The sequence below is a fragment of the Solibacillus sp. NPDC093137 genome, assembly GCF_050280445.1.
Taxonomy (GTDB): Bacteria; Bacillota; Bacilli; order Bacillales_A; family Planococcaceae; genus Solibacillus; species Solibacillus isronensis_B.
Genome location: NZ_JBNNVH010000004.1, coordinates 57,672 through 115,342, shown reverse-complemented (window position 1 = coordinate 115,342; position 57,671 = coordinate 57,672). Strand labels below are relative to the sequence as shown.

66 protein-coding genes and 1 tRNA gene (2 of these 67 cut by a window edge) are annotated in these 57,671 nt (G+C 31.4%); 56 read left to right on the top strand and 11 right to left on the bottom strand.

All coding sequences use genetic code 11. From position 1 onward, the window contains the following. Positions 1–95 carry the end of a hypothetical protein gene (locus tag ACQKN3_RS14800; RefSeq protein WP_427712764.1) on the top strand. Its footprint begins 343 nt before the window's first position, so only the last 95 of its 438 coding nucleotides appear in the window; the start codon falls outside the window, past its left edge; its stop codon occupies positions 93–95. A 465-nt stretch (positions 96–560) separates the two neighbouring features. Here ACQKN3_RS14800 and ACQKN3_RS14795 read toward each other — a convergent pair whose 3' ends face one another. Then, entirely contained in the window at positions 561–932 is a 372-nt protein-coding gene (locus tag ACQKN3_RS14795; RefSeq protein WP_427712762.1) for a hypothetical protein, read from the bottom strand. Beyond that, positions 925–1,149, bottom strand: a complete 225-nt coding sequence (locus ACQKN3_RS14790; protein WP_427712759.1) for a transcriptional regulator — start codon at positions 1,147–1,149, stop codon at positions 925–927. The genes ACQKN3_RS14795 and ACQKN3_RS14790 overlap by 8 nt, the downstream gene beginning before the upstream one ends. Positions 1,150–1,810: 661 nt before the next feature. Here ACQKN3_RS14790 and ACQKN3_RS14785 point away from each other — a divergent pair. Continuing rightward, positions 1,811–2,248 (top strand): hypothetical protein, encoded by a 438-nt coding sequence (locus ACQKN3_RS14785; RefSeq protein WP_427712757.1) that lies wholly within the window; start codon positions 1,811–1,813, stop codon positions 2,246–2,248. 47 nt (positions 2,249–2,295) lie between these two features. Here the strand turns inward: ACQKN3_RS14785 and ACQKN3_RS14780 are convergent, their stop codons facing one another. Both ACQKN3_RS14780 and ACQKN3_RS14775 read right to left on the bottom strand, forming a co-directional pair. Continuing rightward, on the bottom strand, positions 2,296–2,772 hold the full coding sequence (locus tag ACQKN3_RS14780; RefSeq protein WP_427712754.1) for a hypothetical protein: 477 nt from the start codon (positions 2,770–2,772) through the stop codon (positions 2,296–2,298). 155 nt (positions 2,773–2,927) lie between these two features. Beyond that, positions 2,928–4,202 carry a tyrosine-type recombinase/integrase gene (locus ACQKN3_RS14775; RefSeq protein ID WP_427712752.1) on the bottom strand — a complete coding sequence of 425 codons (1,275 nt, stop codon included), beginning with the start codon at positions 4,200–4,202 and terminating at the stop codon, positions 2,928–2,930. Between the two features lie 717 nt (positions 4,203–4,919). On the opposite strand from ACQKN3_RS14775, the gene ACQKN3_RS14770 reads away from it, so the two are divergent. The 16 genes from ACQKN3_RS14770 to ACQKN3_RS14695 all read left to right on the top strand — a co-directional run bounded on the left by ACQKN3_RS14770 (position 4,920) and on the right by ACQKN3_RS14695 (position 19,729). Then, on the top strand, positions 4,920–5,825 hold the full coding sequence (locus tag ACQKN3_RS14770) for a hypothetical protein (RefSeq protein ID WP_427712749.1): 906 nt from the start codon (positions 4,920–4,922) through the stop codon (positions 5,823–5,825). A 133-nt stretch (positions 5,826–5,958) separates the two neighbouring features. Beyond that, positions 5,959–7,002, top strand: coding sequence for a hypothetical protein (locus ACQKN3_RS14765; protein ID WP_427712746.1), 1,044 nt, complete (start codon positions 5,959–5,961; stop codon positions 7,000–7,002). A 66-nt stretch (positions 7,003–7,068) separates the two neighbouring features. Then, positions 7,069–7,635, top strand: coding sequence for a hypothetical protein (locus ACQKN3_RS14760; protein WP_427712744.1), 567 nt, complete (start codon positions 7,069–7,071; stop codon positions 7,633–7,635). Between the two features lie 140 nt (positions 7,636–7,775). Beyond that, a complete protein-coding gene (locus ACQKN3_RS14755; RefSeq protein WP_427712742.1) occupies positions 7,776–8,441 on the top strand; it encodes a hypothetical protein in 666 nt (221 codons plus the stop codon). A gap of 360 nt (positions 8,442–8,801) precedes the next feature. Further along, positions 8,802–8,954 carry a hypothetical protein gene (locus ACQKN3_RS14750; RefSeq protein WP_427712739.1) on the top strand — a complete coding sequence of 51 codons (153 nt, stop codon included), beginning with the start codon at positions 8,802–8,804 and terminating at the stop codon, positions 8,952–8,954. Positions 8,955–9,002: 48 nt separating this feature from the next. Next, positions 9,003–9,185 carry a hypothetical protein gene (locus ACQKN3_RS14745; protein ID WP_427712736.1) on the top strand — a complete coding sequence of 61 codons (183 nt, stop codon included), beginning with the start codon at positions 9,003–9,005 and terminating at the stop codon, positions 9,183–9,185. Positions 9,186–9,229: 44 nt separating this feature from the next. Further along, positions 9,230–9,832 carry a hypothetical protein gene (locus tag ACQKN3_RS14740; RefSeq protein ID WP_427712733.1) on the top strand — a complete coding sequence of 201 codons (603 nt, stop codon included), beginning with the start codon at positions 9,230–9,232 and terminating at the stop codon, positions 9,830–9,832. Positions 9,833–10,221: 389 nt separating this feature from the next. Then, complete coding sequence (locus ACQKN3_RS14735; protein ID WP_427712731.1) at positions 10,222–10,809, top strand: hypothetical protein; 588 nt, start codon at positions 10,222–10,224, stop codon at positions 10,807–10,809. Positions 10,810–10,841: 32 nt separating this feature from the next. Next, positions 10,842–10,994, top strand: coding sequence for a hypothetical protein (locus ACQKN3_RS14730; RefSeq protein ID WP_427712728.1), 153 nt, complete (start codon positions 10,842–10,844; stop codon positions 10,992–10,994). A gap of 358 nt (positions 10,995–11,352) precedes the next feature. Beyond that, positions 11,353–12,363 carry a DNA/RNA non-specific endonuclease gene (locus ACQKN3_RS14725; protein ID WP_427712725.1) on the top strand — a complete coding sequence of 337 codons (1,011 nt, stop codon included), beginning with the start codon at positions 11,353–11,355 and terminating at the stop codon, positions 12,361–12,363. A gap of 52 nt (positions 12,364–12,415) precedes the next feature. Continuing rightward, a complete protein-coding gene (locus tag ACQKN3_RS14720; RefSeq protein ID WP_427712723.1) occupies positions 12,416–13,408 on the top strand; it encodes a hypothetical protein in 993 nt (330 codons plus the stop codon). Between the two features lie 66 nt (positions 13,409–13,474). Next, positions 13,475–13,756 carry a hypothetical protein gene (locus ACQKN3_RS14715; protein WP_427712720.1) on the top strand — a complete coding sequence of 94 codons (282 nt, stop codon included), beginning with the start codon at positions 13,475–13,477 and terminating at the stop codon, positions 13,754–13,756. Positions 13,757–14,399: 643 nt separating this feature from the next. Further along, the gene (locus tag ACQKN3_RS14710; RefSeq protein ID WP_427712717.1) at positions 14,400–15,506 is read left to right on the top strand and encodes an S-layer homology domain-containing protein; all 1,107 of its coding nucleotides are present in this window, start codon (positions 14,400–14,402) and stop codon (positions 15,504–15,506) included. A gap of 252 nt (positions 15,507–15,758) precedes the next feature. After that, on the top strand, positions 15,759–16,571 hold the full coding sequence (locus tag ACQKN3_RS14705; RefSeq protein WP_427712714.1) for an HNH endonuclease: 813 nt from the start codon (positions 15,759–15,761) through the stop codon (positions 16,569–16,571). A 244-nt stretch (positions 16,572–16,815) separates the two neighbouring features. After that, positions 16,816–17,976: a hypothetical protein gene (locus ACQKN3_RS14700; RefSeq protein WP_427712711.1), complete on the top strand. Its 1,161-nt coding sequence runs from the start codon at positions 16,816–16,818 to the stop codon at positions 17,974–17,976. A 19-nt stretch (positions 17,977–17,995) separates the two neighbouring features. Then, positions 17,996–19,729, top strand: coding sequence for an ATP-binding protein (locus tag ACQKN3_RS14695; protein ID WP_427712709.1), 1,734 nt, complete (start codon positions 17,996–17,998; stop codon positions 19,727–19,729). Between the two features lie 417 nt (positions 19,730–20,146). Here ACQKN3_RS14695 and ACQKN3_RS14690 read toward each other — a convergent pair whose 3' ends face one another. Continuing rightward, positions 20,147–20,290 carry an anti sigma factor C-terminal domain-containing protein gene (locus ACQKN3_RS14690; protein ID WP_427712705.1) on the bottom strand — a complete coding sequence of 48 codons (144 nt, stop codon included), beginning with the start codon at positions 20,288–20,290 and terminating at the stop codon, positions 20,147–20,149. A gap of 200 nt (positions 20,291–20,490) precedes the next feature. Here ACQKN3_RS14690 and ACQKN3_RS14685 point away from each other — a divergent pair, with 200 nt between their 5' ends. The 19 genes from ACQKN3_RS14685 to ACQKN3_RS14595 all read left to right on the top strand — a co-directional run bounded on the left by ACQKN3_RS14685 (position 20,491) and on the right by ACQKN3_RS14595 (position 32,329). After that, the gene (locus tag ACQKN3_RS14685; protein ID WP_427712702.1) at positions 20,491–21,651 is read left to right on the top strand and encodes a S8 family peptidase; all 1,161 of its coding nucleotides are present in this window, start codon (positions 20,491–20,493) and stop codon (positions 21,649–21,651) included. A 161-nt stretch (positions 21,652–21,812) separates the two neighbouring features. Continuing rightward, positions 21,813–22,412: a sigma factor-like helix-turn-helix DNA-binding protein gene (locus ACQKN3_RS14680; protein ID WP_427712699.1), complete on the top strand. Its 600-nt coding sequence runs from the start codon at positions 21,813–21,815 to the stop codon at positions 22,410–22,412. A gap of 44 nt (positions 22,413–22,456) precedes the next feature. Continuing rightward, on the top strand, positions 22,457–22,618 hold the full coding sequence (locus ACQKN3_RS14675) for a YvrJ family protein (RefSeq protein WP_427712696.1): 162 nt from the start codon (positions 22,457–22,459) through the stop codon (positions 22,616–22,618). An 8-nt stretch (positions 22,619–22,626) separates the two neighbouring features. Continuing rightward, positions 22,627–22,899 carry a helix-turn-helix domain-containing protein gene (locus ACQKN3_RS14670; RefSeq protein ID WP_427712693.1) on the top strand — a complete coding sequence of 91 codons (273 nt, stop codon included), beginning with the start codon at positions 22,627–22,629 and terminating at the stop codon, positions 22,897–22,899. A gap of 49 nt (positions 22,900–22,948) precedes the next feature. Beyond that, a tRNA-Cys gene (locus ACQKN3_RS14665) sits at positions 22,949–23,019 on the top strand. A 29-nt stretch (positions 23,020–23,048) separates the two neighbouring features. Next, positions 23,049–23,294, top strand: a complete 246-nt coding sequence (locus tag ACQKN3_RS14660; protein ID WP_427712690.1) for a glutaredoxin family protein — start codon at positions 23,049–23,051, stop codon at positions 23,292–23,294. A 468-nt stretch (positions 23,295–23,762) separates the two neighbouring features. After that, the gene (locus ACQKN3_RS14655; protein ID WP_427712687.1) at positions 23,763–24,560 is read left to right on the top strand and encodes a hypothetical protein; all 798 of its coding nucleotides are present in this window, start codon (positions 23,763–23,765) and stop codon (positions 24,558–24,560) included. A gap of 69 nt (positions 24,561–24,629) precedes the next feature. Continuing rightward, positions 24,630–25,367, top strand: a complete 738-nt coding sequence (locus ACQKN3_RS14650) for a hypothetical protein (protein WP_427712684.1) — start codon at positions 24,630–24,632, stop codon at positions 25,365–25,367. 565 nt (positions 25,368–25,932) lie between these two features. Beyond that, positions 25,933–26,232, top strand: a complete 300-nt coding sequence (locus ACQKN3_RS14645) for a DUF2187 family protein (RefSeq protein ID WP_427712681.1) — start codon at positions 25,933–25,935, stop codon at positions 26,230–26,232. Between the two features lie 449 nt (positions 26,233–26,681). Beyond that, positions 26,682–27,236 (top strand): hypothetical protein, encoded by a 555-nt coding sequence (locus tag ACQKN3_RS14640; protein WP_427712678.1) that lies wholly within the window; start codon positions 26,682–26,684, stop codon positions 27,234–27,236. Positions 27,237–27,290: 54 nt separating this feature from the next. After that, positions 27,291–28,238, top strand: coding sequence for a hypothetical protein (locus ACQKN3_RS14635; protein WP_427712676.1), 948 nt, complete (start codon positions 27,291–27,293; stop codon positions 28,236–28,238). A 29-nt stretch (positions 28,239–28,267) separates the two neighbouring features. Continuing rightward, entirely contained in the window at positions 28,268–28,921 is a 654-nt protein-coding gene (locus tag ACQKN3_RS14630; protein ID WP_427712674.1) for a hypothetical protein, read from the top strand. 2 nt (positions 28,922–28,923) lie between these two features. After that, positions 28,924–29,502 (top strand): hypothetical protein, encoded by a 579-nt coding sequence (locus tag ACQKN3_RS14625; RefSeq protein ID WP_427712671.1) that lies wholly within the window; start codon positions 28,924–28,926, stop codon positions 29,500–29,502. A gap of 15 nt (positions 29,503–29,517) precedes the next feature. Beyond that, positions 29,518–29,742, top strand: coding sequence for a hypothetical protein (locus tag ACQKN3_RS14620; protein WP_427712668.1), 225 nt, complete (start codon positions 29,518–29,520; stop codon positions 29,740–29,742). Between the two features lie 28 nt (positions 29,743–29,770). Beyond that, entirely contained in the window at positions 29,771–30,022 is a 252-nt protein-coding gene (locus ACQKN3_RS14615; protein WP_427712665.1) for a hypothetical protein, read from the top strand. Between the two features lie 119 nt (positions 30,023–30,141). Next, positions 30,142–30,543 (top strand): hypothetical protein, encoded by a 402-nt coding sequence (locus tag ACQKN3_RS14610; protein ID WP_427712663.1) that lies wholly within the window; start codon positions 30,142–30,144, stop codon positions 30,541–30,543. 11 nt (positions 30,544–30,554) lie between these two features. Next, positions 30,555–30,767 carry a hypothetical protein gene (locus tag ACQKN3_RS14605; protein ID WP_427712660.1) on the top strand — a complete coding sequence of 71 codons (213 nt, stop codon included), beginning with the start codon at positions 30,555–30,557 and terminating at the stop codon, positions 30,765–30,767. A 208-nt stretch (positions 30,768–30,975) separates the two neighbouring features. Further along, the gene (locus ACQKN3_RS14600; RefSeq protein WP_427712658.1) at positions 30,976–31,533 is read left to right on the top strand and encodes a hypothetical protein; all 558 of its coding nucleotides are present in this window, start codon (positions 30,976–30,978) and stop codon (positions 31,531–31,533) included. A 265-nt stretch (positions 31,534–31,798) separates the two neighbouring features. Next, positions 31,799–32,329, top strand: a complete 531-nt coding sequence (locus ACQKN3_RS14595; protein ID WP_427712655.1) for a hypothetical protein — start codon at positions 31,799–31,801, stop codon at positions 32,327–32,329. Between the two features lie 209 nt (positions 32,330–32,538). On the opposite strand, the gene ACQKN3_RS14590 is transcribed toward ACQKN3_RS14595, so the two are convergent. Further along, a complete protein-coding gene (locus ACQKN3_RS14590; protein ID WP_427712652.1) occupies positions 32,539–34,188 on the bottom strand; it encodes a methyl-accepting chemotaxis protein in 1,650 nt (549 codons plus the stop codon). Positions 34,189–34,206: 18 nt separating this feature from the next. After that, positions 34,207–35,181: a BMP family lipoprotein gene (locus tag ACQKN3_RS14585; RefSeq protein ID WP_427712649.1), complete on the bottom strand. Its 975-nt coding sequence runs from the start codon at positions 35,179–35,181 to the stop codon at positions 34,207–34,209. Positions 35,182–35,445: 264 nt separating this feature from the next. On the opposite strand from ACQKN3_RS14585, the gene ACQKN3_RS14580 reads away from it, so the two are divergent. The 3 genes from ACQKN3_RS14580 to ACQKN3_RS14570 are packed head-to-tail and all read left to right on the top strand — an operon-like array spanning position 35,446 to position 37,354. Next, a complete protein-coding gene (locus tag ACQKN3_RS14580; RefSeq protein WP_427712646.1) occupies positions 35,446–35,724 on the top strand; it encodes a hypothetical protein in 279 nt (92 codons plus the stop codon). Positions 35,725–35,773: 49 nt separating this feature from the next. Beyond that, complete coding sequence (locus tag ACQKN3_RS14575; protein ID WP_427712643.1) at positions 35,774–36,100, top strand: hypothetical protein; 327 nt, start codon at positions 35,774–35,776, stop codon at positions 36,098–36,100. Positions 36,101–36,130: 30 nt separating this feature from the next. After that, positions 36,131–37,354 (top strand): hypothetical protein, encoded by a 1,224-nt coding sequence (locus tag ACQKN3_RS14570; protein WP_427712641.1) that lies wholly within the window; start codon positions 36,131–36,133, stop codon positions 37,352–37,354. Between the two features lie 80 nt (positions 37,355–37,434). On the opposite strand, the gene ACQKN3_RS14565 is transcribed toward ACQKN3_RS14570, so the two are convergent. Continuing rightward, complete coding sequence (locus ACQKN3_RS14565) at positions 37,435–38,064, bottom strand: hypothetical protein (protein WP_427712638.1); 630 nt, start codon at positions 38,062–38,064, stop codon at positions 37,435–37,437. A gap of 840 nt (positions 38,065–38,904) precedes the next feature. Then, entirely contained in the window at positions 38,905–39,954 is a 1,050-nt protein-coding gene (locus tag ACQKN3_RS14560) for a hypothetical protein (protein WP_427712635.1), read from the bottom strand. Between the two features lie 266 nt (positions 39,955–40,220). Between ACQKN3_RS14560 and ACQKN3_RS14555 the strand changes: the two genes are divergently transcribed. After that, a complete protein-coding gene (locus ACQKN3_RS14555) occupies positions 40,221–40,511 on the top strand; it encodes a hypothetical protein (RefSeq protein WP_427712632.1) in 291 nt (96 codons plus the stop codon). A gap of 143 nt (positions 40,512–40,654) precedes the next feature. Further along, positions 40,655–41,491 carry an ATP-dependent DNA ligase gene (locus ACQKN3_RS14550; RefSeq protein ID WP_427712629.1) on the top strand — a complete coding sequence of 279 codons (837 nt, stop codon included), beginning with the start codon at positions 40,655–40,657 and terminating at the stop codon, positions 41,489–41,491. A 67-nt stretch (positions 41,492–41,558) separates the two neighbouring features. Here ACQKN3_RS14550 and ACQKN3_RS14545 read toward each other — a convergent pair whose 3' ends face one another. Both ACQKN3_RS14545 and ACQKN3_RS14540 read right to left on the bottom strand, forming a co-directional pair. Beyond that, complete coding sequence (locus ACQKN3_RS14545; protein WP_427712626.1) at positions 41,559–42,704, bottom strand: MFS transporter; 1,146 nt, start codon at positions 42,702–42,704, stop codon at positions 41,559–41,561. Further along, entirely contained in the window at positions 42,685–44,091 is a 1,407-nt protein-coding gene (locus ACQKN3_RS14540) for a tetratricopeptide repeat protein (RefSeq protein WP_427712623.1), read from the bottom strand. Before ACQKN3_RS14540 ends, ACQKN3_RS14545 begins: the two co-directional genes overlap by 20 nt. A 451-nt stretch (positions 44,092–44,542) precedes the next feature. On the opposite strand from ACQKN3_RS14540, the gene ACQKN3_RS14535 reads away from it, so the two are divergent. The 14 genes from ACQKN3_RS14535 to ACQKN3_RS14470 form a co-directional block, all read left to right on the top strand. Beyond that, positions 44,543–45,829 (top strand): tetratricopeptide repeat protein, encoded by a 1,287-nt coding sequence (locus tag ACQKN3_RS14535; RefSeq protein WP_427712620.1) that lies wholly within the window; start codon positions 44,543–44,545, stop codon positions 45,827–45,829. 1 nt (position 45,830) lies between these two features. Beyond that, complete coding sequence (locus tag ACQKN3_RS14530) at positions 45,831–45,971, top strand: hypothetical protein (RefSeq protein WP_427712617.1); 141 nt, start codon at positions 45,831–45,833, stop codon at positions 45,969–45,971. 207 nt (positions 45,972–46,178) lie between these two features. Then, positions 46,179–47,285, top strand: a complete 1,107-nt coding sequence (locus ACQKN3_RS14525) for a hypothetical protein (protein WP_427712614.1) — start codon at positions 46,179–46,181, stop codon at positions 47,283–47,285. 371 nt (positions 47,286–47,656) lie between these two features. Next, positions 47,657–48,562: a hypothetical protein gene (locus ACQKN3_RS14520; protein ID WP_427712611.1), complete on the top strand. Its 906-nt coding sequence runs from the start codon at positions 47,657–47,659 to the stop codon at positions 48,560–48,562. After that, positions 48,555–49,712, top strand: a complete 1,158-nt coding sequence (locus ACQKN3_RS14515; RefSeq protein WP_427712608.1) for a nucleotidyltransferase family protein — start codon at positions 48,555–48,557, stop codon at positions 49,710–49,712. The genes ACQKN3_RS14520 and ACQKN3_RS14515 overlap by 8 nt, the downstream gene beginning before the upstream one ends. Further along, entirely contained in the window at positions 49,713–50,927 is a 1,215-nt protein-coding gene (locus tag ACQKN3_RS14510) for an MFS transporter (RefSeq protein WP_427712605.1), read from the top strand. A gap of 28 nt (positions 50,928–50,955) precedes the next feature. Continuing rightward, the gene (locus ACQKN3_RS14505) at positions 50,956–51,615 is read left to right on the top strand and encodes an NUDIX hydrolase (protein ID WP_427712602.1); all 660 of its coding nucleotides are present in this window, start codon (positions 50,956–50,958) and stop codon (positions 51,613–51,615) included. Positions 51,616–51,619: 4 nt separating this feature from the next. Beyond that, a complete protein-coding gene (locus tag ACQKN3_RS14500; protein WP_427712599.1) occupies positions 51,620–52,429 on the top strand; it encodes a sugar phosphate nucleotidyltransferase in 810 nt (269 codons plus the stop codon). After that, positions 52,426–53,547: a radical SAM protein gene (locus ACQKN3_RS14495; RefSeq protein WP_427712596.1), complete on the top strand. Its 1,122-nt coding sequence runs from the start codon at positions 52,426–52,428 to the stop codon at positions 53,545–53,547. Before ACQKN3_RS14500 ends, ACQKN3_RS14495 begins: the two co-directional genes overlap by 4 nt. A gap of 9 nt (positions 53,548–53,556) precedes the next feature. Further along, positions 53,557–54,129 (top strand): hypothetical protein, encoded by a 573-nt coding sequence (locus tag ACQKN3_RS14490; RefSeq protein ID WP_427712593.1) that lies wholly within the window; start codon positions 53,557–53,559, stop codon positions 54,127–54,129. Between the two features lie 3 nt (positions 54,130–54,132). After that, positions 54,133–54,918 carry a hypothetical protein gene (locus ACQKN3_RS14485; RefSeq protein WP_427712590.1) on the top strand — a complete coding sequence of 262 codons (786 nt, stop codon included), beginning with the start codon at positions 54,133–54,135 and terminating at the stop codon, positions 54,916–54,918. A gap of 20 nt (positions 54,919–54,938) precedes the next feature. Then, positions 54,939–56,087, top strand: coding sequence for a hypothetical protein (locus ACQKN3_RS14480; RefSeq protein WP_427712588.1), 1,149 nt, complete (start codon positions 54,939–54,941; stop codon positions 56,085–56,087). Further along, positions 56,071–56,835, top strand: a complete 765-nt coding sequence (locus tag ACQKN3_RS14475; RefSeq protein WP_427712585.1) for a hypothetical protein — start codon at positions 56,071–56,073, stop codon at positions 56,833–56,835. Before ACQKN3_RS14480 ends, ACQKN3_RS14475 begins: the two co-directional genes overlap by 17 nt. A 44-nt stretch (positions 56,836–56,879) precedes the next feature. Then, on the top strand, positions 56,880–57,671 hold the 5' portion of the coding sequence (locus ACQKN3_RS14470; RefSeq protein ID WP_427712582.1) for an HAD-IIB family hydrolase. It continues 63 nt past the right edge of the window; 792 of the gene's 855 nt are visible here — the first part of the coding sequence; its start codon is at positions 56,880–56,882; its stop codon lies beyond the right edge, outside the window.

The following is a 57,671-nucleotide window of genomic DNA, read 5'->3' as shown; positions in this document are numbered from 1 at the left end:
ATTATATTTATGAAGTTAGAAAATTTAAAGCAAACCCTGAAAAGTACAGCATTGATGAAAATAATAAAAAAAAATTAAAAAAAGTTTCATTTTGACAAAGGATTAGGTTGGAAAGTCCAAGCGCTTATTAAAATTCCTTGTTAATATAATAGTACAGACAATTAAATGCTAATGAGAGCCTAACTATAAAAAAACAACTTCCAGAAACCTATATACATCGCTCTTGCTAGCATTTGTTCTCTTAGCATCATTGAAAATCTTTTTGTGATATTTCACTCCCATCACAACAGATTGTTCGCCGGTGCGATTGCTGCTGGTATTAAAAATACCTAACATATTTCTCTTACTCTTATTGTTGTTATTTTGGTTTATTTTCGGTTTTAAAATCATACCCATTAAGGAAGGTGGACTTGTTTGCGATTCAAGTTTATCTTCCTTTTTTGGTCTTAACTACAGTTGTTGTTTTTCCAATTAATTGGGATTATAATGTAGATGTCGGTATACTCCGGCTTCCAAACCTCAAGTGATGTCTATGCAGGGTGGTCTTAACTTGAGGTTTTTTATTTTCTATCACTAGGCGTGAGGAACTTCATTCCTAACACACGTTTCATTTCTTCACTTACCCAGTTCCTCAAGGCAATATTACTATAACTTCTTGTTTCATCGAATCCTCTAAACAATATAAAATAATAGGTCATAAAATCATCAGATTTTTGCTTTTCAATTTTACAGCCTTTCTTATATAAAAAGTCCCTTAACTTTTTAAATTCCTGAAAAGTCTCGTTAATTTTTAATTCATACCATGCGTCAAACACGTCTTTCATTTTCAATTGTGATATGTGATCTCTGTCACGTTCAAGTGTTTTTAAGAATAATTCCAGTACAATGTACCGGTGAATTTCGTCGCTAAGTTTCATGAATTCTTTATGCATTTAGTCCACTCGCTTTACAGATTATTGGATGTATCACTAAAATGTTCTCTATTTTAAATGTTCTTTTAGCCTGTCTTGAAAAACAGTATGCTTGCACAGTATCGCCGGCAATTTTAATTATCTTAAGACGGCGTTTCGTTATTGCGTCGTCTTTTGCTATATAAATAATATCTATGATTTGGTTGTGTTGCATGGCTTTTTTAATTTGTTCTTTCATAACAAAACCTCATTCTTTTTGTACAATTATAGAACATACGTTCTTATAATACAACCATATAAAATTGACATTATTACGAGTAAATTAATAATTAAAATTTAAACAATGAGAAGCACTCATGTTTTGGGTTTAGTATGCCCGAAATATGAGTGCTTTTTGTTGTTTTAAGGAGGTGTGATAAAGCATGATGATCATTATTTTAGGGGTACTGTCGGTTGCCTATATTACATTATTTATAGCAGCTAGTATTAAATCCTATTTTAAAATAAGTAAGGAAAGATATGAGTATGAGTCTATACATTTATTCACTTTAGTTTTCTTATTTACGATAAGCTCAATTTATGCGATGTGTATCTTTCTTTTATTGTAAAAGAAACCAACGATTTATCGTTGACCCTTGCAGTCCAAATACAGCATTTAACCCTGAACCGAATTTCGTAGCGGTCCAGGGTTTTGTTCATTTTATGAGTTTCTTCTATTTAAATGTAGTCAACCATAATGTCGCTGCTCCATTGTTTAGAAGTATGAACATCTTGAATAATTGAAGAGGAACAGTATCGATTTTGTATTAAAAAATGGTTGTTAAAATTAATATTACTTCTTCTTTATATAGTGTTGGGTGGTTAGCCTTACAAAATAAATACAAAAGGTGGTTTTAATCATGGCAGTAAAGTATCGTCTATCAAATGAAACAAGAACTATTACAATCACTAAAGCCCAAGTTTTGGAGCGAGGTTTTCTAACTGTAACGGTTGCTGGACTTTTAGGGGGAACAACAACGAGTGGGGAAGTTAACCGTCTCTTATATGATGTAAGTGATACGGCTATTTTAGGTACGACAGGTGCTTCTTCTAAAGTTGATTTAGTCAACCGTATTAATTATGTATATTATGCAGGAGATTCAACTGCTCTTAGCACGGCTGCTCAACAGGCAAAATCCGGAGGTAATGAACTTATTTCCATTGCAGATTATGCAGTAGAAAATGGATATTCTTCTGTGACAGTAACAATAGCAAATGTTGAATTATATGATACAAGCAATGGTCAAGTATATTTGAAACTTCCACGCGATGTAACTAAAACTATTTACAACAGCTAAAAAATGTAATAAAGTCCGCATATCAATATAAAGATATGCGGACTTTATTAATTACTTAAATCAGTAAATGAATTTAGTATGTTAAAAAATTTATCTGAGTTAATAATATTGTAAGAGTGAATTCCATTAGAGTCATCAAGGAAGTAAATATTTTTTTCACGTTCGTACACAAATATAGTGAAGTTTTGGTTAAGATTTAATTTTATTGTTGAACCTTCTTTAAAATTATAAGTCATATAAGAAGGAATTAATTTTAAATCGAGTAACTCCTTAATAATTATTTTGCGTTCTTCCTCTGTTTTTACGTCAACCTTATACCCTTCTAATGGATCTGGTCGAATAGACAATTCTGTACTTTCTATATCGAAATCAGCCTCAGTTAAAATACTCTTTATGGTGTATATATTTTCATTTTTTTCTTGAGTGACAGTTGGATTTTGTTTACTTTCATACAATCTCCCTCCCATAAATGCTCCTAATATAACGAGGGCGCAAATTGCTGTTATAAATATACGTTTTTTCATATGAACACTCTCCCTATAATTCCATTTATTTCATTGTAACAAAAAAATTAATTAACCGGTTGTTAATTTCCTAATTAATATTAACCAGTTGGAAACTAATTGTTATATTTTTGGTTTTTTAATAAAGAAAAATACCAATAATTTGTAAAATCTATTTAAATATAGTCACCTATAATGTCGCTGCTCCATTGTTTAGAAGCATGATCCTCTTGACTCATAATTGAAGCTAAATAAATTTCAGTTGTTTTACGGTCGCTGTGTCCTAACGAATCTTTTATGCTATCTACATCGACGCCTGACTTCCTAGAAATAATAGCGAACGCGTGTCGCAAGCCATGAGGTGTAATTTTTATGCGTTTCTCTATACGATTTGACGTTCTATCATGGACATTTTCATGCTCAAAGTACGTGCATAGTTCATCTAGCTTTTCTTTTGCTTCAATTGGCAATAAAGCTAGTTGACTTTTAAAGTATTGGTCGAAATAAGAAGGGGAATAGGCTTTACCGCGATTGGTAGAAAAAACAGGACTGTTAGGCTCGGCTGTTTCAATTGGATCAAGCCCTCGAATTGCTCTGAACTCCCGAATAGCTTGTAATGTTTTAGGTAATAAGGGAATCTTTCGCTGCTTGTTACCTTTGGCGATAATATGTATATAATATCCACCATCTTGCGTTAGATTATCTTTATGAATGTCGGCAATCCTTAATTTACATAATTCATCATTACGTATACCAGTAGTCACCAGGAATAAAGTGAACGTAAACATTGGCACATGATTCATTTCGTTGAAAGTATCCAGCAGCAGCTTAACGTGTTCTGGACCAATATCGCGGTTCGGTCTATCTGCCTTTGAAACAGAGAAACCTTTCATGTAAGCATATAAAGGCCGATCAATATATTCCCACTCTAATAACTGTTTTAAAAAGCTCTTAATAATTGAAAACTTTTGAGCTAATGAAGCGTTACTATATTTTCGTTCCGTTGAACTGACCTGAGTTTTGCCATTTATGAGAAATTGCATGTATTTATCAATATGTTTTTTACGCAGACCTTTTAAAATAGAAATATGCCCACTTGCTTCATCAACCACACTGTCAGAAAAACTGAAATCTAATTCATCCCCATATTTCACGAAAGACTCAATAAAATCCGTTATCACAAAGTTATAAGTCAGGATTGTTTGTTTAGATCTTGTTTTATCCTTATTGATATGTGTATATCTAAATAAATAAAAAGCTAAAATCTCTTTGTCAGTAAAACCTTCAAATTCACTTCTGTTATTATCATCATTTTCATAACGTACTTCAGCTAAAGATGTATTTACAAAATCTCTAATTTGTTTTAAATCTAAATCTGATAATTTTTGATTGGTTAAACCTAAAGACTGATTTATAAGTGCAATTTCACTTTTGTTATTTAAATCTTTCATTGATGTCCTCCTAATTATTTTTAATTTAAACATTATTTATTAAGCATTCAATATTAATTATAACTTAATTCAAAGTTGTTCTCTAATCTATTTCTAATTCATCATTTTTAAATATACATAAAATAATAACTTATTATTTTATGTTTTATAATTATCATATTTTATAGTATTTCATTAATTAACGATAAATTTATATTTAATTAATTTATTATATATTTAATTCATATTTAAATTATAAAAAAGTAATAGCTTGTGAATTTAAGGAAATTTTATTATTTGCAACGAATAACTATCCTATTACAATGTCGAAAATCGTCTTTTGTTGCTATATCATATTTTTGTTTAATATATAAAATATAATATATTTACATCACTAGAAACATATGATATATTAAATGTGTTAATGCTTCTCATAAATCGCAATTAACATATGGATTGCTTCAATATGGTAGGACCAAGCTAAGCGACTTCATTTGTAGGGCCGAAAAAGAACAAATGATGATTGCTTACAGTAGTAATTACCCTGAAGCAAATCGCCCGGAGCCGTCTCTATTAGAGGCGGCTCCATTTTTGTGAGGGACACCTAATACATAGCAAAATCAGATTTTCGAAATTACATGTTTACTTGATAAAATATGTACAAGTTGGAAATATACCTAATTGCACTATATCCGCAAATAGATGAATTAATTTTTACTGTAAAGGAGAAATAAAAGAATGATGCTTATGGTTCAAACCAAAGAAATACAGTGTCCTAAATGTGATAGCGTACAAAAAGAAAATATACACAAATATGCAATGGATTCTAGTGAAATGGAAGGATCATTCCTTCGTAAATGCCAAAAATGTGAATGTGAATTTATCGTGGAATATGAATATCGCCCCTTTATAAAGACTTATGAAAAAGGAGCATTACGAATCTATAGCGAACAATCGACATCTGTTAAACAAAGTGTGTTACACCAAATAAAGTCTACTATAAAAGATTATTTCAACCGAATGGTCGGGGAATTATCAATTGAGCAAGCCGAACATTTCACTTTCAATCAGGATGTTCGAGATGATTTATTTAACTCTTTTTATAATGAGCATTTCAATAATTACGTCGTTTATGTAAGGTCTTTTGATGAATATTGTGATTATCCAAAAGATCGGTTAATTACACAAATCGAAAAATATGGACTGAAATATTATCAAGAAATTAAAGACCAAACCCCATCATCAGCACAATTAAAATATGCTTTAAATATGCAGGAAGATTTAAACACATCATTTCCAGTAAATACAGAGAATTATTATCTGTTCATGGCAATATTCTCGACACTTTTAGAGTTACATCAACCTATCAAGGAACAAAGAGAAAAAGAGCTGCAAAAAGAAATGGAAGAAGAAAATAAGCGAAAACAGCGAAGTGAGCCTGCAACAGAAAAACAAATCATTGCGATTCGAAATTCATTTAATTACTTCTCTAGAGGAAAACAACAATTAGATGAAGAAGCGTTAATTTCATTAAGTAAATATGATGCTAGCCAAATTTTTGATTTAATGGATCGTGGCCCTTATGCAGAACGAGTTGCACGTATTTGTGCTTACTTAGAAAATTCGAAAACTAAATCGCAATAACAAAGGGTGCGCGCTCTCTTGGTGAGTACCCTTTGTTATTGCGTGTTATAAATAAAGCCACTAATTAGATGTAGATGGGTATACATGGAACAATGGCTAGCTCAGTAAATAAATGAAAGTGGGAAAGAGTAGTATGAACGATGAAGAAATTAAAACAAGCCACCATAGCGAAGACCTTGCCGACCAACCGACGTACACCTTGAAGCAAGCTAGAGAAATTTTAAATGTCAGTAACACCACAATTTTTCGCTTAGCTAGCAATAATGATATTACAGGGGTAGAGTATGTAAGCGCATTTAACCCTAATCGGACCGTTACACATTATACACAAGAATCAGTTCACGCTTATAGAGATCGGAGCAAAGGGATAATTACCGTAAAAGATATTGTGAAGGAATACGGTCTTAATAGCTCGTTTGTTTTCAATGTATTAAAGGAAAATAACTTAGAATATACGATTAACGACGTGCATTTTTCAAAACCAACGGCAGTAATTTCGGAGGAAATTGCAACACGTTTATGTGAGCTACTAGCACAGAAAATCCAAAAATCTGAAAATCCATCACGTAAATCAGACTTTTACCGTAACGGTTATGGATTTCTGCAAAAGATGGAATCGCCAGACGGAACCGTTTGTAGATTACTATTTGGAGATAACGAAAATAAAAATAAATTAGGGGTTATGGTAGGGATAAACGATTTCAAATCAATTAAAGTGGCAATTAAAGAGGGGTATCTGCCCGCGTATGAAATTGCCAAGCTCCCTTCAACTCGCGTGCCTTATATAGTGATTGAAGCGTCGATGTATGGACCAATTGTAGAAATTATAGATGCTGCTTATGCGCAAATCGGGTATAAAAATATGTACATCAAGCCTTCAAAAGAAGGGAATATCAATCTTTATTTAAAAGAATGTACCTTAAAATTCTCGGATACCTCGGAGTTTACAGAAGAATGGCTCGCATCTTTAACGATTCAAAACAACGGTTCTATCAAAAAGGCAGGTATGGAATTAACGTTCTTAGCTGATAAGAAAGTAACTGTAAAAATTGATGATTCAGTACACAGCATGGTGAGCACATTAGCAAAGCAGATGAATAAAAGTCCGAACGAAGTATTAGAGGAATTGGCTTCAAGTTTCCTTAAAAACATGCAAAATAGTGATTTTAAGAAGTAAATCTCAATGTGCTATTTGATTGTATTTAAGTTATTTTACAATATTAAATAATCGGGAAGTGAAATTATGGGAGAAATCCTACCTATGGCCGAAGGAATAATAAAGTTTGTACAATCCGTTATGTTTTTTGGTCTAATCATGTTTGTTATTTCTTTAGGCTTTATTTTATTGACCAAATCTAATGAATCTGGAGGAACTACATCGGAAAGACGATACTACCTAAACAAACCCCTTAAAAAGATTAAAAAGCACTTAGAATTGAGTGAAAATGAAAATGAAAATAATAGAGAGACTGTTGAATTATTGATTAATCGTATCGATGAAATTTCTTATTCATTAAATAAACTATATGTTGTTGATAAAACTGCTATTAGAAAACAAAGTTTCGCTTACCTTGACGTTGCTTGTTATCACGAATATGAATCCGTAAAAAAATTAATAGAAATGATCGATAGAGGAATACCAATCACTCATGATAATGTAATGGAGCTTTTAGAGGCTATAGTAGAAGGACTTGAAAATAAATATGAGAACTTTATTCAATTATGTACAGAAGAACTTGTACAAGAAACAAAAGTATTAAAAAAACTACAACAAAAAGAAATTGAAGAAAAAATAATTAAACAGCAATAATAATAGCAGTAGTTGTAGTGTATCATTGATTGGTTGCAATGTATTAAGTACGAAATAATTAACGCTTTTTACCAGTAGGTCGATATATAATGAAGAAGCTTTTAAATTTATGCTAATCATAATAAAAAGGAGTATATCTAATGACACCAGTTACCGTAAATAAATTTGAAAATGAAAATAAGTTCTATTTAAACCAGCTTTTAAATGATTCAATTCCCGGAGATGATTATGATAGTGAGCGTAGAGTAGAGGACTTTAGCGAATATCGAGACTTTGTTTATGATGCTTTACTTAATAGTTTTGGGGAATTAAAGCATGAAGAAGTGAACGGATTAGAAACATATTTAAGAACTGAACGAGATAAAATAGATAACGATTTTTATTATGAAGTCCTTTATAAAAAATATCAAGATACTCTGGAAGAAAAGTATAATGAATACAGAAGGGACAGAGACAGAGAGTTAATAGATGGTCGTTATATTCCGGTAGTACATGATAAAAAAAACAGTTGTTATGCTTTGCAAACACAGTGTTTAACGCTCATGCACTTCATGAAGATTTGTAACGATTACTTTGAAAGTGTAACTGCTTTCCGTTCGGAAATTATGAATGTACCCTTACTTGAAGAAGGGAATTTCCAATATCAAATTACATGGGTTCACCCTTTTGGTGAACAAGCTGAAATAATAGTAGTTCATGCAAATTACCTCGCTGCTGCCGAATTAGTCGCTAAATACAAAATAGCTACTGAAAATAAAATAAGTGTTTTAAGTATTCAAATCTTGAAAGCTCAACAAATAGTATAAATACATAATTTAGACATCCTAACGGAATCAGAAATTGGAGTGATTCTTTTGAAACGCTATGTGTTAAGAGTAAATGATACTTCTTATGTTACCGAGATAAATTGGATCATCATTACAATTCCAGTAATAACAAAGGACCATTTGAAGATGTGCTCGTTCTTGAAGAAACCTATCTGAATGAGCCCATCGGACACAATGGCTATGACAAATCATCTATTCGTAAAGAATTAATAGAAACGCATTATCCAACGATCCAATTTGAGAAAGTAAAGATAGTTTTAGATAAATAAGTTTTTGTTAGCATTTCAACAACTGGCTTTAGTAGTTAAACCAAATTGTATTGAAAGAGTGATAATGGGAATGACGAAAACAGTAACTAAAGAAAATATCAACGATTTAATTGAAGAATGGCATGAAAACGACGACTTACATCAAGAGTTGCATGAGTTCTTAGGTTTAACTTGGGAGCAATATGCTCATTGGGTAAAAACCGATGAATTGCCGACTGAATAATCAGCATTCCGAACAAAGGACGTATTAGTATAAAGGGGATAATTAGAAATGAAAAAAAGCTTTTATATTGATTTAGGACAAAAAAGTAAAGCAGAAGTAATTATCGAGCGAAGTGAAGGTTATACATTAAAAGATTTTATGAATGAGATTAAAGATTCAGGTGATTGGTTTGAAGTGAACAATAGATCTATCCAAGTTAAATATATCAAACAAGTTATTGAAGTTTTTTAATATACATTGAAAACAAATAGCTTAGAAAGACTAGGGGAAGACGTATGGCACATCCAGTTAAAGAACAAGTAATCTCCATCCTCATACAAGATATATTCACTGTAGGAGAAAATGGTTTTGCTAGATTAGGTCAAGATGTATTAGGCAATCCAGAATTACCTTACCTAGCATTAAGAAATATTATACAGAAATACGCGGATTTTCAAACAGTAATTCCATTCAGCACCCTAAAAGTAGATACTGAATCTGAATGGTTCGAGCATGTATACACTTGGGCAACAAGAGAAGGTTTTCCGGATTTCAATAACATCATAAACCACAAATCGGGATTTCTTCTTAAAGTTTCTGATATAAGAGCCGATACCTTCCAATTGTACTTTACCCGAACTGATACCATAACAGAAGGAATGCAAGTGTTGGACAAATACTTGGAAACAAACATGGTGAACTACGTTTCATCAAAAATAATACAAGAGCCAATCAGAGAAGTAGACACACGCATTGTCTGTAACTTCATAGTGAATATGCTAACTGATGTTATTTTAGCGGAGAAAGAAAAACGTAAAAAACCTACTGCCAAAGATACAGAACGTTTGCTAGAAGCTATATATAGTACGGTACTTAGTAAAGAGGAAATAGATAAATAATTTAAATGGTGTTATACAATATTTAACCAATATCAGTTGTTTGTTTGTATAAAACAGTATATATTGTATGCCAAATGTACTTTTATCATCTTATTTTTAAATATACTTTTTACATATTCTCATATATAGTTGATGTACTATAATTAATATGTCAGTGTAATATATTAGTAGTTATATATAAGTTGCCATTACATCCTACATAAAGTAAAAGGAACACCCTTTTCTCTAGGATACCGCTTGTTTAAGTGTGTATGAACTAAGAGAGAAGGGTTTTTTCTTGCACAATCCATAAAAGTTGGTACAGTTATGACAAAAAGTGTTTCAATTTATAATTGAATAGTGTACTATAAAAATTACAAATTAATACTTCTTCAGAAAGTAGGATTTTTATGCTAAAACACCATGTAGTTTCTTTACTAAAAAAAGTCACGCGTTTTAATGAAGCCGGTAAACGCGATTTTATAGCAGCAGTCGAACACGCCCCAGGAGTATTTATATCAAAAGAGCCAGCTATAAAAGCTAGTTTAATGACCGCGCAACATGCACTTCCATTCGCAATTGCAGCTATGCTTACAAATACTTCACCGACAACAGTAGGGGACCAGATCCTCAATGTTGTAGTAAACGGTGTATTCTTAACCATTCCATACGTAAGAATGCTTGATTCAGTTGAGCGTTTTGAAACATGGAAAGTGTTAGCTGATACTTCAAAAAGACGTTTATTAGACTGGCATAAAGTGCTGGCCGCAGCAAATCAAACTGGTATAAAAGCATTTATGACTTTATCAATTGCAGCTGCACTCGCAATGGCAAATGGGTATATCAGCGGAAACTTTAGTAATGGGTTACTTTGGTCCACAGCCTTTTTCTTCGGGATGGCTATTCCATGTAACTTGATCGGCCAATTGACGACGTATCGCACGAAATACTTAATGTATATGACAGAATCAATTGAAGCGGATTTAAAAAAACACTAATAAAAATTACATAAGAAGGCAGGAAATTAATTATGGCTACAACTAAAACCTTAACAATTAATAATAACGACTTTGTATCCGGGAAAATCGAACAAGCACTTGAATTTTTTGAGGAAGAATTAAAATGGGATGCTGTTATGAATCATCGTGCAATTCAAATTGTATTCGAACAGTTAGCCATGTAAGTATCCTTGAACATAATACTTACAAAGTGAAATGGTATAAGCGACTATTAACTGAACGCCCAGAGTACATTTATTTTGTAATACCTGAGCAATTCCATGAAATGCTTCACATTTTATTAAACGAAGCTCAACATAAAAACCTCTTAAAGCAAATTCAGAGTGGTGAGTTAGCTCATATTGGGGATTTACCTGAAATGGATGCTAATTTGAAGACGTTTATACTGGAGTCGCTTGAAGAGTTAACCAAACAATACGAAACACCGTTAGATTTAATGTTTAAGGTATACCAAGAAGTAGCCTCTATCTAATTATAGAGAGGGAAGAACATATGAAAAATTTAATCATTTCAACCAAGAAAGTGTTTGTAGTTTCGGTCTTAGCGAGCGCGGTATTAGCTGGCTGTTATGAAACGGGCGGTAACTATAAAGAATTAGCTAATCAAGAAGGGGAAAATAACGCTGGAACCGTTCAAGAAGAAACCGGCCTTACCGATGAAGTAATTGGAGCTGCTGCAGAGCTAGTTGTCGATGCTGTAGCCGATAAAGTTGTACCAACTGACAGTGAACTGACGGAGGAATCCATTTCCGATACAGCCAATACAGTTATTGACGCCGCAAAAAAGATTGTTAAAAGTGACTCCAGTGAACAATTTTCAGGATATAAACGTATCGAAGTGGATGCTTGTAATTTATCCGGACATCGTGAAACTAATGTTGTAGTTGACATTGGTATGGGCGATCGAGAATATTTTGCATTTACGAACGAGCACGGTCAATTAGTTAAAGTTGTTGCTGATAAAATTATTTTACAAGATGACCGTACAGAATCAGTCACATCATCGGGAAGATACTGTAATGATGAAGCAAAAGTACCCGGTGTAGAAAGTAAAAACCTCGATGAAGGGCATGTTATAGCCGATAGCATGGGCGGTGTATCAAATGCTTATAATATCACGGCTCAAAATAGCACTCTTAACCGACACGGTGATCAAGCGTACATGGAGGACGCGATTCGTAAAGCCGGCGGTGCAACTAATTTTGAAGCCATTATCACATATCCGAATACCGACACACAGATCCCTTCAAGTTATCAGTATACCTATACGATAAAAGGGAGAGTCATTGTTGATAAATTTGAAAATGTGAACCCTGATGAAGTAAATAAATCGCTAGGATTAACGGGTAAAAAGCATTCTAATTCAACTAGTTCAAGTATAAATGATGATATTTCAAGTATTGATACAGACGGGAATGGACAGGTAACCATTAAAGAAGCAAAAGCTGCCGGTTTCAAAATGCCGATTTCGAGTACGCATTGGCTTTATAAATATATGGATGATCGAGATAATGACGGCCTGGTAGGAGAGTAAGCCTCTAATACTAGGAGGCACTACTACCAAACTAACGAAGGAGGAATTTAGTTTGGAAGCATATTATAAAAAATCTGAAATTGCTGAGCTGTTAAATATTAAAGAAACAAAGGTTTATCACCTTGTGAAAGAGGGATTAATCTTAGCAGCACCCAATCCTTTTAATGCGCGTAAGGAAAATGTTTATTACAAAGAGCAAGTAGACAGGTTAGTGGAAATCGCTAAAAAGTATGAAAGCTTTTTAACGACAGGTGAGACCGCCAAGTTATTAGACATTACCCCCGCGCAAGTTCGTCGTATTATAGAACAAAACGATATTGAATTTGACGAAATTGAGAACTCGCATTTAGGTAAGAAAAAAAGAATCGTAATTTCTCCTGAAAATGTAGAGCGCATAAAGGGATATGCTGATAAAATAAGACAATCGCCACGCTATTCAAAGCATACCTACTATAGTAAAAAATATAACATTGCTGAATCTCAACTATTTTTAGATAAGAAACAGCAGGGTGTTCGTGTGCACTATTTTGAACAGAAAGATGATTGGGGCTTTACGATACAAGGTCAGTTCATGCCATATGAACCGGCAGTCAATCTGTTTCAGTTAAAACCGGCTTATCCGATCAACCGTAAACAAGAATATTCACCATATTCTACAGAATTTACAGTTTCAATTCCTTCTCAATTGCCGCTCCTGGACTTTTTCTATGAACAGCGCGGAATAGAGAACATGGTTATTATTGACTCTGACAGAACTACTACTCAAACGATAAAGTTTAATGTATCTACAGCAGTAGTACATTTTAGCGATAAGATTAGCATGGACGAAACCATAGCATTGCTGAAAGCTTGTGTTACAGCTGGAGAAGTCGATGTAATAGGTGAGGAAATCTTTTTAAATGGCAGTACACGCCGCTTAAACACAACTATTGATACGAACCTTTACAATAAACTTTTTGCTGAAGCAGCAGCATTAAATACCGATATGAATAGAGTGCTAGAACATATATTATCTGAACATTTTAACATTAAAGAAGAATCATAATCCTACCTGTGTGCCATTCGTCTTGTTGCGTTTGCCACAGGTATACATACACTGGAGGAAATACATATGTGCAACAAGAAGAAATCTAATAAAATCGTTAAATTATATATTTGTCATGAATGTCACGGCCAAATCAGAGAATTTGAGGGCTTTACCGTGTACCAAAACACACTTTATTGCGACAGCTGCTATATCCAAAACCTTGATAACTTTGACTTGTCTGACTACGTTCAAAGAGAAGTTATGATTAAGGATGATCAGATCCTGGCGAATGGCGCGGACTTATTAAATTACACACTTGACGAGTACGACAATTACTCTAAATACCGTCTTCATATAATTGACTAAAAAAATACACAAAAGAGAGAACTATTTATCATCAAATTTTATTGCTTTACATTATTAAAATTTAAATAAAGCGGTTGTAGTTATGAATATAACTATAACCGCTTCTTTCATAAAACTTTTTTGCTTACTACTATCTTTAACTAAAATTAAGGGAAAGGAACAATTGCCCATCCTATCACGAAGATTGTCAACATAAATACCCCAAAAAAAATACTTATACCCAAACCCCAAAAATAAGTGATCTGCTTTTTTTGTTTAGTAATGAAACAAATCCTATAACAGAAGAAATGACTATCCATGAACTAAAGGTATTTTCAAATTGTAAATTGTATCCTGAAAGCAAAGTGATATTAATAATCGCTAAGGAAATCAGGCCCATAACTATACTCAGCCATCCCAACTGTGGGCTTTTAATAAAGATTGATCATTTATAATAAAGTTTGATAAAAACCTGTATGGAATAAAGGTTTCTTATTCAACAATCGGGCCATATTGTGGAGTAAGTAAAGATGCTGATTAATAACCATCAAGCGCGATTCTTCAATAAGAAGGCGGCCAAATTTCTATAAGACCTATTTTTAATTAATATGAGTAGTATTATGACGATATAGCAATTAGTACTTACTTCTTGGAGGAAACAATCATGAAAAACAAATTACTATTCTCAGCAATGGCTTTAGCAATTGCTACACCGGCTATTGTCGTACCAATGAACAGCTCAACTGTTGAAGCTGCTACATATGATAAAGTTTTTAAAGATGTTACAAAGAAGAATGTGAACTATGATATTATTCACGAAATGGCGTCACAAGGAGTGATCAATGGTTACGAAGATGGTACATTCCGAGGTGGTTTAGAAATCACTCGCCAACACGCAGCATCATTAGTTTATCGCTACTTAGGTGGAAAATTAGCTATCGTTAATAAAAACGTGAAGATGCCAAGCGATTTAAATGAAAAGAATAGCCATGCGAAAGCTGTATATGCATTAATGCAAGCCGGTTTATTGTCTGCTGACTTAAATAATAAAGTTAATCCGAATGCGCCTTTAACTCGTGCTGAAATGGCAAAAATCTTAGTAGTAGCCTTTGATGTGAAAATTAAAGCTCAATACGATTTTGCTGACACAATTAATGGCGACGCGGAAACACGTGATTATGTACGTGCCCTCTATTCAAACGGTATTACCACAGGTTATTTAGAAGATGCCACATTCCGCCCGACTGAATCATTAACGCGTCAACAATTCGCCGTATTTATGCACCGTTCCATTAATGTTGATCCCGAGTTTGTAGCGGAACCGATTGAATTACCAAAAGAAGAGGGAGTCATTGAAATTCCGACTACAGGCTATAATCCTTATGAACTTAATTTAGAAAAAACACCGGCTTCTGAATATGAGAAATATAGTGATAAATATTCGGATATTAAAACAGACAAGCTAAAATCCCCAAAAGTAGGTAATTTATCGGCAGAAGAATTATATAATTTCCAGAAACAACAATTAGCTATGTATAAAGAACATTTGAAAGCGGATGTCAATATAGGAATGCCATCGACATCTTTAAAAGAATTGTATGTTGAGGGATTTGCAAGTCGTGAAGGTATTTCAACAGCTGAAATGGTTAAAATATTCAATTATCTTCAAAGTACAGGCGCGGTTTATAAAGGCAATAAGTTTGCAATCTACTATAAGTTTTCAGATGTTGATAACGCTTATTCATTCTACATAGTTGAAAGAAGACGATAATATATCTTTAAAACTTAAGATAAATCTATCTAAAGTAAAAAAAATAAAATAAATAATTTATTTATCCCCTTATTCCACAATCGGGCGCTTTAATTGAATATTCGCATCCCGAAATAATCAAAATTTATTATAAAAACCAAACTAGATAAATAAAGAAACCAACTGTTTTGATCAAACTTTGTTTCAAAACAGTTGGTTTCTTTCTGTATAAAATCAGCGTTTGCAACTTACTTTTAATCGAGCTTTGTTAAAATGCCACAGAGAAATCTACCTATCCCACCAGTTAAAATGATTGAATTCATAGATACTATTTCAAATTACACAGATTTTGAGAAAAAAGAGAGGTTTAAAAATTATAAAGGCTATATCTTATTACAAGAAAGACTGTATTTCCTTAGAGGTATTGATAATAAATTTAACTACATATCACTAGGGAATCCTATTGAAGATAGAATATCAACAACTCAATTCAAAGATTTATATGACAGAAAATTAGTAGGGGGTAATGGCAGAGCTATTTACAATGCCATTTTTAAGAGTACTGAAATTTGTCCTACATGTTTATTAAGGGGGATAGATCAAGTAGACCACTTCTTACCCAAATCAAAATATCCATTATATTCGGTATCTCCCTTGAATCTTGTTCCTATATGCGAAAAATGTAATGGTGTTAAATCAGCTAAAGATGCAAATACTTTTACATTTATACACCCATATTTTCATGAACTTAATGATTTAACATGGTTAAAAGCAAGAATCCATATCGATTCAAATATTATTGGATTTAACTACTTTATGGATATACCAGATACACTAGAAAATCATATAGAACTAGAAAAAGTGATATCTGAATATTTAAAAGCCTTAAAATTATTACCTTTATATAATTCAAAAGCTAGTGAATTGCATTCTAATATGCAAAATATTTTTAGAGATATGTATGATGTTGGTGGAAAAGAGACCGTCTTAGCACTTTTTAAATCATTTTATAAAAAAGGTTGTAAAATCGGTACATCTAATTCTTCTGAAGCCGTATTTTATAAAGCATTAATAGATGATGATTAAATTAATAACTATCTTATACATAATTTTACAGAAAACGATGATTTAGATTCCATACAAATCAAATGTTAACTATGGGATTTATTAGAATTTTACAGAAAGTTTTTGCTTTATGTTTTAAAGAAAAGAGGGTCTTATTTTAAGGCCCTCTTTTCTTCGTCTATTTATACAAATAAATAGAATTAAGAGGAAATTAAACCATTAATTAGTTATAATGATTTATAATTATAAATTGGTGGTGTTTAACGTGACTGTTCAAATAGTAGAAAAGAAACAAGATAAAGACGGTGGGTATTATGCAATAAAAGGTTTTATTTATCAATTTGATCTAACCTTAAAAGAAATAATTTCAAACCCAGGAACGCCAATAAATTTTGAAAATCAGCAAGATATAGATTACGAAAACTATGTTATCCAAGTTAAGCACAAAGAGACAGCAAATTTTAGTTTGTCCAAAGTAAAATCAGCAATTATTCAACTGTTCCAATTAAGCTTATTAGATAGTGAAAAAAAGTTTAAATTATATAGTCATTTTAAAGATAAAGATCCTGGGGATACTCAAAGACTTTCTGAGAGAATTACTATGGATCAACTAGATAAGATTTTAGGAGAGAATCCTTATAATTTAGATGATAAAGATAGATTTATAAAAAACTTTGAAATCGTTTTTTTACATAATTTTGATGAGACTTTTAATCAACTGATAAATTTAATTAAGCAAAAATACGGTTTAGCAAACACTGAGATAGCCTTATATTATCATGCTATGTTTCAGACCGAACTTACACAGTTAGCAATTAAAACACGTACATCAAGAACTATTTCAAGTTACGATTTAGATTCAATAATTGAGAATAATAACAAAGTAATATTTTATGAAGGATATAGGCTTTATATGTCTGAAGATAAATATATAAAATTGCTTAGAGATCAATACTTTACACATAGAAAACCTCATATTGTACCACATGAAAGAATATTTATTATAGAATGTGGACCTAATGAGTTAAAGGAAAATTTAATTGATATTGTATATAAAATTAGTGACAAATTTTATCGTGATGGGGTTCAGACAAGTAAAACTCCAGCCCCATTTATATGTTTTAGAAATCTAAGTGAAAACAACTTAATAGACCTGAAAATAACATTGTTAGATAATAACTTTTATTTTAATGATGGTACTTTTTTTTATGGTGATAAATTGAGGGTTGAGACATTGTTAAGTGATAGAGGAAAAGAATACAAGGTTCGTTTAATAGATGAAAATCTGTTAAAAATTTTAGAAGGGTTAAAATCTGTAGAAACTTATCAATTTTTTAAAAGTACTCCAATTGAAGTAGATTATAAATCAAAAAATATAAAGTTAAGCATTAATAGTCTAGAAAATGTTTTGAAGATAATTAGTTAAAATATTGGGAGGTTAAAAAATGTCTAAAATTGCACAGGTAATTTCTGTTCTACCCGATAAAATAAAAATTCGTGTTACTGATATAAACGAATTTAAGGTTGATAGTGAAAAGTTTACTGTGGGTTCATACTTAAGAGTTTCTGATCATGAAGACGGAGCCTTATTATGCATGATTGAGAATTTTTCGATTGAAAAAAAGGAAGTTAAAAATAGTGAAGAAACAAAAGATGACTATATTTTGGAAGCAGCGCCTATAGGGTTTATTGATAGTAATGGGAATTTTACTCGTGGAGGAAATAATATCGCAATACCTCCAACTGGTGTTGAATTGGCAAAGAAAGTCGAAGTGCAACAAATCTATGATGGAATAGATGAAAATGCAAAATTTTGTTTTTCTAAATTATTACAAGATCATCAAATTACCGTTCCGGTTGAAGGAAATAAGTTCTTTAATAAACATATTGCTATTATGGGTTCTACAGGCTCAGGAAAATCACATTCCGTTACGGCTATCTTACAAAAAGCTATATCTGAAAAGAAGGATAACGGTTTTTCATTAAACAATTCTCATATAGTATTATTTGACATACATTCAGAGTATAAATCTGCATTTCCAGAAGCTAATTTTATTGATGTAGATAGTTTGAAATTACCATATTGGTTAATGAATGGCGAAGAATTGGAAGAGTTATTCGTAGAATCTGGAGAGAATCAATCATATAATCAATCTTCAGTTTTAAGGAGGGTTATTACCTTAAATAAAAAGATTCAAAATAGTGATATTGAAAATATAACATTTGATACACCTGTTAAATTTTCAATGAAGGAGGTAATAAATTGTATATCAAATTTGGCTAATGAAACTAAAAACTCAAAAAAGCCAAACTCCTTTTGTATTAAAGATGACAACAAAGAATTTTTAGAAGAGGAAGAAAAATTAAGATATTATTTTAATTCGATATTAGAATTTGATGAAACTAAACAAGGGAGTATTAGTAAAGGGAACTATAATGACGGTTCATTAGAAAAATTCAAGTCACGTATTACAACTAAAATTAATGACAACAGGTTAGCATTTTTATTTGGTGATGATTCATATAATATAACATTTGAAGATACATTGAGAACAATTATAGGATATAATCCTGATAAAAAATCTAACATAACAATAATTGACCTTAGTGGAGTACCTTTTGAAGTGTTGAGTATAACAGTGTCATTAATCTCAAGAATGTTATTTGATTTTGCATATACTTATAAAAAGCTTATTGATGTAGGACAAGAAAATCAACCTTTACCAATATTGGTTGTATATGAAGAAGCACATAAATATGTTCCGAAAATAAAAAACGCCAAGTATAATTCTTCAAGAGTAGCAATTGAGAGAATAGCTAAGGAAGGTAGAAAATACGGAATATCATTAATGATTGTTAGTCAAAGGCCTTCCGAAATATCAGAAACTATATTTTCTCAATGCAGCAATTTTATTACTATGAGACTAACTAATCCAGATGATCAAAGTTATGTTAAACGGCTTTTACCAGATATAGTAGGTCCGATAACGGATTCACTACCAACATTAAGAGAAGGTGAAGCGATTTTAATAGGTGAAGCAATAAATATGCCATCTTTAGTAAGAATTGATATGTGTAATCCAGAGCCTACTTCAAAGAATATTCAATTCTTAAAAGAATGGAAAGAACCATGGTTTAATTTTGATATTTCAAAGATAACAGACATATTAAAAAGATAGTCATAAAATACATTTAGAGCATTAATTATGATGCCATTTGCTATGAAAAATTTTATAAGATAAAGAAAGTAGCTCATGATTTTTTAATCATGAGCTACTTTTTTTCTTTTTTCTTAAGACGATTAAAGATTTCATTAGATATGTTTAAAATCATTCTAATATCGTCCTCACTTTTATCCTCAAGCGTATTGAATAAAATTTTCAAAAGTTTTTTTAATATTTTTGGTTTCTTCATTAATTTTGCTATCTGGAATTAGAACACTTGCTGGGTCTACGCAAGTAGAAAATAATCAAACTTTTTTATAAAAACTAAACTTAAAAATGCTATGGAGAATTCATTTTGATCAATCTATTTTCAAAATGGATTATTCTTATTAAACGTAAAATAAGGATTTACGAGGTATTTCTTCTCAAACTTTATTTCAAAGCTACATTATCTTCTGTTCCGGTATAAATGGCAGCCCATGTAACATCAACATTTTCCATTGCAATTTCTACTTCTTCAACTTCATATAGGTCATCTAACGAAATATACGCTTCTACAACAGTTTCCTCCGGCAAACTATTTATAACTATAATTATTAATTATACAGCCATTGCTGGCATGAGTTCATAGAACGGACTCATGTCAGTTTTTTCGTTAAATATAAACTTAAAGAATAGGTGCCTAAATCACTCGAATAAAAAATTTTTTTCAATAGTTGTTATTTTTCAAACTTACCTTTCTATATATCATATAACTATTTATTAGGGGTGTTGGAATGAATAATGCTCGAGTGAATTTAATAAATGCTGAAGGACCTTTTACCGAAGAGAGATTAAAGACTGAATTAACTAACAATATTTCTGCTATTGGAGCAAAACACTTTTGGGAACAAGGGTGGACTGGCAAGGATGTGGTCATTGCTATATTGGACACTGGATGTAATTATCACCATTTGGATTTAAAGGAACGTATTATTGGCCGGTATAATTTTACCAATGAATCGAATGGAGATGTAACTAAAATTGAAGATTACAACGGGCATGGTACACATGTGGCTGGGATAATAGCAGCTACGCTAAATGGAAATGGCATAGTTGGAGTTGCGCCTAATGCAAATTTACTTATTTTAAAGGTTTTAAACCATAAAGGCAGCGGCACAACAGAATCGTTGGTTAAAGCCATCGATTATGCCGTAAATTGGATAGGACCTAACAATGAGAAGGTTAATATATTATCTTTATCATTAGGATTATCATCTTCTAATGAAATCCTACATAATGCGATAAAACAAGCACTGGATAATGATATTGCTGTTGTTGTTGCCTCCGGTAACGAAGGGGATGGGGATTTATCAACTGACGAATATTCTTATCCTGCAGGTTATGAGGAAGTGATTGCTGTCGGTGCAATTGATACTAATTTTGCCTTAGCTAGCTTTAGTAATACTAATAAAGAAGTGGATATTTATGCTCCAGGGATTGATATTAAATCTACTTATTTAAAAGATAATTTTGAAAGTTTATCCGGAACTTCAATGGCAGCTCCTCATGTTTCAGGTGCTTTAGCTTTATTGATTAACAAATATGAAAATTTAAACAAAAAAAAGCCAACTGAACAAGAATTATTTGATTATTTAATGCAGCACACGACTAAAGTAAAAGTGGGAGATTATGGACAGACAATTTCTATACTTAACCTTGCGCTAGACGTTAATTTAGAGGATGAAACTAATGATAACTTTGAAGAAGATACTTTAGATAAATCGTTACTACTTAAATGTTTTTGTGAAGCTCGAAAAACACAGGCTTTCTTTACACAATGTTTGAGTGAACAATCTTCAGAAAAAGAAAGGGAATTTTTAATATCACTAATTAAAGAATCTGCATCCACAGCCTCATATATAAAAATGTGTGCGAAAGAGTGTGATTATTTGTAAAATTATGTTAGAATAACTAATATATATGCCCATGTCTTCCTCATTGGAAAATAAATAGTTTTACACACACTTAAGAACGTGCGCTCTGAAAAAAATAAGAGTGATACGCTTTTTTTACACACATTACAGAACATACGTTCTTAAACAGGGGGATTTTACTGGTGAATAAATGGAATGAAGAGAAAATTAGACAATTCGAGACAGAAAATTCTGAATTCTTAAAGAATAACTTGGTTGTTTCCTTTCTTAACACATCTCAAAATAAAGAAGTGTATTTGGAGACAATATCAAATCCAACACCTGAAAATATGAAAAAATTAGATATTTTATTTAAAGATTTCTATTTTAATATTCGATTTGTTTCACATATTTCCACAACGCTGAAATTCAACTCAATAAATTACGATAAACGAGCAAAACTGATCCAAGCCAGATTTCTTACAACACTTGATGCGGCAATTAATCCATTGGAAGGTGAGCCAACAACCTTTGGTGATTTAGTAGCTGACGAAAAAGCAGAGACCTTTTTTGAAAGGGCCATTTCAAATGGAAGTCTCGAACATCAAATTACTAGTCCTCTACTAAATGATGCCTATAAGTCCTTGACAACAAAGCAAAAAGAGATTATTAACCTTGCTTATGTTGAAGGACTAAATGATACAGAAATTGGTTTGATTTTAAATAAAACGCAACAGGCAGTTTCTAAAGCGCATAAAAAAGCATTAGAAAAATTGCTACATTACATTAACAGCCACAAATAGTGTGGCTGTTAATGTAAAAAAAAGAGAAGGGGGATTTATTCTTTATGGTGACAGAGCCAACTGATTGGGTAATGATTATAGGGAACTTTGGGTTTCCTATTGCAATAACAATGTATCTTTTTATTAGATTCGAAAAGAAAATAGAAAAATTGGAGTTAAGTATTAGTAAATTATCTGATGTTATTAGAGAGTTTAGAAGGGATTGAACAAATAAATGACACAAGATTTAAAAGCACTTGTAGAAAAATCTAAAAATGATGACAAAGCTTTATTATCGGTAATAAATTATTTTGAACCGAAATTAAAACATCACCTATATCAAACACATCCATTTCATAGAGAAGATCTTCGTCAGGACTTAATGATTAAACTAATACAAACCATAAGAAAATATGATGTAGAGTCTGTTCCTGGTTTTTGGGATATGAAACAAAAGTATAATGAATCAAAAACCAATGAAAAAAAATTTATAAATAAATTTAAATAAAAGTTGTTACTTTTAATACTTTTTCTTCTTTAACTAATATAACTAATATGGTGGCATAGCCAAGTGGTAAGGCAAAGGTCTGCAAAACCTTCATCCTCGGTTCGAACCCGAGTGTCACCTTTTAAAACAAATTTAGGGGGATAAATTTTATGGAAATCATCGTTTACTCTAGTAAAAGTTGTGGACATTGTTCAAACCAAAAGGACTTTTTAAATAAAAATGGCATTGCTTTCGAGGAAAGAGATGTTAACAATAACGAACAATACTTTAAAGAGTTTAAAGCATTAGGTGGGGTAGGAGTACCACTTACTCTATTGAAGGAATCAGGAGAAACTAAAGCTGTAATTAGTGGATTCGATAAGCAAAAACTTTCAGAAATTTTAATTCCACAATAAAATACAAGCATTAGTTTCAAATTTAACCCACTATTAAAGTGGGTTTTTTTATATCCGCGCCGTATTAAGTAGAACGTGGTGATTTATCAATATTTTATTTATTCTCCAACCTTGTCTTTTATCCAACAATCACTTATAATTTAACTATTATTTTTTACTTTAACTTATTATGTAGACCGATGTTTCTAACATTCGTGTTATACGACTTTGAACTTACAAACAGCCTATGGGTTGAACTAACGAAATCTATTTACAGGATAAATGTGTCCTTTTATAGATTTAACTGTTCTTTTCCATCTGCTGTTTTTTTTTGTCCTCATTTTTAGCCAATTAAAGCCCGTATAAGAGAAAGTAATTGCTGCCCAAACATTTTGACTACAAGTTTGTTAATCGTTAATTAGAAGGTAGCTTAACGTAAAAAATAGGTATTCATATGTAAAACGCTACTTATTTTAGGAGGAATTTAAAATGACAGAAGTAAAAGTATTAATCAAACCATTTGAAGTAATTGAGGACCAGATTATTGAATTAGCAACTTTTCAATATTATGCATATGTTGATCACCAGTTTTATTACGACTATGCGACATTGGAAGATTTAAATAATCGTGGCAAATTCGGTGTAAGGGCAGGGGATTTAAGGTTATTCAATATAGATACAAATACTATTGAGAATTTCCCCATCTATACAAAGCAATTCGTAAAGAACACTCCCCCTAATTTCTGCATCACACTAACCGACACTCGGCCTAACTCCAAACAAAAGGTTCCACTTGACCTATTTGATACTATTCACATTAACTATTCAGAACTGGATATTTATGAAGAAGAAAGCAGCAGCTTGATTGCTTACAAGAATGTACATACAGGTCAACTAACTTATTACACAAGAGAAACTCAAAGCCAAATAACAACTATCAATACGTATAAAACATATGTGTACGGATTCTTACCGCTAAGTATTCGTGTTGATGAAAAGGTTGATAAGCAGACAGAACATCACTATGAAGGTGCCGTGTTAACAGTACGAATTTACCGAGAATACTTTAAGTCGCGTAACCAAAAGAAATACCATTTTAGACGTTTCTACAAAGATGTGGAAATACCTATTATGTATGACTATGGCTTTGCCGACCATCCATTTGTCAAAATCAATATGAACTATGACAGTGCGTATAATTTTAAAGAATTGAGTAAATCGAACTTATTAAAAGAAGTCTTTGCTGATGAAATATTAGAAGATCCGCGCAAAAACTGGATTGACTAAACCATTCAACAGCTCACAAAAGGAAACGGTCCATATTTATCGGTGCCACAACTATCAGGAGGAATTATTATGTATAACATTAAAGACGAAGTTGTAACGAAAACATTTGAGGTAACACCTGCAGCAGCTCTAGAATTTGCCGACAATCAGCATTATGTCGTTATAGATTATTCGTTCAATATGAATTTAGAGGAATATAAAGAGCAATCAGACGTGGGTAATGTAGGCATTGAGGGCGGCACATTGTATCTGTACAATCTTGAATCGCAAACTATCGAAAACTTTACATTATGGACTAACGACTTTGATGAAGAGCATAACATACCACAATTTTATGTATGTTTACCTGACCCAGAGGACGACGATGAATTAATTGACTATGATTTAAAGGGCAATTTCGATATTGAATACTGCGAATCTCGGATTTCTACGGATGTTGCTGTGTGCGGTTTTATCAATAAAACTGACGGCAACTTTTTTTATTTCCTAGATTCTGATGTGCAAAGTAATCTTGGTGAAACGCCTTTCCAAGACGGAAATGTTCATTTCAAGCTAGTAGCAAGAAGGGTGTTCTCGAAAATCAATGATTTAAATGAAAGAGAGACCTTTATTGAACTAATGGTTTACAAGGTTGCTACTGAGTATCCACATTTTTGGATCTGCCCGAAAGATTACGCGCCAAAAGTTGAAATAGATGAAGAGGGTAACAAATTTATCAGATTCGATTATCATGATAATTCAGTGATCCATTTAAGTGAATTTGCTTCATCACCGATTATCAGCAAAATGTACGAATGTAAAAGATAAGTTTAAAAGTATTAAAAATTTTGCATCAATTAGAAACGCGCTATTAAAAGCGTTATAAACATTGGGAGAAATATTTTTCAATTCCTCCCATGTTTTTTATCAAAAAAATACTATATAAAATCATTAAATTCAGAATATTAACCTCATTTTTACAAAAAATGAAAAAAACATTTTTATCCATACAATTATTTACATCAAATGGAATATTTTAAAGACTTTAACATTATATATTAATTTAATTTAATGGTCTATTATATAATTAAAGTAAATTAGTTCTATTTAATAACCATTAACATCACATTATAATAAGACAAGTGATAGAAAGAATTGTTATTTAAATATAATATTGTAAAAATGCTTTTTTGATTTGTTGTGTGAACGAATTATTATAAGAAGAATATCTATAGACGGGAATCCCCTGTCTTGTATGCCGCTTTTGTGTGTTTTCTTTAGCAATTGAATCGTTGTTTAACAGCAACTTTATTCATGATTCAAGCTAACAGGATTCTTTTTTGCGTGCGTTACAGGATAGGGGATTTTATTAGTTTCAAAGGAGAGTAAATCTATGAACTTACTAGGTATATTAGAAACGCCTGAGTTAGTTGAAGAAAAGCAAAGTAAACCTAGAACAGCAGGCAGACGCTTTAGTGAAGATTCAACAATATTCAAAAAGAAATTAAAGAAATCCCATGCTTTTATCGGTGAAAAAATTCTGTTTTCACGAAAATCTCACATGGTTAAAGGTATTGTTATTGCCTACCGGGAACATTCCGTAATCGTTGAAATATCTCAAGCCGACTCTAAGCGAATCAACATTAAAAATACAATTACTGTGGTGAATCATAAAAATTATGAACTTATTTAGTAAAGCTGAACTCTGGCAAGTTACGATATGTCATTCACACGACAAACAGTCATTGCAGTTACAAATACAATTGAATGAGCGCGCTATGTTTACACAATATTTGTTTGAACGTATGCGTACATTTGAAAACGTACTTGTATCCAGTTACGAAAAAAAGTATTTCTTCTTTCCAGAATTTCGTTTCTATATCGAGCCATCAACGTACACCATGAACCGTTCAACATTATGGGTACTACCAATGACTATAAATGAGCCCATTACTATTCCATTGTGTATGAAGGAGATACAGAATCATAAACAGCTTTACATTGAACAGAGCAAGATAGTATCCGTCATTAAGTCGATTGTTTTTAAGATCGTAGCTTTTATTATCTTATCGTTTACGATCTATCGACTATATCTACAAATTTTAGTTTCACTTTAAATCCATGATAAAAGGAAGGTTATTAATGCAATCAAGTATTTTAGAGTGCATCCACTCTGACTCAAGTAAAACTACATCACCTGAAACGAACGCACAATTATTAAAACGTTATATGTATGTAGTTGAACATTATATTTGGAGCGACGCTGGAACTAAGCGAACGAATCGAGCAAATAAAAAACAAAATTGTCTAGACATTTTAACAATATTATTGCGAGATGCGGATAGTACCCTGTATGTGGCTACTTCAATTAAAGTAATTTCTGAACATACTCAATTAAGCGCTCCTAAAATAAGAATGCTCATAGGCTACTTGCAAGAAATGAACATCTTAGAGTATTACGAAGGCCGCGGCCGAGGTATCCAGCTAAATATGATTACTGCTATGGACTTAGGGGTAACTGATGAAATTTTAGAAATGGATCTACATATGACCGATAGTTCCAAAGAATTAACAATATTTAAATCATTTTTAAAGAACGCTGCATTAGAAGGCGAATATGAACATTTCAAACGAGTATTTTTAGAAAACGAAATAACGAAACAGGAAAACCATTTCGCATATAAATTTACCGAATAATTCTCAAATACCAATACATAAGCAATTAATAGAATTTGTAAGGAGCTATGGAAGATGTCAAAAAAGAAAAAAGTGGTTGTGTCATTAAAAGATGTGATTTTACCAGTACATTTTTATCCTGAAAACGAGGGTGTACTTGCTTTACCAATTGAAGAAATGGAACGATTAGCCCGCCTAGCTGTCAAAGAACATTTCGAAAAAAATCCTATGGAGACTATTAAAATTAGCCATGCCGAAGTTTTAACTAAACCGTATCTATTCGAAAAAGAAGTGTATCCTGGTCGGATCGTACGTACAGAAAGTAATGAACTTGGAATTGTATTAAATGTTTCATCACCTTCACCGCATTCAGAGGAAAAGCCAGTTAGCGTTGTATTAGCTGGGCATCGTATTCACTACTACGACCATACGGAGCTATATGAAACAGATGCAACATTTGCTGAAGCACGTTGTTTACGAATGGATTTTAGTCGAGAAGAAGAATTGTGGCATCAAGGCGATACAGCATACATGCAATTTAAAATGGGCGGTAGCTCCATTCATCATATTCCAGTTATCGTCGGGAAAACTTCAAGGAATGTAACAAAGGTCCACGAGATTTCAAATGACCATAAACCAAGTCGTACTTGGGAAATTAAAACAATTAACTTATACCGATTCTTAACTGAGTTTAAGAGCACAGCAGAACGAGATTCGTATTTATCAACGGACTCTATTATCGAGTGTTACCGCATTATTAAAGAAATGACAAAGCCAGTTAAGCTAACTGGAAAAGAGCAAATCGTTCTGTTCCAACATTTAATTTTTAATAACACTTTACCGCTGCCATCCGTTGAGCAAAAGATTAATTACCGTTTTTATAAATCACCTCTATTATTAGCAGCTTATAAAAATGTCATTCAAAAAATGCAACCGGACTTATATAAAAAAGTGCGTAAAACCGTCAGCACGATGGTTCGAAATGTACCTAAAAGTGATTATCAAATTAATGTAGCAAATTAAATGAACCGAACAGAAGGAGAGTTTTAACCATGAAAGAAGCCATGCAACCAACAACCGAAGACCTGCTACGTACAATTCCAACTTTTGATCCTGAACGTGTTGAGCGCAATATGCGTGTGAGCTTTGAGGATTTACGAATAGAAATGGAAGTCGATGAAAATATATCGCAAGCTAATTTATATAATCAAATTTACCAGTATATCACGAATAATATGGAGCAAATTGTTGAAAATTCAAAAGCTGAGCTACTACCAATCGGCAGTTTACAGCGAGATACGGTATATATCGGACAAATTGTACGTGTGACTGAAACTCAAGCTGTTGGTTTTGTTCAGAAAATTAACCGCCAAAATATTCGTGCTGTTACCGTTCGTTTCCCAGCCGGTGAAACGCAAATATACTGCTATCATGAGTTGCAACGTACTTCAGTTACAGCAGATCAACTTGATATTAAAACAAGCCCTTACAGTGGCAACCCGACAGAGATAAAAAATGGTCACGTCCTTTATATCGATACCAAAGTTCAAAAAGGCTATGCAGTTGTAACACTAAATCGTAAAGCAGACCGTGCAAAAGCACATTTTATAACTCATTTTAAAATGGGGCAAACACGTTATATGTCATTAGAAGATTTTCATTCAATCATACTTTCTTCAGAAGAAGCGTTGGAGGCATTATTTTAAATATGACACCTCCGACTTTTACAGCTGTTGATTACGATTATTTTAATGAACTAGGAAATAATGAACTCAATAATTCAGTATGTATTTCCGAAGGGTTACAAGTTTATTTCGAAAAGTACCTTTCGGATACATACAGTAAGGCTGTTACCGCGCAACATTGGAATTATTTTGAAAATAACCTCTATTCATTATCCAGCCTATTAATACCAACCCTGAAATTGTACCAGGAGCTTGAACGCCATTTTAAAGGACTTATCAACCTCTCTGTCATTTATGGTAAGCTATCGTCTTTTACAGCCACAAACATCTCTATGCTTGTTTCTGCGGACGTTTTATTAAATCCACATTCACTTGCTGAGGAAGATTTCACTATTGTACAGGCGCGGCACATTCATAAAGCAATAATCGGTATTTTATTAATGGAAAAGGCTTTTCTACATTTAGAGAAAAACCTCGACTTACGATTTGAATTAGAGCGGTCTTACATTAGATATTATCTTTTTGAAGTAAATCAAACTATTAATATAAATGCACAGCATGAGTCAAGCCCACATGCACTTCATTCATATTATGCATTTTAAAAAGGGAGAATAGAAATGGTCCAATTAATACGTTTCCCGAAGCCACATATGGATTTTGAATATATCCATGAACAATGTGCTGAATGTCTCATACCGTTAACCGATGAACGTACAGGTACAGAAATTGTAGATGCACCAACCAAAACCATCATGTACCTATGTCATCATTGTTCTACCGAACTTTCACCGGCAGATTTACAGCTTATTACAAAACCTGTCGTAGTCGATTACACAATTTAATAAAAAGAAGGAAGAAGAGCACCCCATTATGTCGAATCAACTGATTATCAAACAAGAAATTGAGAATTTGCAAAACAAAATCGAAGTGATAACAAAAACGGTTAAAGAATTTTCGTCTTTAAGTGAATCAGAACTTGAACAGATCAATCCGATCGCCAATGTATTATTAAACATACGTATTAGTAATCGTGAGCTGCTAGAGGTTTACACGAATGAACTTAAGAAAGAACAGGAGAAATATTGCTGGCTTGTTTCTCAATCCAAATCTATGACAAATTAGTTCGCTACATACAACACCATTGCTACTGTCACTTTCAAATTTAACGCTTTGAACTGTTCTAATTGAATATAATTTCGTTCTATTGGAAATCACTCAGGAGAAGAAAGGTCGTTTCAATTATGGAGAATGTAAAAAATGAGGCAGTCAAATTACACGTACAAAGGCCCCTTATAAATATGGTAGAAAAAGAGCTACTAAAACTACAAAAAGGGAACGTTGTATCACTTGAACCAACCGTTTCGGAGGTATCATATTACAATCCATTAGCTTTAACAGAGCCAGCTAAAACCGCAACAAATTGGGAAGAGCAAGCTCAACGTGTTTGTACCGTACTTCAAAAATTAGGGGCATCATTAAAGGTAGATGTACCTGAAAATGAATTGGCCTTTACAAAAGAGCTGTTAATCATTCGTTACGAGGCGAATGAACCACATACCATCAAGTCTCTATATGAATCATTAAAAGCCAATGCACATCATAATACACCATATACACAAGCTATTTTGAAGTTAATACTATAGGAGGTCCAGCTTTGCTAGAATACACAGTTTTGATAATTTCCGCCCTGAGTATTCTCTTATTCCTTTACGGGATTATCGTTACGCTAAATGTAATGGTAACAGGGGAAATATTAAATCCAATTGGCACTACGATTATTACCATAATACTTCGAGTGGCCGTTCATTTGAACAGTATTTTACATTTGAAGCTGCAACAACTAGCAACGCCTTCCATTCAAGATTAATCGGGGATACCCAACTCTGAAAATTAAATAAACGATAACTCACATATTGTTACTAAACAGTATGTGAGTTTTTTGATTAAAAACAAACTTTTCTTACTTAATTGAGAAGAATAATAAGGATTTACTACTAGTGCAGTGATAATATAAATATAATACAAATAAAGACATGCTGATTTAATATTATCTATTTATTTAAGAAAGGGAATCCATGACAATGACGTTGTCTTACATACCAAATAAGGAAAAACAAACTGAACTCTATAATCAATTATTAAATAACAAAAGCTATATGAAAATGTTTGATGTATTACTACATATGACGCAAGACATTGCTTTTCACTTAGAGGCTTTCGCAGATACCCTTTCTGAAAAACATAAGACGGATCCCTTCTTAGATTTAAATTACAATATTGTTGGTTTTCAATCGCTTGTAATGGAACATATACTTTCCGAATGTAATTTATATCTTAATGAAGTACAAATTTTTAATTATAAAAACAACATCACAAATGAAACTCCAGCTTCAACGATCTACGCCTTAAAAGTAGAGCAAGGCTTTCCATTGGAAGCTGAACAATTGGCGTGGCGAGAACCGTTTATGAAATTGCTGATTGATTTTATGTATAATGGAACTCTGACTCCTGCAGAAATCACAAGGAAAATTGTATTTTGGGATGAACTACCCGAAACAGTTCCACTATCACCACAAGCAACCGGCTTTTATTATGGCCGTCCGTACTTTAGCTTAGAAGAAATTGAAAACTAATAGAAGTCCTTACAAATCATTTCTATGCTTTGTGAGGACTTTTTACTTTTGACAAAGGAATTAATCGACTTATGTTAGACTGCATCATATTCGTACACTACAATTAGTACAGAAGGTGCGTGGAGAAGTAGTCAAACCCTTGTTATATCAGAGTTTTTGCCTTACCCCGTTATTGACAATTTAAAAAAGTTATACTACAATAATTATAGTCAGAATATTCTGAAATGTATTCAACAGCACTAGATGATAGGAGTCGAATTTTAACATGGAATGGGATTTATTTTCCTCGATGGAATTAGATTTAGATAAGAATGAGGTTAATGTCGTCCAGTCGGCACAGGTAGAGCCAGTTAGCGTTAAAGTGGGGGATGCTCCAATAAATAGAAGAATTATTAATGAAATAATGAACAATGTTGTTATTTCGCCCCAAGAGGAAGAACAAGTAAAAGAATTTGCACCTAAGAACGAATTAAATGCCAATATAGAGGTGTTAGCAGTATTCGATGAAGAAATAGTCGATTCAATTGAAACGGAACACATAGAGCCTTATACAGACGAAGAAACGGTCAGCTATGAGGTTGGGGACGTAGTTAAAATCATTTATCCAACTGAAGAAGAAGATGCGGAAATGTACAATTACCTTCATTACTATTATTCACATTTAAAAGGCAAGAAGGGGAGAGTTGTGAAGGTTTTACCATATAAGAAATTGCAATATGAGGTAGAGTTTGATACTAAACACGAGGAACGCTTGCTAACACTTTACCATGAGAATTTAATAGTTTTGCCATATTAACTTTAATAGATTTACATATCTGTAAGCGACGTATCCTCATGACGTCGCTTTCTTCTATGTGGTGAAAAAGAGAAGCACAGCAGTATCTATTATATTTCTATTAGTTACGTAAAAGGGGAAAAGTCTTTTGTAGGCTAAAAAACTGAATAAGTTTCAAAAAGCCTTTATCCAGATAAAATAATATCGGATAAAGGCTTTTAATTTTATATTTAAGTCCTAAACTTCGCCACAATACTTTGCAATTCTTCTGCAAGACGAGCGAGAGAGCTTGCTGCTGAGTTTACTTCTGACATAGAGGCCAGTTGTTCTTCAGAAGCTGATGCGACTGATATAGCGTTGTCGGCTGTTGTTTCAGATACATTTGCCATTTGAAGCGATTGCGCTGAAACAGATTCCATTTTTGAATGAATGCTGTCAGAAACCGTTGCAATTTGATTTACTTGGTCTTGTACTTGACCAATAATCAACGAAATATCTTCAAAGGTTGCTTTAGTATCATGCGAGATATTGATTCCCGTATCGACTCGATCTTTTACTTGCTGAATCGATAATACAGTTTTCATTGTATCTGAATCGATTTCAGTCGCAATTCGTGAAATATCATGTACAGATTGCTTTGTCTGCTCGGAAAGCTTTCTTACTTCATCCGCCACTACCGCAAAGCCTTTACCAGCTTCACCGGCACGCGCGGCCTCAATCGCAGCATTAAGCGCAAGTAAGTTCGTTTGGTCGGAAATATCCTGTACAAGTTTTAAAATATTTACAATTTCTTTTGTACGAGTTGCTAATAAGGTTAAGGAATCCGAAGTTTCTTCAACCGTAGAATGAATTAAATTCATTTGAGAGACGGTATTTTCTACATAAACCGAACCTTTTTCAATTTTTTCATTTGTTGTAGCCGATAGTGCCGTAGCTTTATCCGCCTGGCTCGCAATTTCTTTGGCTTCTTCCAAAACATCATGTGCAAAGGCAGCCGATGAAACGGACATTTCTTTTTGTTTGTCTGCTGCGTCTGATACGTTTTGAATGGAAGTAGAAATAAGTTCCGTTCCAACCATTGTTTCATCCGCGCTAGCCATGAGTTCTTCTGCTGATGCCGCTACTTGGTTTGAGCTATCAGATACATGCGTAATTATATCCCTTAAATTACTTGTCATTTGTCGGAAGGAAACTTGTAATTCGCCCACTTCATCTTTTGATTCCTGATTATCTAATTGTACGTTTAAATTACCCGCAGCTATTTCTTTTGCACCTACAGTTAATCGTCCTATCCGATTAGCAATTTTATTCGTAAAGTAAATTGCCGATAGGATGCTCACTAATAAAAGTACGACGGCCGCAATAATTGAAAACCATGTAATGGCTTTAATTTTTTCGTCCAGTTCTTGTTGCATTGTCGTGTAGCTGGCGCTAACTTCTCTTTTTAACTCGATTACATCATTTACAATTCCGCGTGTACGCTGTGATTGACGCTTAATTTCCGCAACATTTTCATCTTGTAGTGAAGTTGCTGTTTCTTCAGCGATTGTCGTAAACTTCTCTTCAAAGCGGGAACTTATCAAACTTTGGCGTTCTTCCTTAAAATGGCTTTTTAATTCGTTATAGATTTCGTCTGTACGCGCAATGTCTGTTTCAATATTATACTTATTGTTTTCTGAAACATTTATTGAATAAACACTTAATGACTTTTGAAGGCTTTGTACAGAGCTATTTAATTCCTCTACGGCAACAAGAGACTCAACTACTTCTACTGTAGAAGAATTAAGACCCATAAGCTGGCTTATATTATAAGCGATAATACAGACAGCCAAGAGTAGGGGGATCAAAGCCAACATTAATATTTTCTGTTTTAATTTCACTTTGGAAGTTCCTTTCTTCTACTTAATCGTCAGTTGCCCGTCTGAAAGCTTCTGTTGTAAGTCTTCAATTTGTTTTTGTTCTTGTGTTGTTAAAGAAATAACACGAATTGGCGCCAAACTAACACCGTTATCTTTAAGGCCGAGCACCATATCTTTTTCTGAAATTGAACCCGTTTCAACAATTTCGTTAATTGCCTGATAAACTGCTGTATCTACACGTTTTAGCATAGAGGAAACAATTGTATCTTCGGCAATGAAGAACTGGTCACTATCCACACCAAATGCATGTATTCCAGCTTTCTGCGCGGCTAAAATAGCGCCTACTCCTGTAAAGCCGGCAGCCGGATAAATAAAGTCTGCGCCTTGTTCGATCATGTCACGAGTAATGGAAGCCCCTAACTGTTCATTTCCGAAATCCTCGGCATAAACAGATAAAATTTCAACTTCTGGATTTACATGTTTCGCACCTGCTACGTAACCGTCTTCAAATCCTTCAATTACAGGGTTTTTAACACCCCCGATAAATCCAACGACATTACTTTTAGTTTTCATTGCTGCAAGAGCACCGATTAAAAAGGAGCCTTCATTGTCTTTAAAAGTGACATTATGAATATTAGGTAAATCCGACTCGGCATCAATTAATAAAAACTTTTGGTCTGAATTTGCTTTAGCAATCGTTTCAAGATCTTCCTGGACACCAAAGCCGATACCAATGATTAAATCTTGCCCCTCCGCCATTAGCTCTTCCAAGCCTTGTTTATATGTACCTGATATTTCAAGTTCACGGTAATCGAAGGTAATATCCAGTTCATCACGCGCTTTTTCTAATCCTTCAAACGCAATATCTGAAAATGACTGGTCACCAAGTCCTGCATCTGACAGCATAACGCCAATTTTCACTCGTTCTTTTGCTTCTTCTTCAGAACTCTGCGAACAAGCAGTAAGAATAACAACCAATAGAAGGCTCAACGAAACCAACCATCTTCTTTTCATTACATCAATCCTTTACTTTATAAAAATATTTATTAAGGTAAGACCTCTTACATTAGTATCGTATTGAAAACTTGTTAGTTAATAGGAATAATTAGGCAGCCACTTTTAAATTACGCATGAATAGTTGAGCTTCTATGCCTAGTGACATAACAACTTCTTTTTGACAAAGAATATAACCAATAATTGTTAGACCTACATAGAACGCTCCCGTAAAATTTAGTGTGTAACTATTATTGATTAAAGTATTTTAGGGAGAATCATATGTTGAAAAAATTATGGAGAATTAGAATTGGCAATTTCTATTTGCTAAAAGGGGATTTAAATAACCTCGAACGTATAGAACTGACCGCAAATAATGAACGCGCATTTTTGTTCGGCTCTGAAATGTTAGCTGACAGCTATGCTGCGCGGATTGGGGGTATTACAGAACCGGTACCATTTATATCAAAAAGTGTTGTATCTTCACCTGCAACCATCCCCGAATCATGGGAACAAATCAGAAATGAATTTGTCATTGAACCAATAAGGGCCAGCTTAAATTAAGGGATTAGCAAAGTTCGGAAATTAACAGGTGAAAAGCGAGGATTAACTTATGGATAGAGACAGAATATTTTTGTGTTACTCGGGGATTATTGCACTTATAATCATGCTCATATTTGGGACTTTCACAATAAATGATGTTAAGGAAGATGCAGAACTAAGAGAAACTTCAATAAAAATTAGAAATAACTATTTAATCTTGCAAGATAAAAAGGAGATGGGTTGTTTTCTTAATATGGAAGTTGAAATGGACCAAAAGAAAGTAAAGCTCTTCCTGGATGAAGATATGAATATAGTAACGTGTGGTGAACAAATTGTACAATTTACTCATTACGCACTGAAAAGTCCATTTACTTTAGAAATTATTGAATATCCATAAATGAACGAAATTTATAGGGAGGAATAAAACTTGATAATTAGAGTGGGAGATATAGAAGTAGATTCTCATGAGCTTCAAACCGATGAACGACAAAAATGGTTAGCTTCATTACATAAAAAGAAAATAGAAATTCGTTGTACTTGTAACCCCAATGCGACCATGCACATTCGTCGATCTAAGAGTGGGCGATATTCTATTAAAACCAACCCCAATCGTTTACAAGAACATAACAGTGACATATGCGATATTCGGTTAGAGTTAAGCGAGCGCCAGTTAAAGGGGCAGCATTACCGCGCTGTAGAAGTTGTAAGTGAAACGGAGTTTAATTTAAGTACAAAACACCTGAATTTATTTATACATAACAAAGGCAGTAATGACAAAGCGAAACCAAACAAGCGAACTGTTAATTTAACGCAGGCGAATGTAACGAACTCAGGTATTACACTCGGTAGTTTAGGTAGAGAACTTCTTTCGAGAGCATGGGAAAAGAGTATCCTTTCTTATCAAGAAACAGGAAAATTTTATCCGTCAATTCGTGGATTGCAGTACCAACTAAACGAACTATTTGTTAAAGGGGCAATACGTGTAAACCTTACAAATAAGCTTACCCTCGATAAAGTGCTTTGGCTAGGTAATACAAGACCTGGTACTGTCTATTTTGCCAATACCAATGATAAACTACGTCCAATCGTTTTATGTCCATTAAACAAGGCATCTGTACGTGAAAGCGATAAAGAGGAACATGTTCTATTTGAGGGAGAGAACTTGAAGGGCGAGGCGATTCAGTTTGAAGTAAATGAAAAGGACTGGAATAATGCTGCTACTAACTGTCGCGTCTCTTTTAAAGACCATCACAGTTATTTCATTATCGGTTTAGCCTTATATCAGGGGAAAGACCAGCCATTGCTTTTAGAGCGATTAGAGCTGATTCCTGTAACGTTGCGCGGCATGTTTGTTGATAGTTCATATGAAAATCGTTTATTTTCTAAATTTGAAAGGCACCATCGTATTTATACCCGACCTAATCAACGTATTGAAGCATTAAATAACTATTTACCCGATGCAATGCTGTTAGATACTGAAAAGCCGTGTATTGTTGAAGTGTTCGGCATGAGCGAGGCAAATAAAGGCTACCATGAAGCAAAGGACCGAAAAATGCTGTTTTATAGCACGTTAAAAGAGCACTACTTACTTTATTACTGGCACGCGTACCGTACAAACAAAATACCTGAATTGCCTGTAACGACGCAATAACGACTTAAATAAAAGAGCACCTACCAATTATAGTAGTCCATTGGTTAGGTGCTCTTTTATTTGTTCATTTCGATTATATTTTATTTGACAACACTTACGATTTTTATGTAAATAAAATTATAATAAATATAGTAAATATAAACTACCGAAAGAATAGTGAAGATTAGTACATCATCCATTCCTGTTGATTGTCCAATGAATACAAAAAGCGTACAAATACCTGTTAATATATTAACAATATTCGCTACGTTAATCTTACCATCAATGGCTGCTCTGAATTTTTTAATACCCTCAAACCAACATTGCTCAATTTGGTAGAAAATAATAAGTAATATAAGTCCTGAAACCAACGAAATTCCTATGTAGATTAAAAAGTTATCAAAAGGATCATATGCCATAAAACTCACAGTGATTAGGAATGCATTGAATACCGCAAAAAATTCTTTAATCATATATACGCTCATTGCCCAAAAACTTATTTTGATATTTTCCTTCTGAAATTTATTAAGATAGACTGTAAAATAGTTATGCGCTGTAAAGAGAAGTAATATTTGAATAGCTACGAAAATAATTGCAAATATTATTATAGGAAATAGACCGAAACTTGTTTCATTATTTGTATCCAAAATTAAATACTTAGCAAGCACTATAAAGACCACTAAGTACAACATATACATAATAGCATTTATATTAGCTAATATACGTTCCATTTTTCAACACCTCCTTATTATAAAAATTACTCCGTTCTCCTATGTATATTGAAACTGCAATAATAAAACAAGTTATATTACCACTAATCTAGTATATGATGAAGAGCCAAAAGCATCTCGTTTATAATACCAATTGGACACAAAAATGAGTATGCTTTTTGTATAAAAGAGAGCACACCCATTTTTTTTAGAAATTTTTAAAGAAATTGATTGCACTATGTATACACATATTTATATAATGCCTGTTCCTGTTAACCATACATCTAAAGTTTGAACGACATCCACAAAAATTGTTACCATTTTAACACCTCCCACTTAAACAAAACTATCACCTTTGCGCTGCAACAATTAAAGTTAGCTTTGCCATTGGTGCAAAAATATAAGTTAAGTGTACAAATGGGGATATTATATATCCGTATGAGGATTTGCTACAATAACCTAAAGTTACCAGTGGAATTAGATTAGTGATTGTAGTAATGTCTACATCCCCAGACAAAGATTTCGTATGGAGCTTTTGTGCCTCTACTTCCTCTTTAGTATAGGGTATACACATTTTAAACATCTCCTTATTTTTACAGGAATAAGAACTCTTAATGTTATTATTTTGTTTTAGGAAACGTAGATTTACCAAATCAAAAAATCCTCTATGCCGAAATCAGCAAGAGTACAAGTCGAATAATTAATGAAATGACAAGCGGAATCCCATAAATTATTACTGGAATCCAATTAAAATTAAAATACAGCGTTGCACTAACTAATAAGGCCAGAGTTAAACTACCCATCCAGGCAACGCGAATAAACTTTTCCTTACTGGTTAAATTCCAATAATACTTCATACCATTACTCCTTATCAGTTGCCACTGATGCATTAGCATCCGCGCTTTCACCTTTATCTACTCGGAAAAAGTAATCAACGCTCGGTGCTTCAAAGTCATTCGTGTTACTTACAGTAATGCGATACTGAACGCCCGTAATAAATACCTGTCCAGATATAGGAATATCCGCTAACAAGTAAGAACCATCCTTATCTGTTTTCGCTTTTACATAGCTGCCGCCCATATAATCTAATGTATCGGCTTTAACTAATGTGACAAAGTAGTCGTTTTCCTCATTAAAGTCACCCATAATTTTTAACGTAACATTATCTTCTTCAAACTTTGTAATTTGAAGGTTAGTTGAGAGTATGCCAGCAACAAGCTTTTGATCGTCACTTTCATAAGTTGCAAGCACTTCACCGTTCCCATTAGCTTCATCATTGTACATTTCAGCAGTATCGTTACTTACCACCGCATACGAATCTTCTGAATAGGACGCAAGTATTTTATCCTTCAGCTCATATTGATCACCTTCAAATTCAAACGAAATAGATTTCAAGCTGTATTTTCCATTTAAGAAAATCATGTATACATGATAGTCCATATCCGCCCATTCACTATAATATTCCTTGTGAATCACTTTACCTTTTAGCCCGGCTACTTCTATATCATCTACATTGACAATGGAGTGTTCGTCAGCATTTTTCTTTTCTTGCATGACCTTTAACGTACTATCTACTTCTACCTGTAAATCTGGACTTTCTAATGCCTGAAACGACACCTTCATCGTTTCGTCACGGTGAGAGTAAGCGAGAGAGCTTTCGGAATTTATAGCCATTTCTACGAATCTTTTAAATTCTTCCGGTACTTGTAGATAGCCGCTATCCTTATTCCCAACAAATTTAAAATCCTTATACAATTCCATGCTGTTATTACTTAATGCTGCATGTTTTAAACGTTCTGCCGCAGTTTCTTCTTTACTATCGCTTTCACTTGTACGATCATCGCAAGCCGTAAGCACAAATGCGCTAAATACCAATGAAGCTACGGTAATAAAAGCTTTTCTAAATCTCATTTCCTTCACTCCGCTAATTTTATGTGTTCTTCTATTCACTATATATTTAGATTGGAATAAATACAAAAGCGTTCACTGGTCAATTCCTTCAAATTTTGTGGAACAAACAAATAGTTATTGTTGAAAACGTGAATATATTAACTATTGATGCACATATTTTCTGAATATTCTGATATTAGTTGTCTAAGGGTTTTTTTACGTGTTAATATTAGTACAGATTTAAGCAGCAAAGCTTATAAATAATTATAAAGACAAGGAGTTATAAAATGAATAAAATTTGGTTGCCAGTTGTTTGCGTGGTAGAGAATGATGAATTTTACTTTGAGAAATCACACCATTATCAAGCAAGTGCATTAGAAGACGGTACATATAAAATTATAGATTCAGTTGGGCGTGGTCAAATTACTATCGTTCCTAATACATATTTCCAGTCCCACTTCATTACTATTGAAGAAGGGGAATTTGCTAAGTACGAAGATTTTTGTTGGCAAGGGCATACTAAAGAAATTGAAATATATTTAAAAGATTTATCGAGTAAATACAATATCGAATATTAGATATAGGTGTAAGGATGGTAAGGAATGATATTCCTACTGTCCTTTTTTTATGGACTTATTGACCAATCTACAAACTTTAATTCACCTGATTAATTATTCAGCCAATTAACCATACTTAATTAAGGTGATAGAGGTGATAATGTATGTTTATTGAACCAATGCTCTTAGAAAAAGTTGATAAGCCCTTTAATGACAGCCGCTACGTCGGAGAATGGAAGATGGATGGCTGGAGAATGTTGATCAGTAAATGGGACGGTAAAATTCGGTTATATTCAAGACACAAGAATGAATTCACTTCTGTATTTAAAGAGTTCCAAAATGTAGCGATTCCTGATAATACGATACTAGATTGCGAATTAATAGCCGTAGATGAAGAAGGGAAATGCAATTTTGAACTGCTGCAGAATCAGTACCGCGCGAAACACCGCACAGCACCGCTTCAATTAGTCGCTTTTGACATCCTTTTCTACAAAGGGGAAGATTTACGTAAGAAGCCTTTAATGGAGCGAAAACAAATACTCGCTGATGTAATAGAGCCGTCAGATAATTTGGTCATTACTCAATATGTTGATGGTACGGATGCTGTTCAATATTTTGAGTTAATTAAACAGCATGGACTTGAGGGAATTGTGATGAAATTGAAAGACAGTTTTTACGACCTGCGGGGAAGGCGCTCTAGTGCATGGTTAAAGGTAATTGCGTACAATACCGAGTTTTTAGCAGTGGGGGGCATTAGTAAGAAGAAATTCGGTGTTTATCTATCTTATCTGAATGGCGAATACGCAGGTATGATTGAGTTCATGTCCAAAGAGGACAGAAAGAAATTATATAGCCTTATTAGCAAACATAAGGTGAGGGAAGATGAAAATAAAATCACGCTGGATAATAAATTGATCATCGAAGTAAAATTCCGTAATAAATTTAAAAGCGGGTTATTGCGGCTGCCCCTATTATCTTCTTGGGAAACGGACAACAAATGACATTGTTTTAAAAGAAGCCTGTTCCCCCTTAAAAGGTACAGACTTCTTTTTATTATTGATTGTAACTTTATTTTGCAAACTGAATTTTTTTGTACATTGTAAAATAAATTGTACCTAAAATTAGACTTAATATAGAAAAAACGATAAATAACATTTCTATATTTACATAAGTATACAAATAACCCCCGACTGTTCCTCCTAATGCATCTCCAATAAAAAATGAGGAGTGGATGATACCAAAATATATCGGAAGTTCATGAGAAGGGAAAACTCTATATTCCCATATTTCAATTGAAATATTTGTTACTGAAATTAAAACACTTATTATAAAAATCAAAGGTAATATTAGATACTTTTGATTTAACATAACCAATCCTATAGCAGAGAAACACAATAATATTTCGGCAACTAAAATATTATAGTGAGGGTAAGTTAACAGCTTTTTGTTTTGAAAAGTTAAGCCACTGATTATTTTAATGGTTGCGTATACTGCCATTATTATACTTACTGTAGATAAACTGAATCCAATATTTTTTAGAATAATAGGCAAATAAGGCTCAAACATACCATTACTAGTCCCTAATATTACACTACTAATGACCGCTATAAGAGTAAGTTTTTTATCGGTAGGGAGAATGGTACTCCTTTTTTCGTTAATTTTATTGTCAGGAATTTTCACAAGGAATACTGTATATAGACTTAATGATGATGCTAATAATAATATAATATATATGTACTCCGATTCCTGAAAAATAACTAGAAGTTGACCTGCTAAAAGTACAGACAACACGGCCCCAATTTGTCCTGCCACAACCCTAGATGAAATCAAAAATTCCTTATCTTCATCTTGTTCATTAGCTATTACAAATATCCATGTACGCACGATAAGTATTACTGTCGAGGCTCCTATACCCGATATGAAGCCCGATAATATAGGCAATGCAATTGGACTAGGGAAGATCCTCAATAACATTCCCAAAGAATAAATAGGAATAAAAAATGCAAATGACTTCAATAATTTTTGTCCATTAATTTTACTTCCTAAAAGAAATGATAAAGAACCTGCTATCGCCATAAAAGCATAAGAAAGGGAATACGCAAAAACCGCATCATTTTTTTCAAACCATAAAATTTGTACATAGCGGGATATACCCATGCTAAGATAGAATATCAGTAAAAAAGATACTAATCCTTTATATTTTAAGGCCTTCACAATTGTTTTTAAACCTCATCTCATTTGTCTCATTTATTAAATATTCGATATCAGCTTTATAATCATCATTTAAATTAATTCCTGATATATCTATATTTAATATTGTTTCATACTGTTCCAAGTTAAAGAGAGTATATAAATAACTGTATAATATCTCACCAGTATACCTATCATTATATTCAAGGTTATAAGCAGTCTCGTAATGTAATGCTGCGTTCTGATAATCTTCCTTTTGTAAGAAATAATAGCCCTTCATTGCTGATTGTATAGACAAATCAACAATATTTTTCTTCTCGATAATTTCTAACCATTCAAATCCCTCATCTAATAACTCATGATCAAAGAGAATTTTTACGATTTCATAGTGATAATCTGCATCATAGGTATCAATTTCTATAATTTGTTGTAATAATTCAACACTTTTTCTAAAATCTCCTAAAACATTATAACATTGAGAAATATTGTAAAGCAAAACAGTTTTATGGAGGACTGCGTATTCCTTGCCACCCGAAATTAATACATCAAGTTCCCGTATTTTAATTTCTAATAAATTAATAGCTTCCTCGATTTGATTCTTTTTAAATAGGAGAAGCGCATAACCATTCCTATTAAATATTCTTTTAAATTCTTTATCATTATGAATAAATGATGGATCGTTTAATAAATTAAAGGCTTGCTCTAAATAGTTTTCTGCCTTTTCAATACTGTGGAATTTTCTGTCGTGATGCCTTAAATACAACATTGATAGTATATAAAGCGCTGTAATTTTAATTTCATTTTCGTTACTATTATTAACTTCTTTAGAAAGGATTTGATTTAGTAAGGCTTCACCAGCCATAGTATTCCCTAAATTGTTTTGTGTAATTGCAAAGTTAAGGATGAATTGGGAGTCTAAAATGGTTCCCTTAGAATTTAAGATGTCATTACCTATCTTTAAAGATGTCCAAAGATCACCGACACTTAAGTAAAACGGCATATCTTCGAAATCGACTTCATCCGTTATCTTATTTACTTCTGGAGCAACTATAATATCTATAATATTTTGAGAATAATGTTTTAATCGATCGATAAAAAACAATTCAGGCTCAGAAACTTGTGAAATATTGAATTTAAACGTAATTTCTTGAATATTGTTACTTTGTAGTTCTTGATAAACTTTATAACTTATAAAATTAATCAAGCGTAGAGCTCTATGTAAATCAAAGTACCTCAATTGATGATTAATATTTTGACTATCAGTTATAGACATCCCCGATGTTATTTTTAGATTTTTAGGATCTAAAAAATTCTCTTCAACTGTCGTAAGGAAGTTCACTTTATCCAAACTTTTCACAGTATTAGCGATGATACTCGTACTTATCATGCTCGTCTTTTTAATTTCCATCATTGTAATGCCTCCTATTTTATAAAATAAAAAATGATGACGTTTTTACACGACATCATTTTTTATTTTGATTATTTGTAAGTAACTGAGTTAGTTTTCTTAAGTACTTTTGGTTTACGCATATTATTTCACCTCCAATAGATTATTTGTAATTAATAATTACAGGTCGGATACCATTCCGATAACTTGATTATACTGGAAAATATTTCTTTAATGGGCATCTAAAAGTTGGGAAAAAAACAGCTTTTAAAAGTGTTTAATTCGCATCGAAATAAGTTTATTTCTATAGAATCAGGAAATTTTTTTGTATATGAAGGAAAGAGGGTTATTAGAACGATTTAGATAAAATTATTGATATAATACGAGTTATCCATTATTTAACCAATATGTGGTATAAAAAGGGTAGTACAGCCGCCCTTTATCTACTAGTAAACAATATAGGGAGTGAAAAATTATGATGATAGGTCACGTGATTCGTAGTGAAAGATTGAAAAAAAATATGAAGCAGAGTTACTTAGCTAAAGGGATTTGCTCACCATCCTACCTTAGTAAAATAGAAAATAATAGTACAGAGCCGAGCGAAGAAATTTTACATTTAATTTCTGAAAAATTAGGGATTGAACTAAATCTTGAGAATAAGAATGTTGATAAATTAGGAAGAGACAAGAGGCACTATTTGAGTGAAATATATAAGGAAATTACGATACAGAGAAATGAAAGTTATGCAGAGCAAGTTTATAAAGAGCTTTCAGAATTAAAATTTTCTTTCAATGATAACGATTTCTATTTATATTGTTTAGTAAATCTTCGAGTTTTAGTTATTTTAAAAGATAATAAAACCATAATGTCATTATTAAACCCATTAATGAGAGACAAAGAGAAGTTAAATGAGTATGAATCCTATCTGTTGGCGAAAATTTTAGGCATGTTTTATTTCGTCAATAATAATTTAAAAGACTCCATTGGAAATTTTGAAGAGGCACTGAACATTTCTAAGCGTGTTAATTTACCGAGTTGGGACCAGGCAGACTTATTTTATATGTATTCTTTAGCTAGTCTATCTAATCAACAAAATGTAAAAGCTATTGAATATAGTGAAATGTCATTAAAATTCTTTAATGAGAACTTTTTATTTGAACGCTCTATTGAATCACTCATTATACAAGGGATAGCCTATAAAAATAGTTTAGATTATAAAGCATCTTTAAAGAGTTATCAAAGGGCTATAGAAATTGTAGAAAAATTTAATAATTATAAATTCAAGTCTATAATTTTCCAAAATCTAGGGGCACTCTATACTAAACTAGAAGATTATAACTTGGCCTTAAAATATTACTTAAAGAGCTTAAAACTTAAAAATAATATTGATAAAAAACTAATTACAATACTTTCTATAATCCAAATTTATTCAAGGCTTAACGAATTTCACGAAATGAACATGTGGGTTCAAAAAGGGTTAGAGGAAATCGGTGAAAATACGGAATATGAACAATATATAATTCATTTTAATGTATACAAATTACTAGGGGAAGGTGACATTGAAAAAATAGAGTTATATTTGCCTAAAGCTATCCAGTATTTTGAAAAAATAAAAGATTATAGACATACATATAAATATTGTATTAGAATGGCTTTATTACTACAAAGTGTGAAGAAGTATAAAAGCGCTTCATTTTATTTTGAAAAAGCTTTTCATTACCAAAACGTTACTAAAGAAATCAGAATTTGGGAGGATATTTAAAATGAAAAAAAACATAAAATTATTATTTATCGCAAGTATGTTAATGCTAATGGTAAGTGCTGCATCTGTTACTGTAGTATCAGCAGAAGATGAATTACCTGGAATGACACATAACGCAAAAATTATAAAATCTAATAACTAATGAGGTTTATCCAACGGCTTCAAACCTGTATTTAATTTCTAAGAGGGCGTAGCTGTTGGCTTTTGCAAACCTACTTAATTAAAGAAGCCTAATTCAGTTAACAGTATAATTAACTGAGTTAGGCTTCTTTTAACAATTAAATTAAGGGCGATTCCTTATAGAAAGTTCTAATCCAAACAGAAGAATTATTATAAGGCGGTGTAAAATATGGTGAGTTATCAAAGCTTCACACAAGATGAACGCAATGCTATTTTGGCAAAGATGTCAGAAAGACAAAAAGAATTTTTAATGAGCACGCTAAAACGGAGCCGCGCCACAGCTTTTGCTAATACATTGTTAATGACGTTAGCTGAAACGAAGCATGCTGCTACACATTTATTTACGGAAAGCGCGGATCTTATTGAATCTGATTGGGAATTAGTCGAGATTATCGACGCTGGACAAGTAACAGATTCCTTAAAGTGCGAATGTGGCCGGTCTTTGAGATACCAATACACCGTGAAAAATAACTTAACGGGTGAAACATTAAAGTTAGGTAAAACACACTTAGCATTACATATGGGTATCCCTGAACATATTGCCCAAGCAGTAATCAATAATTTAATGCAGATTGATTTTGAATTAGATGAAATTCTTGAAAAGTATCAAGCTAAATTTAATAAAGCAGCGGATGATCCCATGAATAGTTACTGGGAGAATTATCTCTTTTTATTCGATGAAACTATCGTGAAACAATTCGAACTAGGAATACCATTTCTTGATAGTCAAATAAACAAATTAAGCAACTTAATATCCGAACACCAAAAAGAGACACAAACCGCTATTTTAAAAGCAGAGGCAGAAGAAGAGTTACAGCAGTTTTTTGAAAAGAAACGAAATAGTCATGCCTTAAATCATGAAGACCAAGTATCGTTTAGATTTGAACAGAATACTGGTGCCGCGCAGGGTGTATCATTTAGTACATTATTAGATAAACAATCTTTATCCAACGAACGTAAGGAACAAAAAGCCCATTGGACCGACCGAATGAAAATCCTAAGTAGTATTGAAAGAAGCGACCTTTATCATTTCGATTTATACGATGATATACTTATCTGCTTGAAACAGGGGATAAATAGTGCGAACGCTATTATCGAACAATTATTGCAACTTGAAAAGTATCAGCTGTTATTTGCCTCTTGTACTAATAGAATGTGTTATATACTTGTCACTGGCCGAATAACTGCTGCTATTTTAAATAATGAACCAATCACAAGGGAAAGTCGGGGAGACCGCCAAGACACTTATTATTTCTTAACTGAACAGAATGTTTAAATGGCTGTAGAAAATACGTTTAGAAAGAAATTATAATATAGTTGTCACTTGCACCCATACAGGTATTGATAGAAACCCTTATTACAAACCACATTAGAATATTAAAATTTTAAGAAATTTTGTAAAATTTTGTTTTTTTAGATTGTTAATCTAGTAAGAATATATCAAATTAGTAAAATTTTCTGTCAAATACTTCATTATTTTAAAATAAAATGTTAATATTGGTAATATATTCAATAGGAGGTGTATTATAATGCCACAAATTATGCCATTTGGTAAATTAAAACGTATCGGTAAAAAGAAAAAATAATTAATAAAGAGTAAAGGGCTTTATGCCTTTTACTCTTTATTAATATAAAGGAGGGACATCGATGCTAATGTTTCAGGATGGACATATACCTCTAGGTAATTTCCGAAATCTTAAAAATAAAATTCAATATCATCATGAAATACAAAAATCTATTTATGGAGATTATTCTCATATAATTTTCAGTGAGTTTAAAGAAATATATGCTGTATATTATTCTGGAGAAAATGCAATAACAGAAAATCCGGAAGGTTACATAAACTTTTTTTTTGGAAAAGAAATTTCAATAATTAATATTAATAAAATAATTAAATTAGTACTTAATACTATTGAGAAGAATGAACAGTTATTTTGTATTTATATCAGTTTATTTTCTGAAGATGAAAGTTATCAAGCTCAATATATCGAAAATGAAAATTACAAATTAATTAACGCTGCACTTTCTTCTATCTTTGTAAAAAAAGATTTAGAACAAAGTCCAAAAATAAAAGAAAATAATATGGATTATGAACTTGAGCTTTGTGAACCAGACGATAAAGAAAATGTGTTGAAATGTATTGAAGAAGCGTATTTTAATGGAACAGAAACCGATTTATATAAAAATATAGGTATTGATGGTTTTAAAAAAAATATTAGAGATTATTACGAAAACATATTAGATGATTATCATGTTTTTATAGCCAAACATAATGGTTATTTTTGTGGACACATTACATATGAAGTTAGAGAAGGAAATGCTAATTTAATTGATGTATATTCATTAGAAAATCATAAGGTTAATGATTTTTTATCAGAAGAAAGTGAGTATATTATGAGAACAAAGAATGTCAAAAAGATTGAGGGATCTGTTAAAGTTGTCAATAATAATACTCAAAGAACTTTTGATATACTTCTGAACATTACTAAGAAAGACTGGGATATAGATGGTTTATTATTTAATCTAAAAGTGGGGAAATTTAGTGATGAATAATGCAGATTTATTGTTCAACAAGGTGATTGAAAATTCGGTATTTATCCACGGAAAATCAACAATATTAGAAAAAGAAATCATACAAAATAGACTAATAGACCCTATACTTTCTTGTCATCCTAATTTAACAATAAATAATGAAAGTTTTCAACAAAGAGAACAAAAGATGAAAGTTAAGAAAAAAGAGTTAAAAATAATAATCAAAGAAATAGATGAGGAGAACATTGATTATTTAGCTCTTAAAGGATTAGCCATGTCAAAATATTATCCTAAGAATATTTTAAGGCAAAGTAATGATTTTGATCTAATTCTAAAAACCCCCCAAGATTTTTGGAAGCTTCATCGACTCTTCGATAAAAAAGGATATGAATTTACTTATTTACCTATGTTTAGCGAAAATCATAATAGCTTTTTAGGTTTATTAAAATATGAAAAAGTTTTAGAAAATAATATTAAAATAAGAATAGAAGTAAATATATCACATTTTATTGTTGCGGAAGGAGTTTGGTATGTAAAAGATTTGTGGGAACAAAGTCAATTTATAAATTTCAATGGTATAAGCTTGAAAATACCTTCTGATGAAAATAACTTAATTATGTTGATTTTGGAGTCAAGTGGTAGAGATGAAATGTTTGTGCGTGATTTTATAGATTATTATTTTATAATGCAAGCAACTTCTATTAATTTTAAAAATATTGAAAAAAAATTAAATAATGTCTTTTTAAAAAGTGTATTTAGTAAATTTATAGCCTATTCTAACGAATTTAACTTTAAAAAAGTAAAAAGGAAAAATTCCAAAATCGCACGTGAACTTGGTATAATTTTGCCAAATTTATTGAAAGAAAAAAGTATGAAGAAGGTATATCATAGATATCTGAAATTTTTAGGAGATAACTTAATTGAAAAAGATATTTTATTTGGAATTGTAGAAAAAATCGATGCAAATGTATCTACCTTGACTCGTTTTAAACAAGGACTATTTTGTCATTTTTATCTTATTGATGGAGAAAAGATTGGTCAATTAAAATGGGTGAAATTTGAAAAATATTATTTGTTAATTACGCCTATTGGTGCTTTTATTGCTACTAATTTTGCATTTATAGAAGAAGACGATGAATTTAAAATTAAGGAATTTTTAAGGATGGTATAAATGAAAAGCACTTTTAATAACGATTTATGGAAAAATAAACAATTTGCCAGGTTATTTTTTGGAACAACTATATCAAATTTAACATTTTATATTTTTACTTTTTTATTACCTATTTTAATTTTCGAATATACAAACTCATCTTTTGCAATGTCTATTATGAGAGCAATAGAAGTATTACCTAATATTATTTTTGCTGTTTTGATTGGGGTTTTAGTAGATAGGTATAATAAAAAGAAAATTCTATTAAACGCTTTAGTCTTACAGATTATTTCAATATCAATCATAATTTTACTATTACATATCAATGAGTTTAATTTATGGATTTTATATTTACTTGGTTTAGTATTGTTCACTTCACAGTATACATTCGGTAATGCATACCATACAATAATACCTTTAATTATTCATAAGGAACAACTAACTGATTCTAATGCCATACTGAGTTTTATGAACACTTTAATTTTATTAATTGGACCTAGCTTCGCAGCGCTAATGATAAGTTTCTTTTCAGTAAAAATTAGCTTAATGATTACCATTTTGGGACTATTATTGTTATATACTATAATCTTTTTTTCTAAAATTCCCGGGATACAAAGCAAATCAAAAAATGCTTCAAATAGTATATCGAGTGATATAAAAGAAGGATGGCACCATCTTATTAAAAATAATATTTTGTGGAATATGACATTAATTATATTATCGTTAAATATTAGTATTGCTTTATCTGGATCAGTGTTAATCTATTATGCATTAAATGATTTATTTGTTACGAAATCTCAGTTAGGGTTTATTTTAACAAGCACAGGAATAGGGGCATTGATTGGCTCTTTAATTGCAAAAAAAATTACTAGATATCTCAATAGAGGCAAAATTTATATTGTCTTTTTATTTAATACTTTCCTGGGTGTTTTGATTTTATTCTTCTTTTCTGAATGGTATGGTCTAATTTCAGGATTACTTTTATTGGGTATTAGCCAAATGGTTATAAATATTCATTATTTAACTATAAGACAAGAAACGACACCAAGTCATTTATTAGGAAGAGTAGCAGGTACCTCATCAATGATTATGAAGTCTGCTGCGCCACTTGCTTTTTTATCTGGGGGACTTATAGCAGAATACTTCCCTGTGAAATATATTTTTCTAATATCAGCTATTTTAATATTTGTGTCAATCATCTTTAGTTTTAAATTAAAACTTTGGAAATTTAAATAAAGCGGAAATTTACTATAGGGGGATAATAATGAGTGAACATATAGATATTTTTGATGATAAATATAATTTAGTAGGAAGTTCAACTAAAAAAGAAGCCCACGAAAAAGGCTATTGGCATCGAGTTTTTACCTGTATTGTAGTAAATCCTATTGAAAAAACTATAATATTGCAAAAAAAAATTCCTGGAAAATACAGTTTTGATAGACCAGATTATATTGATATCTCGGTAGGAGGTCATTATAAAAAAGGCGAGAGCATTCAAGATGGAGTTAGAGAGCTTAATGAAGAGATGGGTTTAAATGTTAAATATGAAGAGCTTGTCTACCTAGGAATCAGGCAAAATTCAGTAATATTGGGGGACAACTACATTAACAATGAATTTCAAGAAATTCATTTATTAGAGTCTAGAATACCTCTTATAGAATATAAATTGAATGATGAAGTAAATGGGTTTGTAAGCATCAACATAGATTTAGGTTTAAAACTATTACAAAATATTATCAAAGAAGCACCAGTTAATCATGTGTATCTTAAGGATGGTAAAAAAATCGAAAGTACTGTCTCTGTATCCCTTTCTGATTTTGTTCCAAATTATTTAAAAACAGATAAGATATTTTTGCGTTTATTTATTGCTGCAAAAAAATATATAGAGGAAAAGGAAAGCAAAGAATATCCTTTGTTTTGGTGAGCTAATGAAAGTTGATACAGTAATTATATGTGCAGGTGGGTATGGAACACGCTTTCTTCCATTTACTAAAAGTATATCAAAAGAGTTACTCCCTATTGGGGGAGTTCCAGCTATTCAAATTGTGGTTGAAGAATGTATTAAAGCAGGATTTAAAAAAATTATTATTGTAGTTCCTAAAAATACAAATAATATTCAAGCTCATTTTCAAAGAAATGAACAATTAGAAGAATATTTGAAAATAAAAAATAAAGATAGAGAATTAAATATATTAAAAAGTATTCCAGACTACTCAAAATTAATTTTTGTCGAAGAACAAGATGATTTAGAATATGGAAATTTGGCCCCTATCTTAAGTGCACAAGAACACCTGTCTAGTGAATACATTGCAATAGCCTTTAGTGATGATGTTATTATAAACGGTTCAGGTATAAAAGAGATAAAGGACTTATTTGAAGAGAATGAATTGGATGGAATTGTAGCTTCAAAAAGACTTGACCGCGCTGAAATTGTTAACTTTGGAAATATTATTAGTAGTGATGAACAAATTTTAAAAAAGATTATTCAAAAGCCAAAATTAGACGAAATAGTATCAGATTTTGCACTAATTAGTAGATTAATAATTCCAACTAGCATATTAAAGAACTATCACTTTTATAATAAAGAACCAGATCTAGGTTCAACAATTTCAGAACATTGCGAAGAAAAGAAATTCTATGTTAAGGAATTAGAAGGTGAATGGTTAAATTTAGACACACCGGAATCTTATTATCGTGCGAATGAAACATACTACAGAATTAAAGGAGTTATTACATGAAAGTAAATTTCCCTATTATTTCCCAGCATGCAACTTGGATTGGTGTTAACCCCGTACAAGGTTGTCCAAAAAGATGTAAATATTGTTTTTTACAGTCTCAAAATAAAACAGGAATCAAACCAGAAATTTTAATGGGTGAAGAAGAAACTATAATTGAGCTATTAAACTCACCGCATTATACTGAAGAATCTATTCTTAGTTTTTTTACGAACACAGATGCTTTTGCAACAAAAGATAATATGAATTTTTTAGAAAATATACTTTTAGAATGTGATAAACATAACATTTATAACGTCAAAACATTTATTACAAAATGCTCGATTCCTGATAAATTTATAGATTTATTTGAAAAACTCATAAAAAAAGGGCATAAAATAATTGTCTACTTGAGTTATTCAGGATTGGATAACACTATAGAGCGTGGTATTTCTCATGAAAAAATAAGAGAAAATTTTATAAGGTTAAGCGACCGTAATATTCCTATAATTCATTATTGGCGACCTTTCGTACCTCAGAATTCACAAAAACACAAGTTAGAAGAAGTTTTTAACTTTGTATCTAAATATTCAACGGCTTCAGTTATTGCTGGTTTAAAAATAGAAGAGATGTATTATGATAACTTAGATTTTTGGCCAGAATTAACAAATAACAATAGAAAAAAAATATTAATGGCAGAAGGAATATGGCCAAAAGGTGTAATTGAATTTTTTGAAGAATTAAAAGCTAATAATAATCAATATCCATTTTTCCAATCAAATTCTTGTGCACTTGCTCACGCCTTAAAAAAACCAGATTCTAATGCATTTAATAATACAAAAATTTGTAACTTTAATAATTGTCCTCTGGAACAAAGAGAACTTTGTAATAGTTTCTACAAAAATATTTCCTTTTCGGAAAAAGAATTTATAAAAACAATGAATTTATTAGGATATGATACAGATAAGATAAATTATAAGTTAACTGATGCTAATGAAATACATATTTTTGGTATTACTATGTCTGTAGCTGATCAATCTTTTATAACTCAAAAATTTCATAAAAGGGTCTTGGTTAATAAATTAGCTACAGATATATACTGGAATACGTCAGTAAATGGAAGCGAACCATTAGAAATATGAGGTGTATTAATGCAAATTCTAAAAACCCTAGAAAATACTTATGATTCTGCTATTAATTTAAAAAAAGCCTTTGCAGAAATTGATGAAAAGAAATGGACTTCAAATGTCTTCTGTCAAGAAATAATGTTACAGCTTAGTCATTTACAAAGTGTATATTATACAGAAGAAATGCAGTTTATTTTAGAAGATAATAGAAGCTTAACAAATTTGAATGATGAAATATCTGATTTATATTTACAAATATTAAATTTAGCAAATATATATTTTTCTTATCCTGAACTAGAAAAAGAAATTATAGAATTATATGAAAGTACGCCCTCAAATATGTTAAGTAGTCAATATATAGTTGCACTGTCAATTATACTGGGGCAAATAAACGAATCTGTGATGATACTTACTAAGTATAGATTTAAATTAAACAGAAGTACACTGTATGGAGCAGAAGAAACAGATTATTTAAAACAAAAAATCAGTGAATTTATAATCATATTGTTTCATTTGGCTGAAGGATTAAAAATAGATATCAATGATTCCTTTTTTATAATGTTCAACGATGCTTCAAATTTTTTAAAAGAGATATAAAAAATGGTAAAGGGAAAATTTGGGGATAAGAAAATCATAGATTACAAATATATAAAAAAATTTATTGTTCCAAATGGTGTTAATGAAAAAAATATTCATACCTGTTTACAAAACTCCTATAACATGAATATTTTAATTAGATATTATAACGAAATGTTAAGTAATTCAGGTATACCAGTACCGAAATTACTGGAAATAAAATTTGATTATAACGATTCTTATTTAATTCAAGAATATATCGAAGGAGACTCTTTAAATGATTTTTTAAATAATGCCGCTACTAGATCATATGAGTATTTATATTATGCAGCATATTATTTCTCCTTAATAATAGGATATATTAGTGATCAATATAATGTAGACTCTTTATTCCGAATTGATACAAATTTAGAAAACTTTATTATTGATAAAAATGGAAGTATGATACTAGTTGATATTTATCCCCCCATAAATGTTCCAATATTTAATAAAGTTGAGTTTAAAAATCAAGATTTAAAAGATTTATATCTTAATATAGATATACAAATAATAGGTTTAATTGGGTATTTTTTTAAACCGTTAGTAAAGAATAAAATAAATGAGAAAATTGTCTATAAAAAACTATACTTAAGTATTCAAAAAATACTTGAAGATAGTATATTTAATTATTTATTAACGAGCAATTACAATTATTCTATCTTTGGAAAAAAAATTAGTGTAATTGAAAATTATATAAATAACGACAATTTAGATTTTGAGAATTTTCAAAATGAGTTTTTAAAATTTTCAATAACCCGTTTTCTAGAATAGGTAGAGAGGAAAGAAACTTCATGTTAAAAATTGATAAGACTAATTTACACTATAAGCAATATAATATTCACGAAGTAGAATTTAATTGTTATTTTGATAACCTAAATACACTTTTAAATATTGAACAATATATAAATGTAAAAAATAAAAAGTCATCTCTGAAAAAAATAGATTTAATTTGTATTGAGGATGATCAATTATTTTCTAATTATTTAAATACATTTATAAAAACAGAAAAGATAGCTACTTTTAAAAGTGCAAACTTTATAGAATACCACTATAAAAATACACAAAGTGTGTATGATAAACAATATCTTTTCCGAGCAAAAGAGACTGTTAATGATTATATTTTAATTAGGGATAAAAATACAGTGTTGTTAATATTCAAAAAAAATAATCTAAATACTTTAATTCCTTTGAGAATAATAAGAGAAATATTATTAAGAAGCTTAGAGAATAAAATGGAGATATTTTTTCACGCTTCAGCAATAGAATTTAAAGGCTCTGGAATTATAATCACGGGGGATTCGGGAGCAGGTAAAACTAGTTTAATGACTCATTTTGTAGCGAATTCAGATGCAGCTTTTTTGGCAAATGATAGGGTTATAATAACAAAAAGTAATGAATTAATAATTAAACAATTCCCTTTACCAATAAGACTTGGGCTGGGTACTGCAAAGCAATATAATGAACTAATAAAAGCTGAAAAATTTCAAAGAAAACAAGATAGTTCTATGGAAAAGGCTCTTAAAGATTTACCTATTGAAGAACCTTATTATGAAAATGTAGGGAAATTAGAGTTAACTCCTAAGGAATTTAGTAATCTTTTCAATAGTAACTTCAAAGATACAGCTAAACTAAAACTAATTATTATACCTTCGATCCAATTTAATAGCGATAAGATTAAAATTATTGATTTAACTGAAGATAAAAAGAAAGAATATTTAAATAACGGTTGTTTTACTCCTATAGATGAATCTCGATTAACAGATTGGGTAGAAAATTTAGAGTATGATTTTGTTACATTGAAAGAAAACTCTAATAAAATAATTGAAGATATGATTTTAAATTGTAAAATAATAAAATTAGAATTTGGAACAGAAAGTTCAGTCACTGATTTAATAAATAATATCGAAAAAGAGTTAGAAATTTATGCAGTTAAAAAATAAATTACAAAATCAACTTCTATTTTCAAATTCTAATGATAATTTTAAATATAAAATAAAAAAAAATAATGTAAAAGTTACTTTTGACACAGAAACAAATTATTATGTGGAACAACATTGGAAGGAAATGAAAGAAAATTATAAGCAAACACGGCCATTGTGGAATGGAGAAATTTACAATTTGCAAAATATTGTATATACAAAAATAAATGAAGAAATTTTATTTGAAGTAAACTTAACAAATTTTAAAGAAGCTTTATATTTTTCAAAGTTAAATGACTATCACCAAATGAACCCTATGGGCGTACAGGTAATAATAGAAACACTAGACGGTCAATTAGTTTTTGGAACTAGAAAGTTTGAAAATGAATTATTATCTCTTATATGTGGGGTCGTTTCTCCAAAAGAAATACAAAATACCGATGATATATTTTTAAAGCAAACACTTATAGAAATTGAAGAAGAGCTGGGAATAAAAGAACATATGCTATCAACCTTCAAAATAATGGGTGGTATGAAAACTGTAACAAATTCTTTCGACATTATAACTTATTGTACTCTCAATGTTAGTTTTGAAAAATTAAAGATAATTTATAAAGAAAACGGTAATTATGAAAATTCCAATATAATAAAATGCAAAAAAAGCGTTGAAAACCTTATAGAGTTTAAAACACAGTATAATGATATTCTTACAGAGCAGCTGGAGAGTATTTTAAATTGGATAATCCAAAAAAAAATTATCATTTTATAACAATCCATTCATCTTAAAGTAAACTTAATGGGGGACTATTACTAATGAATATTGTTACAAATAATGAAAAATTTATAATTACTTTTGATTTAGATAATACCATAATTGATGAAAAGGGAAAATTTTTCCCGAATATAAAGGAAGTCCTTTCAGAATTAAAACAGTCAGAAAATATTATTTTATATTTAATCACTGGTAGAATGTTCTCAAGCTTAAAATCGCTCGGTATATATAATGAGCTTGTAAATATTTTTGGGAATAATATATTTTGTAATGAGGGAAATACCATCATTAATAATGAAAAAGTTCAAGTTATTAATAAGTTAAATACTAACTACTTAGAAAACTTTTTCAAAGTACATTTTGAAAAATTTGATTGGATAATTGAAACAAGCGAAAAGATAATTTTTAATAATCATTCGAAAAAAGAAGCATTATTAAAACTTTCTTATATAAATACTAATTTCTTTGAATACTCAAGTGATTTAAATATATCTTTGTTTAATGACAAAGTAGATATACTTAATATTTTCCTATTTCCAAAAACACAGGTAAATGTAGATTATATGATAAACTTATTCTACAAAGTTCATTATCCTGAAGAAAAACACACCTTGTACCAAGAGTTTATTAAAATTTCCCCGAAAAATACTGATAAAATAAACGGTTATCATTATATTTTGGATAAGTATAATGAACGACATAAAGTAATCGCAATTGGCGATGGTTATAATGATATATCAATAATAAAAAAGAGTTTCTTAGGAATTGCTGTTTATAATTCTCACAAAAAGTTAATCGAAGCAGCTGATATACATTTGCAAAGTAATTTGTAT

Coding starts and splice junctions, on each gene's coding strand:
- ACQKN3_RS14735 (WP_427712731.1), top strand. CDS start 10,222: ATGCTAAAACACCATGTAGTTTCTTTACTAAAAAAAGTCACGCGTTTT.
- ACQKN3_RS14765 (WP_427712746.1), top strand. CDS start 5,959: ATGAACGATGAAGAAATTAAAACAAGCCACCATAGCGAAGACCTTGCC.
- ACQKN3_RS14660 (WP_427712690.1), top strand. CDS start 23,049: ATGGAAATCATCGTTTACTCTAGTAAAAGTTGTGGACATTGTTCAAAC.
- ACQKN3_RS14705 (WP_427712714.1), top strand. CDS start 15,759: ATGCCACAGAGAAATCTACCTATCCCACCAGTTAAAATGATTGAATTC.
- ACQKN3_RS14535 (WP_427712620.1), top strand. CDS start 44,543: ATGATGATAGGTCACGTGATTCGTAGTGAAAGATTGAAAAAAAATATG.
- ACQKN3_RS14520 (WP_427712611.1), top strand. CDS start 47,657: ATGCTAATGTTTCAGGATGGACATATACCTCTAGGTAATTTCCGAAAT.
- ACQKN3_RS14775 (WP_427712752.1), bottom strand. CDS start 4,202: ATGAAAGATTTAAATAACAAAAGTGAAATTGCACTTATAAATCAGTCT.
- ACQKN3_RS14510 (WP_427712605.1), top strand. CDS start 49,713: ATGAAAAGCACTTTTAATAACGATTTATGGAAAAATAAACAATTTGCC.
- ACQKN3_RS14635 (WP_427712676.1), top strand. CDS start 27,291: ATGTCAAAAAAGAAAAAAGTGGTTGTGTCATTAAAAGATGTGATTTTA.
- ACQKN3_RS14710 (WP_427712717.1), top strand. CDS start 14,400: ATGAAAAACAAATTACTATTCTCAGCAATGGCTTTAGCAATTGCTACA.
- ACQKN3_RS14505 (WP_427712602.1), top strand. CDS start 50,956: ATGAGTGAACATATAGATATTTTTGATGATAAATATAATTTAGTAGGA.
- ACQKN3_RS14495 (WP_427712596.1), top strand. CDS start 52,426: ATGAAAGTAAATTTCCCTATTATTTCCCAGCATGCAACTTGGATTGGT.
- ACQKN3_RS14525 (WP_427712614.1), top strand. CDS start 46,179: ATGGTGAGTTATCAAAGCTTCACACAAGATGAACGCAATGCTATTTTG.
- ACQKN3_RS14485 (WP_427712590.1), top strand. CDS start 54,133: ATGGTAAAGGGAAAATTTGGGGATAAGAAAATCATAGATTACAAATAT.
- ACQKN3_RS14560 (WP_427712635.1), bottom strand. CDS start 39,954: ATGAGATTTAGAAAAGCTTTTATTACCGTAGCTTCATTGGTATTTAGC.
- ACQKN3_RS14540 (WP_427712623.1), bottom strand. CDS start 44,091: ATGATGGAAATTAAAAAGACGAGCATGATAAGTACGAGTATCATCGCT.
- ACQKN3_RS14675 (WP_427712696.1), top strand. CDS start 22,457: ATGGTGACAGAGCCAACTGATTGGGTAATGATTATAGGGAACTTTGGG.
- ACQKN3_RS14475 (WP_427712585.1), top strand. CDS start 56,071: ATGCAGTTAAAAAATAAATTACAAAATCAACTTCTATTTTCAAATTCT.
- ACQKN3_RS14780 (WP_427712754.1), bottom strand. CDS start 2,772: ATGAAAAAACGTATATTTATAACAGCAATTTGCGCCCTCGTTATATTA.
- ACQKN3_RS14750 (WP_427712739.1), top strand. CDS start 8,802: ATGACGAAAACAGTAACTAAAGAAAATATCAACGATTTAATTGAAGAA.
- ACQKN3_RS14730 (WP_427712728.1), top strand. CDS start 10,842: ATGGCTACAACTAAAACCTTAACAATTAATAATAACGACTTTGTATCC.
- ACQKN3_RS14530 (WP_427712617.1), top strand. CDS start 45,831: ATGAAAAAAAACATAAAATTATTATTTATCGCAAGTATGTTAATGCTA.
- ACQKN3_RS14715 (WP_427712720.1), top strand. CDS start 13,475: ATGTGCAACAAGAAGAAATCTAATAAAATCGTTAAATTATATATTTGT.
- ACQKN3_RS14615 (WP_427712665.1), top strand. CDS start 29,771: ATGTCGAATCAACTGATTATCAAACAAGAAATTGAGAATTTGCAAAAC.
- ACQKN3_RS14550 (WP_427712629.1), top strand. CDS start 40,655: ATGTTTATTGAACCAATGCTCTTAGAAAAAGTTGATAAGCCCTTTAAT.
- ACQKN3_RS14575 (WP_427712643.1), top strand. CDS start 35,774: ATGGATAGAGACAGAATATTTTTGTGTTACTCGGGGATTATTGCACTT.
- ACQKN3_RS14670 (WP_427712693.1), top strand. CDS start 22,627: ATGACACAAGATTTAAAAGCACTTGTAGAAAAATCTAAAAATGATGAC.
- ACQKN3_RS14595 (WP_427712655.1), top strand. CDS start 31,799: ATGGAATGGGATTTATTTTCCTCGATGGAATTAGATTTAGATAAGAAT.
- ACQKN3_RS14555 (WP_427712632.1), top strand. CDS start 40,221: ATGAATAAAATTTGGTTGCCAGTTGTTTGCGTGGTAGAGAATGATGAA.
- ACQKN3_RS14755 (WP_427712742.1), top strand. CDS start 7,776: ATGACACCAGTTACCGTAAATAAATTTGAAAATGAAAATAAGTTCTAT.
- ACQKN3_RS14695 (WP_427712709.1), top strand. CDS start 17,996: ATGTCTAAAATTGCACAGGTAATTTCTGTTCTACCCGATAAAATAAAA.
- ACQKN3_RS14740 (WP_427712733.1), top strand. CDS start 9,230: ATGGCACATCCAGTTAAAGAACAAGTAATCTCCATCCTCATACAAGAT.
- ACQKN3_RS14685 (WP_427712702.1), top strand. CDS start 20,491: ATGAATAATGCTCGAGTGAATTTAATAAATGCTGAAGGACCTTTTACC.
- ACQKN3_RS14620 (WP_427712668.1), top strand. CDS start 29,518: ATGGTCCAATTAATACGTTTCCCGAAGCCACATATGGATTTTGAATAT.
- ACQKN3_RS14565 (WP_427712638.1), bottom strand. CDS start 38,064: ATGGAACGTATATTAGCTAATATAAATGCTATTATGTATATGTTGTAC.
- ACQKN3_RS14585 (WP_427712649.1), bottom strand. CDS start 35,181: ATGAAAAGAAGATGGTTGGTTTCGTTGAGCCTTCTATTGGTTGTTATT.
- ACQKN3_RS14625 (WP_427712671.1), top strand. CDS start 28,924: ATGACACCTCCGACTTTTACAGCTGTTGATTACGATTATTTTAATGAA.
- ACQKN3_RS14600 (WP_427712658.1), top strand. CDS start 30,976: ATGACAATGACGTTGTCTTACATACCAAATAAGGAAAAACAAACTGAA.
- ACQKN3_RS14500 (WP_427712599.1), top strand. CDS start 51,620: ATGAAAGTTGATACAGTAATTATATGTGCAGGTGGGTATGGAACACGC.
- ACQKN3_RS14795 (WP_427712762.1), bottom strand. CDS start 932: ATGCATAAAGAATTCATGAAACTTAGCGACGAAATTCACCGGTACATT.
- ACQKN3_RS14490 (WP_427712593.1), top strand. CDS start 53,557: ATGCAAATTCTAAAAACCCTAGAAAATACTTATGATTCTGCTATTAAT.
- ACQKN3_RS14610 (WP_427712663.1), top strand. CDS start 30,142: ATGGAGAATGTAAAAAATGAGGCAGTCAAATTACACGTACAAAGGCCC.
- ACQKN3_RS14655 (WP_427712687.1), top strand. CDS start 23,763: ATGACAGAAGTAAAAGTATTAATCAAACCATTTGAAGTAATTGAGGAC.
- ACQKN3_RS14640 (WP_427712678.1), top strand. CDS start 26,682: ATGCAATCAAGTATTTTAGAGTGCATCCACTCTGACTCAAGTAAAACT.
- ACQKN3_RS14790 (WP_427712759.1), bottom strand. CDS start 1,149: ATGAAAGAACAAATTAAAAAAGCCATGCAACACAACCAAATCATAGAT.
- ACQKN3_RS14745 (WP_427712736.1), top strand. CDS start 9,003: ATGAAAAAAAGCTTTTATATTGATTTAGGACAAAAAAGTAAAGCAGAA.
- ACQKN3_RS14645 (WP_427712681.1), top strand. CDS start 25,933: ATGAACTTACTAGGTATATTAGAAACGCCTGAGTTAGTTGAAGAAAAG.
- ACQKN3_RS14630 (WP_427712674.1), top strand. CDS start 28,268: ATGAAAGAAGCCATGCAACCAACAACCGAAGACCTGCTACGTACAATT.
- ACQKN3_RS14515 (WP_427712608.1), top strand. CDS start 48,555: ATGAATAATGCAGATTTATTGTTCAACAAGGTGATTGAAAATTCGGTA.
- ACQKN3_RS14480 (WP_427712588.1), top strand. CDS start 54,939: ATGTTAAAAATTGATAAGACTAATTTACACTATAAGCAATATAATATT.
- ACQKN3_RS14785 (WP_427712757.1), top strand. CDS start 1,811: ATGGCAGTAAAGTATCGTCTATCAAATGAAACAAGAACTATTACAATC.
- ACQKN3_RS14650 (WP_427712684.1), top strand. CDS start 24,630: ATGTATAACATTAAAGACGAAGTTGTAACGAAAACATTTGAGGTAACA.
- ACQKN3_RS14770 (WP_427712749.1), top strand. CDS start 4,920: ATGATGCTTATGGTTCAAACCAAAGAAATACAGTGTCCTAAATGTGAT.
- ACQKN3_RS14760 (WP_427712744.1), top strand. CDS start 7,069: ATGGGAGAAATCCTACCTATGGCCGAAGGAATAATAAAGTTTGTACAA.